Source organism: Polyangium spumosum (genome assembly GCF_009649845.1).
In the GTDB taxonomy this organism is placed as follows: domain Bacteria; phylum Myxococcota_A; class Polyangia; order Polyangiales; family Polyangiaceae; genus Polyangium; species Polyangium spumosum.
Genome location: NZ_WJIE01000006.1, coordinates 630709 through 687163, shown reverse-complemented (window position 1 = coordinate 687163; position 56455 = coordinate 630709). Strand labels below are relative to the sequence as shown.

The window sequence follows — 56455 nt, the reverse complement described above, 5'->3', positions numbered from 1 at the left end:
GAGGCGTTCGAGGCCGCGCGACGAGGTGGCTACGAGGTGCACGCGCTCCACGTCCCGCGTTGCTTCGTGCCGGGGTACGAGGATCACGTCAGGCATCCGGGCGCGGACCGCGTGCGGGTGGTGACGCCGGACGAGGTGTTCGATCTGAAAAACTCGCGCCTGACGGGAGGCGTGAAGCCCGCGGGCTGCGAGGGCTGCCGGTTCTTCGATACATGCCCGGGCCTGCGGCCCGACTACGTGGAGCGATACGGCGAAGGCGAGGTACGCGCCGTGCCCGCGCGTGACGAAGAGCTCAACCCTTCGAGCCCGTAGGGCCGTACCCCTCGCCCTCGCGAGGACCACCGCCGGGCAGATCGAGGTCGTCGAGGCCCGCGAGGACGGAGAGCGAGACGGGGTGGTAAGGCGGCCGCGGCGTGATGGGCTTGTCGACGTCGCCGCCGCGCTCGTGGACGAGGCGCGCGCAGAGCGCGAGGCACCACTTGCCCTGGCACCAGCCAGTGCCGAAGCCGGTGTACCGCTTGACCGACTCGATGTCGCGGTAGCCGCGCTCGAAGGCGGCTTCGAGCTCGTGCAACGTCACGTCCTCACAGCGGCAAACCAGGGTTTTCATGCACGAACCTCTCGCGGGACTGTAGCGCCCCCCCGGGGGGATCGGCTATACGGGGGGCATGCCTCAGAAACCGCAGGTTCGTGCCAAAGAGAAGGTTCGCCAGACGCGCAGGCTCGCCCGCTGGCGCGCAAAGAAGGCCGCCGAAGCGCAGGCGCAGCAGGCCCCCGCGCCGAAGCCGGCCTCGTGAAGCCGACGTCCGTGCCGTGAGCCCACGCGCTCACGGCATCGGACGGACGTGCTCGTCACTCCACCTCGACGCCGTCCGCTTCGGCCTCGTTCGTGTCGGACACATCCGGCGCGTGCTTGCCCTTCTTCCGCTCGGCCCGGATCGAAGCCATCTCCGCGCGCGAAGGGTTGATCACGAGGAAGCCGTGATCGGCGTCGAGCAGCGCCACGTCGCCGGGCGACGCCCACTGAAAGAGCCCCTCGACCTGCGTGATCGACGGCACGCCGAGCAGCCGCAAGAGCACGGGCGTGCGCGGATCCGAGGCGCGCTCGCTGAGCACGACGCCCACGGGATGCGTACGCGCCGAGACGACGAGGTCGAAGACGGTGAGCCGGTCGCCGATGAGCACGGCCTTCGTCGGCAGCTCGGCGCGCGCGTCGGGCGTCGCGAGCATGACGAGCGCGTCGCAGAGGTCTTCCATGTCCCGCGCGCGCTCCTGCATGAAGGGATCACCGACGATCCCGTTCGCCGCGCGCACACCCTCGCGCGCGACGAGGCCGAGCGCCTGCGCGACGCCGTGGCCCTCGGCGACGAGCTCGAAGGCGCGCTGACGGAGGCGCAGGTCGCCGATCATGAGCTCGTACGTGGAGAGGAACGCGGCCTCGCGCGCGAGCCCGAGCGTACGCGCGCGGCCGACGAGCGACGAGAGCGCCTTCTCGGCCGAAGCCCAGGCCGTGCGCAGGAGCTTCGTGTCCTCGGCCGTGGCCTTGCGCTGCGGTGAGGTGGCCGGGCGTCGCAAGGCCGCGACAGCGCCGAGCGATCGACCCGAGACGAGCGGCACGCCGGGCAGCGTGACCTTGCGCGTGCCACCACCCGTGCGCCGGAGCTTCTTGTCGCGTAGCTCGCGCAGCACCTCGGCGTGACGGATCGCCGAGGCGATCGGCGCGGTGAGCGCGACGAGGAGGCGGACGTCGCTCGGACGGTAGGCCTTGTCGCCCGCGCGCTGCACGACGATCGCGCCGAGCACGCGGTCATGGCCGAGGATGGGGACGGCGAGGAAGACGGGGTAACGATCCTCGTCGATGCCGGGGAACGCGCGCCAGCGCTGATCGCCGGGGGCCTTCACGACCGAGACGGGCCGCCGGGTCGCGACGGCCGTGCCGGTGAGGCCCTCGCCGACGGACATGCGCACGTTGCCACGCGCGCCGACGGGGAAGCCGACGTTGCCGCGCAGGACGAGCGCGTCGCCCTCACCTTCGAGCAGGTAGAGCGAGACGATCTCGCCCTGCACGATGGCGGCGATGCGCTTGGGCGCCTCGTCGAGGAGGACCGAGAGCGGCATCGGTTTGGCCACAAACGAAACGAAGTCGAGCACGCGGTCGAGGCGAGCCTCGCGGCGCACCGGGTTCGTCGACTCCGGCGGCGGGGGCAAAGAGGAGCCCACCGGCACCGCGGTGGTGTCGTGGTGGAGCGCTTCGTCAGGAGCACGCGACGCCATTCGGGCCGTACCATATCAGGCAGTACGGCCTTGGAAAGCGGTCGTGGGAGGAGCCTCTCAAGCGCGGGACGGGCGCAAGTCGACGGGCCCATCGAGAGGAGGGCGCTGCATCGCACCGAGCGGCGAGCGGCGCGCAAAGGGTGCGCGTTCGAGGACGGCACGCGCGAGGATTTCGTCGTCATCGTCGAGGCCGACAGCCGTCAAGTACGTGACCCACGGGTCGAGGAGGCGCGGCACGTCCTCGGGCGCGAGCGCGACGACGTGAACGACACGTGCAGCCGGCGGGAGGACGAGCGCGCGTGGATCCGGGTCGAGGCCGACGGCGTGCGAGGGGCCCGCGAGGAAGAGGCCGACGGCTTCCATGGAGGCGCCATACATCGTGATCTCCGCGGCGAGCGCGGGATCGAGGGGGCCACGAGGGACGCTGGCGTCGGCCGACGAGAGCACCTGGTCGAGCACGTCGACGAACGCCTCGGCGCGCCGCTGCCCGCCCGCGACGAGGACGACGCGCGGGGACAAACACCCGCGCTGATCGAAGGGCACGACGTCACGCGTAATCGCCTCGGCGGCCTCGGGCAGAGAGGCGCCCGCGCCGACGATGGCGATCCCGAAGCCGGTGCCGTGTCCGCGGACGAGGACGCCCGCGGGCAAACCCCGCGCGATGGTCGCGATCGTGGCGTCGGCGCCGTACACGTGGAGCTCGTCGCCCGGCGAGGGCGCGAGCGTGCTCGTGAGGGTGACGTGGTTCGTCGCAGCGAACGACTCGTCCTCGGAGAGCGCGCGGACGAGCAGCTCGGCCACCACGGGATCGCGGCGCGAGGGGCGCACGACGACGTCGCTGGAGGTCGCGACGGCGAGCGCGAGCGCGCGGAGCGGCGCCGTGCACACGTTGGCCGAGAGGACGACGTGGCAACGAGGCGCGACGCCCGTGCGCGCGAGGAGCGCGTCGATCTCGGCGTCGGTCGGAGACGTCTCGAGGTGCGCGCCGAGCGCGAGCTCGACGCCCTTCGGGTGGAGCCCGGTCGTCTCGGGCAAACGCGCGCGCGCCTCGACGCCGAGAGGATCACGCGGATCCTCGACCCGCCTGCCCGCGGCGATCACGCGAAGGACACGCGCCCTCGCCTCGGCGCCGTCGCTCATGACGATCCACGCGCGAGGACGTCGTCGATCGCGAGCGAGCACCCGCGCGGCGTGGCCCCCGGGGCGCGGCCGAAGAGCTCGACGCCCTCGGCCGTCACGCGCCCGAGGTCCGAGGTCTGGATCGCCACGGACGCGTCGACGTTGGCGAGGTCGACGAACCGCAGGATGCCCGTCTCGCCCGGCGGGAGCGGCGCGAGGGTCGCGGCGTCGACGGCCGTCACGCGCATCCAGGGCGGCGACACGTACACGCCGTGCCGCGCCGGCGCGCGCACGCCGAGCGCAGCCGCGAGCGTGCCCTCGTAGAGCTGGCTGGAGAGCTCGGTCATGCCGTACTCGCCCACGACGTGCGCCTCGGGGAGGCCAAACGTGGCGGCGATCGCGCGCCGGAGCTCGGCCGGCTCGACCTCGCGCGATCGACCCTTGAAGCCGCCGGTCTGCATCACGCGGCTGCCCGGCGGGAGCGTCAAATCCCGCGCCCCCGCGCCGTCGAGCAGGTGCACGAAGGCGAACGACGCGCCGAGCACGAGCATGCTCCGCCCCCGCGCACGCGCCTCGGCCGCGGCGCGTGAGAGGCCCTCGATGTCGAGCTCGCCGCCGCGCACGTGAAAGCTCGCGGGGCCTCCGAGCTCGCGGGCGAACCGATCGAGCATGAAGCCGAGCGAGGAGTCGGAGACCTCCTCGACGGACGGCGCGAGCACGAGCACGCCGAGGTCTTCCTGATCGGGCCAGAGCATCCGCTCGCCCCAGCGAAGCGCGACGAGCTCGTACGTCGCCGTGGTGCGGAACGGATGCTCCCCGCGCGCCTCCCTGCCCTGCGACGTGCCGCTCGTCCGGAACACGAGCGTGTCCTCCTCGGGTGGGTGCACGGCGATACGCGCGAGCCGGAAGACGTCACACGGCAGCGCGGGGATCACGGAGGCGTCACGCGCGCTCGCGAGGTCGAGCCCGCGCGCGCGGACGAGGCGACCGAGGGCGGGCACGTGCGCGGCCTGGAAACGCGCGAGCGCGAGCGCGAGGTCGTCGAAGGGCTCTGTCTCCGCGCCGGAGAGGGTCCCCAGGACGAACGCACGCACGCGCTCATGCAGCGCTTCGCTCGTAGGCCGCACCGTCACGCGGCGATTCCTAGCAGGAGCGAGGCAGGGTCGCCAAGCGAGCGGCCCTGTCGTGCAGGTCAGCCGATCGCCGCCTTCATCGCGTTCGCGGCCGCCGTGAGTTGCTCCTCGGCGATCGTGAGCGGCGGCGTCCAGGTGATCACCTCACCCTTCTGTCCGCCCGTGATGACCACGTAGCCGGCCTCGAGCATGCGGCGCATCGTATGCAAGGCGAGCGCGCCGCTCTCGAAAGCGACGCCGAGCATCAAGCCCTCGCCGCGCACCTCGACGACGCCCGGCGCGCCCGCGAGCACCGCGGCGAGGTACTCCTTCGTCCGCGCGCCGATCTCGCGCGCCTTCGTGACGAGCTGCCGGAACCTGAGCGAGTCGAGCGTGGCGATCGCCGTCGCGCAAGCGAGCGGCGCCCCCGCGTGCGTGGACGTGTGCACGACCTCGCCCTCACGCGCCCACGCCTGCATGACCTCGTCCGGCGCGATACACGCCGCGATCGGCAGCCCTCCGCCGAGGCCCTTGCCGAACACGAGCACGTCGACCGAAGCGCCCACCGCGGTCGATCGCACCATCGAGCCCGAACGGCCGAGCCCGGTCCAGATCTCGTCCGCGACGACCAGCGCGCCGTGCCGATGCGCGAGCTCGCAGAGGTCACGCAAGAACCTCTCGGGCGGCACGATGATGCCGCCGCGGCCGAGGATCGGCTCGACCAGCACCGCGCCCACGTTGCCGGCCGCGAGCGCCTTCTCCGCGGCGCCGAGGGACCGATCGAGATCGTCCTCCGCCGCGGGATACGGCGCGAACTTGACGTGCGGGTTGAGCTGCGAGCTGAAGGGCTCGCGGTAACTGTCGCGTAGCCCGAGCACGGCGAGCGGGCCGTAACCGAGGCCGTGATACGCGCCTTCGAACGCGACCACGCCGGGTTTGCCCGTCGCGAGCGTGACCGTCTTCAACGCGGCCGTCACCGCGTCGCTGCCGCTCTGGCAGAGCAGCACGCGCGGCGCGGAGCCCGGGTGCAGCGACGCGAGCCGCTCGAGCAGCGCGACCTTGATGTCGGCCGCGTACACGTCGCCGAGCGCCTGGATGAGCCGATCGGTCTGCGCCTCGATGGCGCGCGTCACGCTCGTCGCGCCGTGACCGAGCAGGAGCGAACCGAAGCCGGCCACGAGGTCGACGTAGCGGTTGCCGTCGACGTCGAACAGGTTCGCGCCCTTGCCCGAGGCGAGGACGATCGGCGTCATCTCCGCGCCGCTCGACTCCTCGCGGGTCTTGCGCCGTGAGCCGAACGCCGGACACTCGACGCGCTCGAGCCTGCCGAGCAGGCTGCGAGACGCAGGGCCGGGAGGCGCTACGCGGATCTCGGGGAGCTCTTCACCCGTCGGTTCCTCTGCGGGAGCGGGAAACTCGCTGAGGGGCATGTCTTTTCAACTAGCACGCACGGGCGCGGCGAGCAGCGGTGACGAGCGTGCTCCGGAGGTCCGAGGGCCGACGCTTGCGTGCTCAAGAACAGAGGCGGTTACGGCCTGTCCTCTTGGCCTGGTAGAGCTTCTCGTCGGCGCGCTTGATGAGGTCCTGCGCCGAGCGATCGCTCTCCTGCAGGATCGCGACGCCGAGGCTGATCGTCACCTTGATGCTGTCGGCTTGAAACACGAACGCGTTGTCCGCGACCTTCTGCCGGAGCGTCTCGCCGAGCGCGACCGCGCCCTCCAGCGAGGTCTCGGGCAGGACGATCGAGAACTCCTCGCCGCCGTAACGCGCGAAGACCTCGTCGCGGCGGATGCGCGACTGCACCACGCGCGCGACCTCCTTCAGCACGTAGTCGCCCGCGAGGTGGCCGTGCACGTCGTTGATGCGCTTGAAGTGGTCGATGTCGAACATCAGGATCGCCAGATCCCGATCGTGCCTGCGGCCGCGGATGATCTCGCGCTCGAGGGCCTCGTAGAGGTAGCGCTTGTTGTAGATCTGGGTGAGACCATCGATGATGGTCATCCGGTAGATCTCTTCGTGGTACTGCGCCTCGACGTCGGCCCCGGAGAGGAACTTGAAGATCGTCGGGCCAATCTTCACGCGGTCGCCGTTCTTCAGGACGACCTCGCGCGAGATCTGCTCGTCGTTGCAGTACGTCCCGTTCGTGCTGCCGTCGTCGACGACGACCCAGTAGCTGCCCTGCTGGCGGAACTGCGCGTGGCGCCGCGACACCGAGTCGCCGTCGAGCACCACGTGGTTGTCCGCGCCGCGCCCGACCCGCGTCGGGTTGTGCTCGAGCACGAAGCGCTTGCCGAGCAGCGTCGGCTCCTTCGTGTAAATGACGACGAGGCAGTCGGTCCCGAGCCGAGGCGCCTCACCCCCACCAGGCGGGGGCTGCACCACCGTGGTAACGCGAGTCTTTTCGTCGAAGTCGTTCACGCGGTTTCAGCCCGGTCTGCCTGCGACATCAGTTGCGTCGGGAAGCAATCGAAGCAGGGCCCCTCGGAGACGTCCGGCCGAAGCTCATCCACCCCGGATCCAGCCAGTCTTCCAACGTCAGCGTATCCATCCCCCCGCGCAGGCGTCAAGGTGAATTCGATTACCTGGTTTCGTCCTCGCCGTGACGCTTCGCGGGGGCCTGGTTGCCCAGGGGCCAGGGCGAGGTCGCGACATTCTTGTGCGGCGATTGTACGAATGCAAGGCGCCCGCTCGAGACAGCAGCGACGGACTCGTTGGTCCGGTCGACGTCGGACGAAGCCGTCACGTGATGCGTCCTCGCGAGGGGCTCGCGCGTAGCCCTCGCTCGGCCCGCGCGCCCTTCCGATCCGGAGAACCCGAAGGCAACGTCGAGAGCAGGCGCCCGTGATCGAAGACCCACAGCTCGCCGGGCTTGCCTTGCGTCCACGTCTCGTTCGTCGTGAGCGGCGCCGTCGCGACGACCGCCACGCGATCACGCGGCGTGGTCACGGCCGAGAAGTCGACCGCGACGTCGTCGTCCGCGAGGTGCGCGAGGCCAAACGGCGCCTTGCGGATGATGTAACAGAGCCGCGTGCCGCACCGGGCAAACAGGTGCCGCCCGTCACCGAGCAAGAAGTTGAACGTGCCGTCTCGCGCGATGCGCGCGCCGACGTCGGCCACCACGCGCCAGAGCTCGCTCGGGCGGCGCGGATAATCGTCGAAGGTGCGGCGCAGCTCCTCGAGGAGCACGCAGAAGGCGTACTCGCTGTCGGTCGTGCCGATCGGGGCGAAGCGGCCGAGCTTGCGCTGCCTCACGCGCGGCAGCGTGCCGTTGTGCGCGAAGACCCAGTGCCGCCCCCAGAGCTCACGCGCGAACGGGTGCGTGTTCGCGAGGCTCGTGGGGCCACGCGTCCGCTTCCGGACATGGCCGATCGCCAGCATGGTCTTGATGGGGTTCTGCGCGAGGAAACGCGCGAGCGGGCTCTCGGCCGCGGGGCTCGGCTCGAGGAACACACGCGCGGCGTAGCCCTCGTAAAACGAGAGGCCCCAGCCGTCCGCATGCGGGCCCGTCTTGCCGCCTCGCTGGCGCAGACCGGCGAACGAAAAGACGATGTCCGTGGGGACGTTGCACTCCATCCCGAGCAGCTCGCACATCGCAGCGCGCCCGGAGTATAGGGGAAAATCAGCGCGCCGCGACGGCCGCCGCGGCTTCGTTCGCCTGCCGCACGCAGTCGGGGATGCCCACGCCGTCGAACGCGGCGCCCGCGAAATAGAGGCCCGGGAGCCTGCGCGAGATGTCGCGGATGCGACGCACGCGGGCAGCGTGCCCCACGATCGGCTGCGCGTTCGCCTGCTCGTACCGGAAGACCCGCGCGAGCATGGGCGCAGCCCTCACGCCGATGAGCGAGCCAAGCTCCTCACGCGCGAGCGAGACGAGCGCCTCGTCCGTCGCCGCGAGCGCGCCGGGATCACGATGCCCGCCGACGAAGACGCGCACGAGCGCCGCGTCCTGCGGCGCGCGCCCCGTCCACTTGCTCGAGATGAACGTGGCCGCGAGGATGCGACGCCGCTCGTCCTTGGGGATGACCACGCCCACGGCGTCGAGCGGATGCGGGACGTCGGGCCGCGCGTACGCGAGCACGATCGTGGCCGTCGAGAGGTACGGGATGCCGCGGAGGAGCGCGCCGAGCTCCGCGTCGACATCACCGAGCGCGCTCGCCGCCGCGTTCGCGGGCGCCGCCATCACCACGTCGTCGGCCTCGATCGACTCGGTCTGCCCGTCACGCGCGCCGTGACGCACGACCCAGCGCGGGGGCGCGCTCGCGTCCGCGCCGCTCGATCGCTCGACGGAGACGACGGGCGCGCCCACGCGGATGTCGCCGCCGGCCTTCTCGATGCGCCGCGCGAGCGCCTCGATGAGCTCGCCCATGCCGCCGAGCAGCGAGTGGAACGGGCTCGGCGGCGGGCCCTTCGTCGTGCCTTTTTTCCGACGCTCGGCGATCGCGCCGCGGATGAGGCTGCCGTGGTTGTCCTCGAGCGCGGCGAGCTGCGGGAAGGTGCTGCGGATGCTGAGCAGGTCGACGTCACCCGCGTAGATGCCGCCGAGCAAGGGCTCGCCGAGGATGTCGACCGCCTCCTTTCCGAGGCGCCTCTGCAGAAAACTCCCGATCGACTCGTCGCCCTTCTCCTTCGGGCGCTTGGGCAAGACGAGGTCGAGCGCCATGCGGGCCTTGCCCGGCAGGCTGAAGAGCGGCGTCTTCGCGAACGGCAAGAAGCGCGTGGGCACCGCGAGCACGAGCCCCTCGGGCAGCGTGTGCAGCGCGCCGCGGCGCGGGACGTACACGCGGCGGTTCTTCGGCGTGGTGACGATGAGCCGCTCGCCGAGGCCGAGCTCCTTGCAGAGGTCCGTGGCTTGTGGCTTGGCGACGACGAACGAGTCGGGCCCGCCGTCGATCACGAAGCCACCTTCGCGCTCGGTCTGGATGTTGCCGCCGAGCCTCGGCCGCGACTCGAGCAGCGTGACCTCGAACCGCGCGTCTTTCTGCGCGGAGAGCAGGCGGTAGGCGACGACGAGCCCCGTCACGCCGCCGCCGACCACGACGACGCGGCGAACGTTCACGCCGCGCCCTCGTGCCGGTATTCGTGGATCACGTCGACGAGCGCCTTCACGTTGTCGACCGGCGTCTGCGGCACGATCCCGTGCCCGAGGTTGAAGATGTGCCCCGGCCTTCCGGCGGCCTCCGCGAGCACGGCCCGCGCGCGCGCCGCGGCCACCTCGCGAGGCGCGCAGAGCAGGAGCGGATCGAGGTTGCCCTGGATCGCCCGATCGTACCCGATGCGCTTCCACGCCTCGCCGAGCGGCATCCGCCAGTCGACGCCGATCACCGTGCCTCCGGCGGTGCGTTGCGCTTCGAGCAGCGTCGAGGTGTTCGTGCCGAAGTGGATCACCGGCACGCCCGTCGTCTCCACGCTCTGCAGGATGTTCTTCACGTGGGGCGCCACGTGTGTCCTGTAGTCCTCGGGCGAGAGCGCGCCGATCCACGAGTCGAAGAGCTGGATCGCCTGCGCGCCGGCCTCGATCTGCGCGTGCAGGTAACGGCGCACGACCTCGGAGATCTTGCCCATGAGCAGCGAGAACGACGCCGGGTCGCCCCACATGAGCTGCTTCGTGCGGAAGTAGTCCGACGATTTGCCGCCCTCGACGAGGTAACTCGCCATCGTGAAGGGCGCGCCCGCGAAGCCGATGAGCGGCGTCTTGCCGTCGAGCTCGCGACGGATGAGGCGAATCGCTTCGAGCACGTAGCCGAGCCCCTCTTCGGGCTCGAAGACGCGCATCCGATCGATGTCCGCGCGGTCGCGCACCGGCGCGTGGATCACCGGGCCCTCGCCCTTCTCGAACGAGAACGGCGCGCCCATCGGCTCGAGCGGCAGGAGGATGTCCGCGAACAGGATGGCCGCGTCGACGCCGAGGCGCAGCGGCTGCAGCGTGACCTCCAGCGCGAGCTCGGGCGTCTTGCAGATCTCGAGCAGCGTGCGTTTTTCCCGGAGCGCGCGGTACTCGGCCATGTAGCGGCCGGCCTGTCGCATGAACCAGACGGGCGTCACGTCCGTCGCCTCGCGGCGGCAGGCTCGCAAAAACCGATCGAACATGGCCCGAACAGTGACCCCGGGCCTCGCCCGTGGCAACGAGGAACACGCGCCGCGCGAGGAAGCTCAGCGCGGCAGCTTCTTCGTGGCTTCCCAGCGCTCCAGCGTGACCACGAGCCGCGCCGCCCCGAGGACGCCGGCCGGCAACACGATGAGCAGCGCGCACGGCAAGAACGAGAGCAGCGCGAGCCCGAAGCCGAAGCCCATCACGGCGCCGATGTTCCGGCGCACGAAATCGATACGCTCGCCGACGGGCACGCCGCGGATCGAGAGCGGGCAGTCGCAGAGGTCCCACGCCCCCGCGAGCGCCGTCACCGCGAGCTGCAGCGGGAACGCGACGATGCTCATCGGCGCGAAGAGGAGGCTCAGCACGCCGAGCGCCACGATGATCGGCAGCGTGAACGCGAGCGCCACGAGCGACGACTGCAGCGCGCGCCACATGTCCCCGAAGAAGCTCACCTCGGGCCACGTGGGCGCCCCGAGATCGGCCTCGGCGCGCCGCACCATCCGCTCGAGCGCGGGCCCCGCGAGCGGCTTGGCGAGCGCGAACGAGGTGGCGAGCGCGGCCACGAGCATCACCACCACCGACAGGACCTGGAGCACGACGCCGAGCACCGTCCAGAGCGCGCCCGTGCCCGGATCCTTCAAGATCAACGCGACGAGCAAGGGCGCGAGCTTGACGCCGACGATGCCGAGCACGACCACGAGCACGAGCGCGATGCCCGTGGGGACGAGCGCGAGCGGCCAGAGGTCCGGCGTGCGGAAGAGGTAGCCGTAGCCGCCGAGCACGGCCTTGAGGCCCGCGCTGAAGCCGGGGCGTTCGAGCGTCACGAGAGCCGCGGGCGGGCTCTGGAGAGGAGCGACGGGGACGCCGGGGGGCGCATCGGGGGTGATCATCCGGCTCTGAACGTCCCAGCGGTCGGGCATCCGGTCAACGCCTTCCGCGCGCTAGCATCCCCTCGCCCATGACCCCTGCCTCGACGCGCTCACCTTCCCTCGACGTCCCGCTCCGCGAGCGCGCGCGCATCGCCGTCGTCTCCGACCTGCAGCGCACGGCCCTCGTCGAGCGCGTCTTCTTGCGCGCCGAAGAGAACGACGCCGAGCGGGCGGGCATCGTCGCGGCGCTCGCGGCGTCACGCCCTGACGTGACGCTCCTGCTCGGCGATCACGTCTTCCTCGGCGCCTCGCGGCGGGCCTGGGCCTTCTTCGATCGGCTCGTCGAGCCGCTCCGCGCCGCGGGTGTCGAGCTCTTGCCGGTCCTCGGCAACCACGATTGCTGGTCCTTCGGGCCGCGGGGGCTCCGCCATTACTTCGCGCGTTTCCCCCGGCTCGACGGGCGCCGATTCTACACCGCCCGGCTCGGCCCCCTCGGCGTCGTGGCCCTCGACTCGAACCGGCTCTTCATGCCCTCGCAGACCTGGGCGGAACAAATACAGTTTTACGCGACAACCATGGCGCGGCTCGACGCCGATCCGGGCGTGCGGGGCGTCCTCGTGCTCGTCCACCACCCGCCCTTCACGAACGGCACCGTCACCGGCCCTTCGTCCCTCGTGGAGCGCTCGTTCGTCCCCGCGTTTTTGCGCTCCCGCAAGGGTATCGTCATGCTCTCGGGTCACGTGCACGCCTACGAGCATTTCGTCCGCGACGGCCGCCATTTCGTGGTCTGCGGCGGCGGAGGTGGGCCGCGGCACCGGCTCCTCCCGAAGGCGCGGCAGGTGTTCCGCGACCTCTTCGATGGACCTTCGATTCGCGACTTCCATTTCCTGACTCTGGAGCCGACGGATCGAGGCCTCGACGTGCGCGCCACGGGCCTGCCGAAGGGCGGGGCGCGCACGTCGCCGATGGATCATTTTCACGTCGACTGGCCGACGTGACGGCTCAGGGCTTCTGCAGAAAAATCCACGGCTCGTCCCTGAGCATGACCGCGATCTTTCCGTCGACCGGGTCGAGCGTCACCACGTCACCCGTCGCGCTCCAATCGAGCCAGTACGCTTCGTACGGCCCGTCGGCCGCAAACGAGTGCACCGCGCTCGCGGTCTCGTTTCCCTCCGTCGCCCTCGCCCAGAGCACGACCGCGCGGCGCATGTCGGGCAGCCGGAACGCGGCGCCGCCGACGTCGTCGGGCAAGCCGAGCGCGGTCGTGCCCGCCGTGTCGTACCGCGCGCCCTCGAGGAGCTTGCCGAGCGTCCGGTATGCGCGGCCCGCCTCCGTGCGCGCGGCCTCGCTCGTCTGTCCGAACGCCGAGACGTCCTCGTAAAGTCCCATGTAATCGAACGGATTCGTGCTCTGCCCGAGGGCCTTGCCGTCGGAGAGGGAGAACCAATCGACCCGCTCGATCCCCACCGATTGCGCGGCGATCATCACCTTCGCCAGGTAATTCGGCGCGTAGTCGGCCCCGCCCGGCGCGTCGCCCACCGAGACGTGAGGTCCGCCGGTCTCCGTGACGATCCACCCCTTGCCCGTCACCCCCGCGGCCGTGAGTTTTCCCTCGAGCTGCGATTTGAGGTTCAGGAAAGCCGCGACGCCGTCGTCCGAGGTCTCGGGCCCGAAGACCGGATAGAAATGGAAGCTCACCACGTCGAAATACGAGCCGCCCGTCTTCGGGTATTCGCCGGTCACGGCGCCGCCGTCGGGGTTGTCCGTGTACCGCAGGACGGCCGAGAGGAAGCTCGGATACCCGATCCCGCCGAGGGCGATACGCGCCTCGGGGTCGGCCTTCTTCGCCGCCTCGAAGCTCACGCGCAGCATGCGCACGTAATCGAAGATCGAGCCGCCGAACCGCACGAGCTGCTCCTTCGTCGGCGGCTCCGTCTCCCACGTCTGCGTCACCTGCCAGTCCGCGACCCAGTCCGGCTCGTTCCACACCTCCCACACGCGCACCCACGGCTTGTACGTGCTCACGGTCTGGTACACGTACGCGCCCCAGTAATTGTTCGGGTTGATCGACCCGTCCCCGTTGAAGACCGGCTCGTAGAGGTTCTTCGGGATGTGATGCTCGAGCTCCCAGCTCGGGGTGCCCGCCGGCGCGGTCGAGTGTTCGGAAGTGGGCGCGCCGAGGAAGGCCACGTGTTCGCCCATTCCGAGCGAGCCGTACCCTTGCATGTCCGCGACCTCGATGTCGTAACCCCACGTCGCGAGGTGCCCCTCCGAGAGCTTCAACCGCGCGCTGTTCGCGCCCGCCTCGCGCGAGAGGAAGGCGAGATCCTGGTCGTTCCAGCTCGCGTTCGGGAATCCATAATTGACGCCGTACCGGAACGGCCCGCCGAGCGCGCCCCCTCCCCCGGCGCCGCCCGATCCGCCGCCGCCCGAGGCCCCCGTCCCCCCGCCGCCCGACGCGCCCGCGCCGCCCGATCCGCCGGAGGCCGCGGCGGTCTCGCCCTCGCCGCCACCCGAGCAGGCGACGAGGGAACCCAGAATGAACGCGCCGAGGAGCGCAGGACGAAAGAAAGTCAGCATGGGAAAGCCCTCCTGAAACGGTGGAAGGGCTCATTGTAGCCGGATTCGTCCCGGTTGGCTCGCTCTAGCGCGCACCGCGCCGCCAGTGCCGGCACACGGGTTTGACCCCGCACCCCTCGCACGCCACCGGGTCCCGCTTCGACGGGCAGGTCTGCAGCATCCCGAGGTGACACAAGGAAAAATCGTATTTCACCGGGTCCTCGGGGTCGAGCCGCGCGAGCGCGGCCGTGATCTCCTCCGCCGCCCGGAAATCGGCCGACGTCCGCGCCGTGAGCCCGAGGTTACGCGAGAGCTTGTGGATGTGCGTGTCCACCGGGATGATGAGCCGCGAGGTCGGCACGTCCCATAACCCGAGATCGACCCCGTCCGCCGGCCGCGCCATCCACCGGAGCAAAAGCAGGATTCGCTTCACGGCGCTGCCCTTGCCCGGATCCGGCAGGATGTGCGTCGCGCCCCGCCGCCCTCCGGCGCCTGCGCCGAGCTCTCCCTTCTCGCGAATCTCGGCGACCCAGGCCCCGAGCGCCTCGCGCAGATCCCCCAACGCATCGAGTTTGTCCGTGAGCGCCTTGCCGAGCGAGCCATGGGCGCGCTGCACCCGCCGCGCCCCAATCAAGAGCCGGGCGAGATCCTCGTCGCGATACACCCGATGCCGGAACCCCGCGAGCCGCGCGCGCACCGCCGCCGGATCGTCCGCGACCTCGGCGACGCGCGGGCCGAGCCGCGAGAGCGCCTCCTCGATCTTCGCGCAGAGCGCCTTCACGTTGCCGAAGGCCAGCGCCGACGCGATCATCGCCACGAGCTCCTGATCGTCGCGCTCGGCATATCGGTGCACGAAATGCACCGGGTCGGCCGCCTTGCGCGCCTCCACGTCGCACCGCGCCCGCACCTCCTCGAGCGCGCGCAAGAGCGCCGCGTCCGCCCCTCGTAGAGAGGATCCGCCGCGGCTCATTCGCCTACGCCTCGCACGCACGGGCCGCGTCGATTGCGCCCCCGGCGTCGCCTCGCCCAGACGAACTCGGCCGCATTGACGGTGCGCATGTGGGAGCCATACGACATGGTGCTCCGAGCGCTCGGCCGCGGGCGTTCCGGGGGACGGGGGGAATCGGGAGAATGGAGCCACTGGAGAACGCGAACGGCAATGGGTCGGCCTGCGCGATCGAAGACGTGGCCGTCATCGGCGGAGGCGCGAAGAGCCTCGGCGTCATCGAGGCCTGCCTGCTCGCGGGCCTGTCGACGACGCTGATTCGATCGACGCCCGGCGGCGCCGCCGAGGCGCGGCGGCGGCTCTCCGCCTCGCTCGAGGACAAACGGGCGGACGGCCGCCTCGACCCGGAGGCCGTCACGCGCGCCCTCGGCCGATTCCGCGCGGCCGGCGACATCGGGGCCGCGGCGAGCGCCGACCTCGTCCTCGATTCGACCGTGCTCCCCTGGAGAGACCGACAAACCCTGCTGAAGCTGGCCGAGCGCGCCACGAACGGCCACGCCATCCTGGCCACGACGGCCCCGACGGCGCTGCTCCGCGCGCTCTCGACCCGCCTCGACGTACGTGAGAACTTCCTGGGACTGCATTTCTTCGCCCCCGCGGTGCTGGCCGGGTTCTGCGAGGTGTCCGTGACGAACCGGACGCAGCCTACCGTGGTCGAGACGGCCGTGCAATTCGTCCAGGCTCTCGGCAAGTACGCGGTGATCGTCCGCGACACGCCCGCCCTCCTCCTCCTCCAGACGCAGGGGGCGCGGCTCGGGCCGAGCGGTTCGCCGCCATCGAGGAGCGACGCTGCCCTGGGCTTTTGTGGCGCGCTCGAGCGGCTCCTCGCTTGACCCGCTCCGACAAACGATCGAATGACGTCAGCCGGAGAGCACGCGCGCGACGAGCGCCTCGACCGCCGAGGTGGGCGCGCCGGGCGCGAGCGCCGCCGAGAACGCCTCGTACGCAGGTCCGTCCTCTGCCGCGAGGAAGCGGAAGCTCTCCTTCGGCCCGAGGTAATGGCGGCCCCGAAACACGAAATAGAGCTCCAGCAGATCGAAGAGCAGCCACGCGCGACGGTAGTTCGCCTCCACGTCCGCGTCGCCGCCGCGACGGATACGCCCGAGCATCTTGTGACACCAGGCGCGCCGCGCCGCGATCTCCGCCTCGGCTACGGGCCTGGGCGGCGAGGCGAGCGCGGCCGCGACGTCGTCGAGCAGGCGCGCGCCGAGCCCCCGCGGATCACGTACGGCCCTGCCCCCGCGCAGGTGCAGGAAGCTCGCCCCGGCGCCCACGACGCCGCTCTCGGGGACGATGAATGCGTCCAGAAAAACCCCGTCCACGAGCCGCGCATCCCGGGTCGCCTCGCCGCCCTCGCGGATCCCGAGCATGTCCCAGTCGCTCTCCGCCGTCGCCGTCCCGAGCGCGCGTGATCCATAAAGAACGACGGTATGGCAGCCATGCCGCAGGCAGAGCTCGTTCACGAGCCGGGCGAGGGGCGGGTCGGCCGCGAGCGCCTCGGGGAGCGCGGCGCGGGGTTCGGGGCGGTTTTCCATGGGTCCGGTGAGGCTACGGACAGGCGATCGGCCCGTCAACCACGTGGCAGCTTGACCTCCGCGGGCCTTCGTGATGGCTACCAGCCATGGCCGAGATCCCGCCTCCGCCCCCTCAGCTCGTCAGCGTGCCCGCCAGGACCACGCCCGCGCTCCGCCTCTTCATTTTCCCCCACGCGGGGAGCGGGGCTTTTCCCTACCGCGCGCTCGCAGCGGGATTGCCGCCCTGGGCCGAGCTCCACGCCGCGCAGCTCCCCGGCCGCGAATCCCTGTTCACGGCGACGCCCTATCGATCGATGCCTTCCCTCACGGACGCGCTCGTCTCCGTGCTCGGCCCGAGGCTCGATCTGCCCTTCGTGTTTTTCGGGCATAGCTTCGGCGGGCACGTCGCTTATGCGCTCGCGCGGGCGCTCCGCGCGAGGGGTGAAAGAGCTCCCGCGGCCCTCGTCGTGTCCTCGAGCCGCGCGCCGCACCTGCCGCTCGGGCGGATGGCCCTGCACGACCTTCCGAGGCCAGCGCTCATCGAAGCGATCCGCCGTTATGGTGGTACGCCCGAGGCCGTGCTCGGGAACGACGAGCTGATGGATCTGTTTTTGCCGCCGCTCCGCGCGGACCTCGCGATGTACGAGACGCACACGTTCGAGCCCGCAGAGCCGCTCGCGATCCCCATCACCACCTTCGGCGGTCGCCAGGATACCTCGGCGCGCCCCGAGCAAATCGAGCCCTGGCGCGAGCACACGAGCGCGGCCTTCACCTCGCGAATCTTCGACGGAGGCCATTTTTACCTCTTCGAACGGTCGAAGGCGGCCTTCGCCGAGGCGCTCTGCGGGGTGATCGAGGAGGCTCAGAGGACGTCGTAGACGAAGTGGACCTCGTCGATCCGGTCCTCGTGCTCGACCTTCACGTGCACGTCCCAGCGGCCCGGCATGGAGAGGGCGAGGTCACGCACGGCGTAGGCGCCTTCGCCCGCCTCCTCGATCGAAGGCGCGCCCGCCGCCTCATGGCCCATCGCCGGCATGATCGCAATGACCTCGATCGAGGCGCCCTCCACCGACGCGCCGCTCGCGGCGTCTCGAAGCGTCAATCGCAGGTCGTTCTCGCCCTGCACGAGCGGCGCCTCGGGGACGAGCGTGAAGACCATCGCCCCGCGAAGGCCGATCGACTCTTGCTCGCCTCCTCCGCCGGTGTCTTCGGCGCCGCCACACGCGGCGAGCCACAGGGCGGCGAGCGAGCCGAAGAGGAGCCGCGAAAAACGGGCGCGGGAGAGGCGGTTCGTCCTATTCATATCGCGGAAATGACCTCCGGAGGCCGATGCTGAAGGCCACGGCCGATGGTTCGTTTTTGCCGAGGGACGAGGCCGGCAGGTCGACCTCGAGCGAGGCGAGCGCCGTGAAGCGCTCGGAGAAATCGTATCCCGCAAAAAGGAGCCCGGCCGTGCGTCGCCGATCCGCGCCGGGCGTGACCGCGCCGCCGATCGACGGGGCCGACTCGCGCTCGTGCACGAGCCCCGCGGCGAGGGACCAACCCGAGGAGAACACAGGCCCCGCCGCCGCGACGAAGCGCGCCCGGGGCCCGAGCTCGATACGCTCGCCACGCGCGCCCGTCATCGGCGCGCGAAACCCGACCGACGCGCTGAAGACGGCCGTGGCCTCGCCGTCCCAGTTTTTCTCGACGAACACGCCGGGGCGAACCTCGGCGGCGCCGAGGCCCGTGGCGTCCGTGGCGAGCGGGTCTCTCGCCATCGCCGCGGATCGGCCCGTGGGCAGGCCCAGACCAGCCGTGAGCGCAATGGCGGGCCAGGCGCTCGTGGTGTCGAGGCGGACGATGTCGAAGCGCGCCGAGAGCGAGAGATCCCCGAATCCGCCGCCCACGAACGTGTCGTCCCGCGAGCTGCGGACATTGAGGAGCACGGGCGCGACGAGGCCGAGCTGGAGGCGCGGGAGCGGCGCGAAGAGGCAAGCGAGCTCGGCGCGGCCCTCGGCGTCCAGGGTTCCGGCCGGGGCGAGCGAAAAAGCGCCCGCGTGTCCGTGCGAGCCGAACCGATCGGAGAAACGAAAGGAGAGGCCCACCGCCGCGCGCTCGAGCGGCCCGAGCCGCTGCCCGAGGCCGTGACCGCTGCCGCAACAAGCCGAAGCCGAGGCGCCCCGCGAACCCACGAGGAGCGCGCAGGCGAGCAGGGCCGAAGTAAAGGTTTTCCGGTGGACCACCACGGCTTCATCCATGGCGCCGCGCGCGGCAGAGATCCATGAGACACGTTGTCGCAGGGCAGGCGTCCGAGCCGAGCGGTGCGACGATCCGACGCAGGCCGACCTCGGCCGCGGTTGCTACGCTCGCGCCCCATGGAAGGCGCTCCCCTCGACCTGCCGGCAGCCCACGAAGAAGACGACGCGGTCGGTATCGTCGAGCGTGGTTTGTCCGGGCTGCGTATCGCGGTCTACGGCCTCCTGCTCGCGACGCTGCCGGTGAGCGAGCACGTCCTCGGGTTTCACGTCCGTTACGAGATCGCCGTGCCCGCGACGCTGCTCGTCGCCGCGACGAACGCCCTGGTCGCCGCGCGCGCGGCCAGGGCTCGCGGCAGCGGCCGCCCGCCGCCCTCGCCGCGCGTGCTCGCCGCGGGGCTCGCGCTCGACCTCGTCGGCATCTTCGTGGTGCTCGCGTGCTCGGGCGGCGCGGCGAACCCGTGGAGCGCGCTCTTTTTGATCCACGTCGCGCTCTCGGCCGCGGTCTTGCCGCTCGGCACGACGCTCGCGCTCTCGGCCTTCGCCGCGTGCCTCTTCCTCGCGCTCTTCAGCGTCCCCTCGGGCGCGTGTTGCCCGAGCCACCCGGAGAACGGCGCCTTCTCGACGCACCTCTACGGCATGTGGTGCGCCTTCGCGATCTCGGCGGGGATCATCGCGACGTTCGTCACGCGCGTGCGGAGCGCGCTCGCCGCGCGGGGCCGCGAGATCGCGCGCCTGCGCCGCGAGGCCGAGGTGAACGCGCGCTTCCGGGCGCTCGCGACGCTCGCGGCAGGGACGGCGCACGAGCTCAACACGCCGCTCGGCACGATCGCGGTGCTCGCCTACGAGATCGAAGGCGGCGCGGAGCCCGAGGCGTCGAAGCGGCACGCCGCGTCGATCGGCGCGCAGGTCGAGCGGTGCCGGCAGGTGATCACGCGGCTCTCGGCGGGCAGCAAGCGCGGCGCCGAGGGGGAACACGCGAGCATCACGGACGCCGCGACGCGCGCCGTGTCGGCGTGGCGGGCCGCGCACCCCGACGCACATGTCACGATTTCCGTGTCGTGTGATCCGGAGGCGCGCGTGGGTTTGTCCGCGGCCGAGGTGGAGGGCGCGCTCGGGGCCCTGCTCGACAATGCGCTCTTCGCGTGCAAACGAGGCGCGGCGGCGGCGCCGATCGGCGTCTCCGTGCGGCGCGAGGGCGCGCGGATCCTCCTCTCGGTGGAGGACGAAGGGACGGGCGTGCCGGCTTCGCTCTCGGAGCGGCTCGGCGAGCCGTTCTTGACGACGAAGGAGCCCGGCGAGGGAATGGGCCTCGGGTTATGGCTCGTGCGGCGCGTCGTGGAGATCGCCGGTGGGACGCTCGATATCGGGCCGAAGGAGCCGCGAGGGACACGCGTGACGATCCGGCTCGAGGAGGCGCGGGCGTGAGCGCGGCCGAGGGCAGACCCACGCTCCTCGTGGTGGACGACGACGGCGCGTTCCGGGCGGCGCTCGGCGAGGCGCTCGAGCGGCGAGGTTTTTCGGTGTCGCTCGCCGAAGGGCCGGCGGCGGCGCTCGCGCTCGCCGAGCGGCAGGTCTTCGAATATGCGCTCGTCGACGTGCGAATGCCGGGCGGCAGCGGGATCGACCTCGTGCGCTCGCTCCGGGCCCTCGACGAGGGCACGCGTATCGTGGTGCTCACCGGATATGGCACGATCACGAATGCGGTGGAGGCGATGCGCGCGGGGGCGTTCGATTACCTGACGAAGCCCGTGAACGCGGCGGCGTGCGAGCGCGCCCTCGCCGGCCGCCCCTCCGCGGAGGGCGCGCCGGAGGACGTCCCCTCGCTCGACCGCGTGGAGTGGGAGTATCTGCACCGGGTGCTCGGCGATTGCGGCGGCAATATCTCCGAGGCGGCGCGGCGGCTGCGCATGCACCGGCGCTCGCTCCAGCGCAAGATTGCCAAAATGCCGCCCGCGCGCTGAGCGTCGCAAAGGTCGCAAAGGACGCCCTGGGCAGCGCGCCTCCCAGGCGCGCGCGCGCGGGCGCTTCCGTGTTTGCAAGTTGGGTTCGGGCCGGTAGACTGATTCGTCAGGGATGAGGGAAGTCACGGTCTTCGCCGAGCGGTACGAGATCCTGCACCTCGCAGGGACCGGCGGGATGGCCGAGGTGCACCGGGCGAGGGATCGGCAAAACTCGATGTCCGTCGCCCTGAAGCTCGTCTCCGAGGCGAGCCCCGTGGACGACGCGCGCTTCGACCGCGAGATCGAGGCGCTCGGATCCCTCGATCACCCCGGCATCGTGCGCCTGCTCGAGCACGGCGTGCTCGCGAACGGCACGCGTTACCTCGTGATGGAATGGCTCGACGGCGAGGAGCTCGCGCGCGCGCTCTCGCGAGGGCGCCTCTCGGTCGAGGACACCGTCGCCCTCGCGCGGAAGGTCGCCGAGGCGCTCTCCGCGGCCCACGAAAAGCACATCGTCCACCGCGATCTCAAGCCCGAGAACATCTTCCTCGTCGAGGGCAAGCCGGGCCAGCCGAAGCTGATCGACTTCGGCATCGCCAAGCTCGGGCGGCGCACGCGCATCACCGGGACGGACAGCATCGTGGGCACGCCGGGCTTCATGGCGCCCGAGCAGGTGCGCGGCGAGGCCGAGGTCGACGCGCGGGCCGACGTGTTCGCGCTCGGATGCCTGATCTTCGAATGCCTCGCGGGTCAGCCGGCGTTCCCCGGCGATCACCTGCACGCGATCCTCGCGAAGGTGCTCTTCGCCGAGCCGCCGTCGCTCGCGGAGCTCCGGCCCGAGGTGCCCTACGAGCTCGAAGCGCTGGTGATGCGCATGCTCGCGAAGGACCCGGCGGACAGGCCCCGCGACGGGCGCGCCGTGGCCCTGGAGCTCGAAGCGCTGGAGAGCGGCGCGGCCACGGTGCGCGTCGCGCAGCCGCCCTCGCTCCGCCCGCCCTCGCTCGGGAGCACCGAACGACGGCCCGTCGCGGCGCTGCTCATCGGGCGCTCGAAGCACTCGCTGCCGCCGCCCTCGTTGCGATCGATGGAGAATCGCGAGGGCCGCGTGACGGACCTCGATCGCAGCCTGCAGGCCGAAGCCGAGGCGCGCGGGATACCGTGCGAGATCCTGCGCGACGGATCCCTCGCGCTCTGGACCTCGGGCGCGGGGGCGAAGGACCTCGCGGCGCGCGTCGCGCGGATCGCGATGGAGCTCCGGACGCTCGGCGGGAGCAGGCCGTTCGCGCTCGCGGTCGGGTGGGGCTCGCTCGCGGGGCCGAGCCCGCTCGGCGACGCGATCGACAGGGCGGCGCACGCGCTCGCGGAGCACCGCGGCGCGAGCAGCGTGGAGTGCCCGATCGCGCTCGACGAGCTCACGGCGGGCCTGCTCGACGCGCGCTTCGAGGTGCGAAAGGACGAGACGGGGTTCTCGCTGCACGGCGAGCGTCCGGCGCTGCTCGGCACGCGCACGCTGCTCGGCAACCCCACGCCGTGCGTGGGCCGCGAGCGGGAGCTGCGCACGCTCGCGAGCCTCTTCGAGGACTGCGTCGAGGAGCCGGCCGCGCAGGCGGCGCTCGTGACGGCGGTCGCGGGCCTCGGCAAGTCGCGGCTCGCGCAGGAGTTCGTGGGGACGGCGATGCGCGAGGCGCCGCTCTCGTCCGCGTGGCTCGCGTGCGGCGAGGCGCGCCGGGCGGGCTCGGCGTTCCAGCTCGTGTCGCAGGCGCTCTGCATGGCGCTCGGCGTCGCCGCGGGTGACGCGCAGGCCGTGCGTCGTGACAAACTTTTGGCGAGGGTGTCGGCGCGCTTCGAGGGGGCGGACGCGCGGCGGGTGGCGCGGTTCCTCGGCGAGATCGTGGACGCGCCCTTCCCCGACGAGGACGACCTGCCGCTGCGCGCGGCGCGCGCGGACGTGCAGCTCATGGTCGACCAGATACGCGCGGCGTTCCTCGATTTCCTCGGGGCCGAATGCGACGCGGCGCCGGTGCTCCTCGTGCTCGAGGACCTGCAATGGGGCGACCTGCCGAGCGTGCGGCTCGTGGACGCGGCGTTACGCACGCTCTCGGACAAACCATTTTTCGTCCTCGCCACGGCGCGCCCCGACGTACGCGAGCGGTTCCCGCGGCTCTGGGAGGGGCGGAGGCTCCAGGAGATCGGGCTCACGGAGCTCGGCAAGCGGGCGAGCGAGAAGCTCGTGCGAGGGGCGCTCGGCGAGGGCGCGACGCAGGAGGTCGTCGAGCGGATCGTCCAGCGGGCGCAAGGAAATGCGTTTTACCTGGAAGAACTGATCCGCGCCGCGGCGGAGGGGCGGGACGCGGAGCTGCCGGAGACGGTGGTGGCGATGGTGCAATCGCGCCTGGCCTCGCTCGACGACGAGGATCGGCGGCTGCTCCGCGCGGCGAGCGTCTTCGGGGACGTGTTCTGGGTCGGCGGGGCGCGCGCGTTGCTCGGCGAGGGCGCCGGGAAAAACGCCCTCCGCGCGCGGCTCGTGGCGCTCGAAGAGCGGGAGCTCGTCTCGTTCCGGCCGGAGAGCCGCCTCGCGGGCGAGGAGGAGTTCGCGTTCCGGCACGCGCTCGTGCGCGAGGGCGCGTATACGATGCTGACCGAAGAGGACCGCGAGCTCGGACACAGGCTCGCCGGCGCATGGCTCGAATCCCACGGCGAGACGGACCCGCTCGTCCTGGCCACCCATTTCGAGCGCGGCCAGAAGCCGAGCCGCGCGGTGCCGCACCTCTTGCGCGCGGCCGAGCAGGCGCACCGCGCCGGCGACGACGAAGACGCCGTTCGCCGCGCCGAGCGCGCCCTCGCCCTCGGCCCGGACCCCGACACCGAGATCGGCTTGCTCGGGATCGTGTCCGAGGCGCGCATGTGGCAAAACCACCTCGAAGAGGCGGCGACGCACGGCGCGCGCCTCACGCGCAGGGCCCCGCCCGGCAGCGCGCCCTGGGTGCGCGGCGCGCTGGCGCAATTCGCGTACGCCATTCGCATGAAGCACCTCGACGAGTCGATCGGGATCCTCGACGCGATCGCCTCGCTCGAGCCCGCGCCCGAGGTCCTCGGCACCGTCTCGCTCGCGCTCGCCATGGCCACGGTCCTGCTCCTGACGGAGGGGCGGATCGATATCGTCGAGCCCATTCAACGCAGGCTCGACGCGCTCGTCGGGCCCGTGGCCGACCGCGACCCGATGGCCCGGGCCTTCTGGCACCTCTCCTACCCGCGGTGGGAGGCGTGGATCAAGGAGGACCCCTGGGAGAGTTTGTCACGGTCGCTCTCCGCACAACGAGCGTTCCACGAGGCCGGGTCGCGCAGGGGCGTGGTGCTCGCGCGGGTGTTCGTCGGGATGAACGAGTGGCTGCTCGGCGCGAACGAGCGCGCGGCCGAGACGTTACGGCCGGAGGCGCGCAGCGACGAGGATTTCGCGATCGTGGCCTCGCTGCGAGCGCTCTTCCGGGTGCTCGCGCTCTCGGACGCAGGGCGGCTCGTGGAGGCGCGCGAGGAGGCGGTGCGGCTCGTCGTGGCGTCCGAGGTGAATGGCGACCAGGCGGACGAGGCGCGCGGGCGCTGGGCGCTCGCCGAGGTGGCGCGGCGCGCGGGCAATCACGAGGAGGCGGCGCGGCACGCGCGGGCGGCGATGGCGCTCGGCGGGGTCTTGCCGCTCGATCGCGCCGCGGCGGGCGCGGTGCTCGCGCGGGCGCTGCTCGCGGAGGGGCGCGTCGCCGAGGCGCTCGCCGAGGCCGAGGCGTCCCACGCGCGGTACGAGGTGATGCACGGGTTCGGATATCGAGGCGCGTTCCTCAGGCTCGCGCGTATCGAATGCCTGGAGGCGGCGGGCCGGCGGGACGAGGCGCGGGCGGCGCTCGCGGCGGCGGCCGGGAGGCTTCGCGAAATCGCGGAGCGGACGCCGGACCCGGACTACCGGCGCAGCTTCCTCGAGGACGTGCCCGAGAATGCGCGGATCATCGCGCTCGCCGGGGAGTGGATCGGGCCGGACGCGTAGCTCAGCCGGGTTTGGCGAAAAATACCCGCTGGATGACGAGCCCGAGGATCCCGAGCTGCGCGAAATGCGCCGTGGCGTAGGCGATGAGGCGCCACGGCTGGAGGGCGAGCAGATAACACGCGGTATGCGCCACGCGCGCCGCCGTGTACGTGCCGAAGAGGATGTACGCCCAGAGCTCCGGTCCGCCGGCGAGGACGTACGCGAGGGAGACGAAGAGGTAGAGCGGGATGTTCTCGAGGTCGTTTTGCCAGCAACGACCCGCGCGCCACGCGAGGCCCGTGTCCTCCTTCTGCTCGACGCCGAACATCTTCGCGTCCTCGGGCCGCGGATAGCCGCCCTGGTCGAGCCGGCCACGCTTCTGCAGGCCCGAATTGAAGTGCATTTTGAGGAAGAGGACGACCAGGGAGGCGACCCAGATCTTGAACGCTGGCGGCATCACGGGCGGGAGGATACCACGGCCGCGCACGGGGGCGCAGCCGTGGTCGCGGCGAAACGTGCTCGTTCAGGGGGAGGGCATGGCGTCGACGTAGAACACGCCGCGCAGGTCCTCGGTGTTCGCGATCGGGCCGGGCATGCCGCCGGAGGAGCGCCACGAGGTGGCGCGGAACTGGTAATACATGCCCGGCTCCATCGGGCCGCCATAAGGCACGGAGACGTTCGGCTGGCCGCTCACGCCGGGGATACTCCCGCCGTCGCAGCCCATCATCTGGTCGGAGAGGCACCAGACGAGCTCGCCGTAGGCATTGTAGACGACGACCGTATAGAAATCCTCGCTGCTGTCGTCGGCCCAGGTGAGCATCGGCGCGGTCGTGACGGCCTCCGCCTTGTCGACGCCGGGGCCGATGACGGCCAGGGCCTCGGTGATCTTGAAGGCGTCGGAGAGCGAGACGTCCTGGCCCGGGCTCGGCATGCTGACCTCGACGATCTGGGTGCCGGCGATGTTCGGATCGGGGTCACGCACGAGGCCGTCGTTTTCGAAGGCGGCGAGGACCTTGTAGCGGCCCTCGGGCACGTCCTTGATGGTGAAGGCGCCGGTGACGTCGGGCGGGCCGGAGAGCGGCGTGCGCAGGCCGCGCGGCACCTCGCCGCGGACGAACGTATCGCTGAACGTGGAGGCGACGACGAGGACGACGCTGGTGGCGGCGCCGCCGAAGGCATTGACGATGTTGAGGTTGCCGGACACGACGCCGAGCCCGCTCTCCGAGCGCGCGAGGTCGACGCCCGTGAGGTTCGTCATGGCGACGTCTGCGTTCGCCGGCGTGAGCTGCAGGCCCGCGGCATAACCGCGCACCGTGTAGGCGCCGGCGGGGACGTTGAAGATCGTGTAGGCGCCGCTCTTGTCGGTGATCGCGGAGAAGCCTTGGCTCATCGCGTCCTCGGCGACGATGAGCACGCCGCTCGACAGGTCGTCGGCGACGACCTTGCCGGAGATCGAGGGCAAACCCTTCTGGTCCATGGGCAGGCCGATGAGCGCGATGTCCGTGAGCGTCGACTGGATGTCCCAGCCATTTTCCTGCGCTTTCGCCTCGCTCGACAGGATGGGCAGGGCCGTGCGGAGGCCGCCGGGGAAGGTCTGGTAATCGGCGGCGCTCGCGCGCAGGGTGAAGGCGACGTCCGTGACCGGGGTGCCGTCGTCTTGCCGCGCCACGGGGACGGCGAGCGCGTAGTTGCCCTTGTCGTCGGTGACCGCGACGTCGCTCACGGAGGCGCCTTGATCGTCGAGCGCCATGACCTGGGCAGCCTTGACGGCGCCCTCCGTCTGGGAGTCGAACACCATGCCCTTGATGAAGACCAGCGGATGACATTGGTTGCCGCCCGCGCTCATCTCGGCGCACGTCAAGCCGCCGGCGCACTGGGCATTGGCCGGATCGCAGGCGCCACCCTTGGCGATGCCGCACGTGCCGGTGCCGTCGGGGTTCTTGCCGCAGACGGCGTCGCCCTTGCAGTAGTCCGGGCCGGCCGGGTCGCAGGCGCCGCCCACCTCGATCTCGGGGACCTGGCAGGTATACGCGTCACCAGAGGCGGTGCAGACCGAACCCGAGGGGCAAGGATCACCGTCGACCTCGCACTCGTCACCGATCTTTTCGGGCGACGGCGAGCAGCCGATGGCGACGAAGGCGAGGGAAAACGCGACGCCACGGAACCAAGGAAGCTTGCGGAAGTTCATTTCGAGGGACCTCCCATTGTTTTGGCAAAGCGACGACGCGACGATAACAAATGTCTCGCGCCATGTCGCCGGTCTCAGCACGAATTTCACAATGGAAAATCGCGGGACCAGTGCGCAATCGGCTGACCGCATTCCCTTACCGGCACCGGCTGTTACCGGCGACGGTTACCGCATTCCGTTACCGGATCCAGAGCAGCGCCACGCCGCCGACCGCGACGAGGGCGCCGAGGGCCGCGCGCAGGCTGACGTGCTCCTTGTGGAGCGCGATGACCGCCGGAATGACGAGGACGGGCGTCGTCGCCATGATCGTGGCCGCGATACCCGTCTCCGTGTGCTGAATGGAGAGGAGCGACAAGGAGACGCCCACAAAAGGACCCGCAATGGCGCCGAGCGCCGCGTATCCGAGCCCCACGCGGTCCTTCACCGCGGCCGCCGTCCGACCCCACCAGCCAATGAACGTGAACAGGAGGGAAAAACCAATGATACCGGCAATGATACGAATCTGCGTCGCGGCGAATGGGTCGTAGCTCTTCATCCCGACCTTGCTGAGCACGAGCCCCACGGCCTGCCCCGCCGCGCCGCCGAACGCGAGCAGGACGCCCTTGCCGGGTTTGTCCGGTGAATCCTCGTCCGGGGCCTTCGCCTCGCTCGTCCGCTCGAGCACGACGATCGCGACGCCCACGAGCGTCACGGCCATCCCGAGGATCCCGAGCGCAGAGAGCCGCTCGCCGAGCAGGACCCAGCCGAGCACGGCCGCGATCGGCGGAGCGAGCGACATGACGAGCATCGCGACGCGCGGGCCAATGAGCAAGAACGCCCGAAAGAGGCACATGTCGCCCAGGACGAACCCCACGAGGCCACTCACGAGGAGCCAGCCCCACGCCTCGGCCGAGGCGTCCGAGGGCCAGAGGAGGCCGCGCCGCACGAGGTTGTAGGCGCCGAGGAAAACGAACGCGAGGACGAGGCGTACGAGGTTGAGGGACAACGAGCCCATGCGGCGCCCGGCGGCCGCGAACGCGAGCGAACTCGCGGTCCAGCAAAGGGCCGTGCCGAGGGCCGCGATCTCTCCAAGAGGGATGGACATGGGCAAAAGGGGCGCGCAAGATAACCGGCCGCGAAAGACCGGGGAAGAAGCAACCTTGCCGACGGCCCCGTCCGAGCCCACGCGTGACGTGCGACGATGGTGGAGATGCGGGTAGGTGTGTCGGTTGGCGAGCGCTTCGAGCTCGTACGTCTCGCGGGCCAAGGCGGCATGGGGGCCGTGTTCGAGGCGCGCGACCGGGAGACCGGCGAGAAGGTCGCGATCAAGATCATGAGCGGCGCGAGCGACGAGGAGCGCGCCCGGTTCGACCGCGAGGCGCGCCTGCTCGCAGCGCTCTCCCACCCGGCCGTCGTGCGTTACCTCGGCTACGGCGAGCTCGACTCGGGCGAGCCGTACCTCGCGATGGAATGGCTCTCGGGCGAGGGGCTCGACGCGCGGATCACGAGGGAGCGCCTGAGCGTCGAGGAGACACTCGCGCTCGCCGAGCGTATCGCCGGCGCGCTCGCGCTCGCGCACCGGCACGGCATCATCCACCGCGACATCAAGCCGAGTAACATCTTCCTGCAGGGCGGCGACGTGCGGCGCGCGATGCTGCTCGACTTCGGGATCGCGCGGCGCGCCTCGGACTCGCACGTCGTGACGCGCACGGGCGTCTTCATGGGCACGCCCGGGTACGTGGCCCCCGAGCAAGCCCGCGGAGATCGCGCCCTCAGCGCGCGGGCCGACGTGTTCGCCCTCGGCTGCGTGCTCTTCGAGTGCCTCGCGGGCAAACCCGCGTTCACCGGGCAACACGTGGTGGCCGTGCTGGCGAAGGTGCTGTTCGAGGACGTGCCCAAGGTCTCGATGCTGCGGCCCGGCGTGCCGCTCGCGCTCGACATGCTCATCGCGCGGATGCTCGCGAAGCACCCGGAGGAGCGCCTCGCGGACGGCGACGCGCTGATGGCCGCCCTCGCGCGCGTGGCGAACGACGAGTTCACGAGCGAACCGCCGCACACGCTCCGCTCGAAGGGCGCGCTCGGCAGCGGCGAGCAGCGGCTCGTGAGCCTGATCTTGATCTCGAGCTCGAAGGAGGTCGCAGGCGCCGTCGATCCGCTGGCAGGCACGATGAACTCGTCCGGGGTCGCGCCGCTCGCCGCGCTGCGCACGGTCGCGCGATCGTACGGGGCGCGCGTGGAGGCGCTGGCGGACGGTTCGGCGGCGCTGATGCTCTCGGGGGCGGGCATGGCGACGGATCAGGCGACACAAGCCGCGCGCTGCGCGCTGGCGCTCCGCGCGATGGCGCCGGACGCGCCGATCGTGCTCGTGACGGGACGCGGGGTGCTCTCGCACGCGCTCCCCGTCGGCGAGGGCATCGATCGCGCGGCGAGGCTCTTGCGCGAGGAGGAGGAGCGCACGGCAAGGCACGATGGAGCGGAGGCGCGCGCGCGGCGGCCCGTGCGCCTCGACGAGCTCACGGCGGAGCTGCTCGAAGGGCGCTTCGTGATCGACGCGAGCGACGATGTCCGATCGCTCGTGGGGGAGGCGCAGGCGCAGGAGGGATCGCGGCTGCTGCTCGGGCGGGTGACGCCGTGCGTGGGGCGCGAGCGTGAGCTCTCGACGCTGCTCGCGCTCTACGAAGAGTGCACGAGCGAGCCCGCTGCGCGCGCGGTGCTCGTGACGGGCGTGGCCGGCATCGGCAAGTCGCGCATCCGGCACGAGCTCTTGCAGAGGCTCGCCGAGACCGAGCCGCGCCCCGAGATCTGGCTCGCGCAGGGGGATCCGACGCGCATGGGCGCGCCCTTCGGCATGGCCGCCGAGCTCTTGCGGCGCGCCTCGTCGCTGCACGAGGAGGATCCGATCGAGGTGCGGCGGGAGAAGATCCGCGACGCGGTGACGCGGCACCTCGGCGCGGACGCGGCGCGCGTGATGGAGCTCTACGGCGAGTTCGTGGGCGCTCCGTGGACCGTCGAGGAGGCGAGCACGTTCCTGCGCGCGGCGCGCAAGGATCCGGTGCTGATGGGTGATCACCTCCGCCGCGGCTTCGAGGACTTCGTGAGCGCGGCGAGCGCGGCGCACCCGGTGGTGCTCGTGCTCGAGGATCTGCACTGGGCCGACACGCCGACGGTGCAGCTCATCGACGCGGCGCTGCGGCTCGCGCGCGAGCGATCGCTCTTCGTCCTCGCGCTCGCGCGGCCCGACGTGCACGAGAGGTTCCCGGGGCTCTGGGCGGATCGAGGGATGCAGGAGATCCGGCTCGGCGAGCTGTCGAGGCGCGCGAGCGAGCGCCTCGCGCGGCACGTGCTCGGCGAGGACGCGCCAAAGTCCTTGCTCGCGCGTGTGGTGGCGCAGGCCGCGGGCAACGCGTTTTACCTGGAGGAGCTCCTGCGCGCCGTGGCCGAGGGCCAGGAGACCGGGCTGCCGCAGACGGTGCTGGCCATGCTGCAGGCGCGGCTCGAAGCGCTGCCGAGCGAGGCGCGCTGGCTGCTCCGCGCGGGCAGCATCTTCGGCGAGACCTTCTGGAGCGGCGGCGTACGCGCGCTGCTCGGCGGCGAGAGCAGCGTGGTCGACGCGGACCGCTGGATCGAGACGCTCGTTCACCGAGAGCTGCTCATGCGGCGCAGGGAGAGCCGCTTCCCCGGCGAGGAGGAGCTCGCGTTCCGGCACGACCTCTTGCGTGACGTCGCGTATGCGGCCCTCACCGAGGTCGATCGAGCGCTCGGGCACAGGCTCGCGGCCGAGTGGCTCGAGGCCGCGGGCGAGCGTGACGCGATGGCCCTCGCCGTGCACTGCGAGCGCGGCGAGGATCGCGAGAAGGCCGCGGTGTGGTTCGTCCACGCCGCGACGCAGGCGCTCAGCGCGAACGACTTCGAGGCCGTGCTCGAGCGGACCGAACGCGCCGAGGCGTGCGGCGCCGACGGCGGGCTGCTCGGCGAGGTGCGGCAAGCGCAAGCCGAGGCGCATTTCTACCGCGGTGAGCTCGCGGAGGCGGCGCGCCGCGCGCGCGAGGCGATGCAGCTCCTCTCGCCGGACAGCCCGCTCTGGTTCGGCGCGGCGAGCGCGGCGGCGTGGGCCGAGAGCTCGCGCGGCGAGCGCCGCCAGCTCCTCGGGATCGCGGAGTCGATGCTCGAGCGCGCCGATCGCGAGGCCTCGCCGCAGACGCGCAGGCTCGCGGCGATGGGCTGGATCGCGCGGATGCTCTTGCGGTCCGGGCAGCGCAGCGCCGCCGAGACGCTCTCCGAGCGGTTCGCGCAGGCGCCCGAGGCCTCGCGCCGTGAGCCCATCGTCGCGGCCGAGTGGGCGGCCGTGGCGGCGACGCGCGCGCTCGTCGAGGGCGACCTCGAGACCTCGTACGAGTTCTTCCTCGAAGCGGCTCGGCACTTCGAGGAGGCGAAGGTCGACAGGTTCGGCATCTCGATGCGGATCTACGCGGCGCTCGTGCTCTGCGACCTCGGGGATCACGCCCGCGCCGAGGAGGAGCTCGCCACGCTCGTGGCGCGGGCCGAGGCGCAGTGTTTGCCGATGCTCGCGGCGAGCGCGCGTCACGGCCTCGCCGAGGCGCTCGCGGCGCGCGGTGCGCTCGCCGAGGCGCGCGCGCTGCTCGAGGACATCCTCGAGACCCTCACGAACGCGGGCCTCGTGCTCTCGGCGCACGACGTGCGGCAGTTCCTCGCGCTCGTGCTCGTGCGTCAGGGTGACAGCGAGGCGGCCGAGCGCGCCGCGATCGAGGCCGTGGCGCTCGTCGACGCGCCCCCGAATCGCCGCTGCTCGTACCTCGCGACGCTGGCGCGCGTGCTGCTCGCGTGTGGCCGCCCCGCGGAGGCCCTGTCGGCGGCGGAGGAGGCGATGCAGCTCCTCGAGCAGATCGGCGCGCTGCTCTCGGACGAGCCGCTCGTGCGGCTCGTGTATGCCGAGGCGCTGCTCGCGAATGGTCGCCACGAGCGCGCGAAAGAGGCGCTCTCCGCCGCGCGCGCGCATCTCCTCGGCCGGGCCGAGAAGATCGGCGCCCCGGCGCGCCGGGAGCGATTCTTGCGCGCCGTGCCGGACAACGCGCGCACCCTCTCGCTCGCGGAGGCGTGGCTCGGTCCGGCGCCGGGCGCGGCTTGACGCGTCCCCCTCGAATTCGGCGGCGTGATCGGGTACATTGCGACAAATCCTCACGGGGTGGGCCATGGAACGACGCGATTTCTTGAAGGTGGGCGTGATCGGCGGGGCGGGGACCGCGGCGGCGGGCACCCTGGGTTGCGCGGGTACGACGGGCGCGGCCGCGCCTCCGGTGGCGCTGGTGAGCCCGGAGGAAATGGACCGGTTCCTCGCGCGCCTCGACGGGGGCCTCGACAAGCTGAAGACCGGCGAGAGCTCGATCGCGTCGCTGTTTCCGAAGCTCGATTCTACGGATTCGAACCATCAGAAGCAGGACGTCCTCGTCCGCAAGACGCTCCGCTCGCTGCTCCTCGTGGGCTCGTTCAACGACCTGCCCGAGGAGGGGCGCGTGCATCCCGGGGTGCAAGACCGGATGTGGAGCGGGATGGGCGAGATGGATGAAGCGATGCTCGGGATGACGAGCGCGCTCGATTCTTTGACCCCCACCGAACGCGCGGACATCGGCCTTCGAATGCGCAAGGATCCGGGGCTCGGCATGCGTATCGTCGAGGCGATCGACCAGGACGCGGCCAAGGCGGGGATCCCCATGGAGCGGCGGCTGCACCTGCGCGCGATCGCGGTCGAGGCGTGCTCGCGCATGAAGCAATCGACGCCGCTGCTCATCGACGAGTACGTGACCAAGGTGAACAAGGTCGCCGCGCGGCCGGCGAACGTGGCCGAGTTCGAGCGCCGCCTCGTCGCGCAAATGGGCGAGGAGGCGTTTTTCCAGTACCGGGAGCGCACGGAGGCGCTCGCGCGGCGCTGGAACGTGGCGAGCGCGGGCCAGGCCGCGAACGACGGCGCCGGCCCGAATGCGCCTCCGGCGGCAGATCCGCATCAGCGGAGCAGCAGGGTCCTCACGGTCGGCGGCATTCTCCTCGGCGTGGGCGCGCTGTCCTTGCTCGTCGGCGGCATCATCGTCTCGTCGGGCGGATTCGTCGGCGCGTTCGTCATGACGGTCGGCGCGCTCCTCGGCATCGGGGGCCTCATCACGCTCATCGTCGGCGCGGCCATCCGGGCGTCCGAGGGCTGATCCCGCCCGCGTTGCATGTTCCCGCGAGAGGCCAGCGAGACCCCGGCGTCGGGCTCCCCGATCGTGATCACGGGAATGGGCGCCGTCTCCGCGCTCGGCGTCGGCGCGTCTGCTTTGTGGGCGGCCATCGAGGAGGGCCGCGACGGCATTCGCCCGATCGAGCGATTCTCGACCGAAGGTTTTTCCGTGTCGCTCGGCGGGATGGTGCCGGGCGCGGCCGCAGGGGACGTTTGCGTCGCGTTCGCCGCGGAGGCGGCGCGGGAGGCCCTCGCGCATGCGGGCCTCTCGATCGGCGCGGGCGGCGTCTCCGGGAGCCGCGTGGCGCTCGTCCTCGGCACGAGCCTCGGCATTCACGTGGACGGCCTGCACCTCGTCGCCGCGGAGGTCGCGCGCGCGCTCGAAATCGCGGGCCCGACGGTGACCATTTCGACGGCGTGCTCCTCTTCGACGAACGCGATCGGGCTCGGCCGGGATCTGCTCGACGCGGGCCTCTGCGACGTGGCCCTCGCGGGCGGCACGGACGAGCTCACGCCGGAGATCTTCGCGGGCTTTCACGCGCTCGGGTTGCTTTGCCCCTCGAAATGCGCGCCCTTCAGCGAGCCCGTGGGGACGACGCTGGGCGAGGGCGCCGGGTTTCTGGTCCTCGAGCGTGGCGACGAGGCGTCTGCCCGGCGCGCGCGCCCTCTCGCGACGCTGCTCGGTTATGGCCTCTCGGCCGACGCATACCACCCGACCTCGCCCGATCCCACGGGCGCCGGCGTCGCGCGCGCGCTCCGCGGAGCGCTCCTCGACGCGGGGACGGACGAAGCCGGCGTCGATTACGTCAATGCCCACGGCACGGGCACCGCGGCCAACGACGCCGCCGAGTTTCGCGCCATCGAGCAGGTCTTCGGCGCGCGCGCGGCGCGTCTGCCCGTGAGCTCCACGAAGAGCTTCCTCGGCCACGCCCAGGGCGCCGCGGGCGTGCTCGAGCTCATCGCGACCCTCTGCGGCATGGCGAGGGGCAAGATCCCTCCCACGCTCCATTTCGACAAGGCCCGGCCCCGCTGCCCGCCCGATCCGGTGGCCGGGGACCGGCCCCGCGTGACCCGCGTCGAGCGAGCGATTTGCAACAACTCCGCCTTCGGGGGCGCGAATGCGGCCCTGGTCGTGGGCAACACCGGAATGGTTACGCCCCGAAAACTCATTTCCGAGCTGTTCGTCCTCGGCGCCTCCGCCGTCGGCCCGCACGGGATGGATCTCGACGCGCTCGGGGAGGCGCTCGCCGAAAGTGTACCGCTCCGCCGCGGCGCGCCCGCGATCGCCATCGAGAGGCTGATCCCCACGGCCGATGGCAATGGGATGGATCCGGCCTCGCGGTTCCTCTCGGCCGCCGCGGCGCTCGCGCTCGCGGATGCCGGGATCACGCTGCGCGGCGCGAGACGCGACCGGGCGGGGCTCTTCGTCGGCACGACGCGCGCCTCGACGCAGAGCGAGCGCGAGTTCCGGGACAGCATTCGCGAGCGCGGTCTCGTGCGCCTCTCGGCGACGGCGTTCACGCGTATGGTCCTGAATGCGTCCGCGGGTACGTGCACGAAGGTCTGCGCGCTCAAGGGCCCGACGACGACGCTCACCTCGGGCGAGGGCAGCGGCCTCGTCGCGCTCGTCTATGCAGCGATGCACCTCTCGACGCGGTCCGACGTCGATCTCCTCCTCGCGGCTGGCGTCGACGAACGCGTCTCCCTCGATCCCGAGGTGCACGAGGGCGAAGGCGCGGCTTGCCTGGTCCTCGGAAAAGGCCCGGCTTCGAGCGAATCGAGGGCCGTGCGCCTCTCGGGCTTCGCGCTCGCGGGCCCTGGGCAGGCGGAGGAGGCCACGCGCCTCGCCATTCGAATGGCCGGCCTCGACGCGCGCGATGTCTTCGTGGCGCCGCCGGTCGCGCCCGTGCTCGGCCCTGCGCCCTCGATTGCGGCGCTGTTCGCCTGCGCGTTCGCCGTCCATTCCATTCTGCGGGGGACCTGGGAGCACGTGCTCGTCCCCGAGCCGGGCGGCACCGCCGCGGCCGCCGTCGTTTTCAGCCGAAAAGGAGCCGCATGACCCCCGAGCTTGCCCGGTACATCACGCGTCGCGAGCGTGTCCTCGACAAGGTGCGCCGGATCCTCGTCGAGCACCTGCACGTCGCCCGCGCGCTCGACGAGATCGATCCGGACGCGCCGCTCTTCGGCACGGGGCTCGGCCTGGATTCGGTCGACGCCGTCGAATTGCTGGTCAGCATGGAATCCGAGCTCGGCGTGAAATTGCCGAACGAGGGCCTCTCCCGCGCGGCCATGCGCACCGTGAACACGCTCGTCGACCTGGCCCTCGCCCACGGGAGGACGGACGATGTCGATGGATGACGAGATCCGCGCCTTGCGCACGAGCGTCGCGCTCGCCGCGGGAGATCACGTCACGTGCCTGCGCATCGAGGGCGAAGGCGCGTACGAGGCGCTCGACGCCGTCGTCGCCTGCGACCTCTTCTTGCAGGACGGGCAGATGCGCCCGAGCCTCCTGCTCGACGAGCAGGCCCGCCCCTTCGCGGACATCCACGTGGCGCGTGACGACGAGGCGTTTTACTTGCTCGCCGAGGGCCCGTCGCCCGGCGAGCTCGTCGAATACTTCGACAAACACTTTCCCCCGGGGATCGACGCGAAGGCCACATGTTGCGACGGGGCGCTCCTGTCCGTGCACGGCCCTTATGCCTGGGAGCTCTGCACGGCGGTGCTCGGACCCGACGTCGGCAGCCTCCCCTACCTCGCGTTTTACCGGACAGACGAGGCTGTGTGTTTTCGTTCGGGAAAGACCGGCGAGTATGGTTATGATCTCCTGATCTCCCCGGGCGAGCTCGCCGCCGTCCGCGAGGCGCTGCTCACCGAGGGTCGGGCCTTCGACCTCGCCCTCGCGGGTTTGCCCGCGCTGGATCAGTGTGCCCTCGAGAATGGCATCTTCAACGTCCGCCGCGAGGGCCGGGCCGGCCTCTCGCCGCTGGAGCTCGGCCTGCAATGGCGCGTCTCGAACCGCAAGGAATACGTGGGCTCCGCCGCGCTGCGGGCCCGGCGCGAGGCGGGGGCGAAGGCGCGGGTCGTCTGGGCCGTCGCAGGCGCGGCCGTGGCCGAGGGAGACGACGTTTTTCTGGACGAACAGCGGATCGGAGCCGTGCTCGCAACCGGATTCTCCGTCATCCGCGGTGAATGGGTCGCGCTCCTGCTCCTCGATCGATCGTATGCGTTCCCGGGTATCGATCGTTTCGAGGCCTCCCACGCGGGCGAGCGCCGCCCCCTCCGCACCGTCTCGGCGCCGCTCATCAACAACCGCAGCCTGTACGTGAGCCCGCAGCGGCACAGCTACCGGGAGCGGGACGAATCGAAGATGCCGCCGTTCGTGCTTTCGCCATGAATATCCGATTCGACGACAGCACGGTGATCGTGACCGGCGCCTCCCGGGGCCTCGGCCGGAGCATCGCGGCGGCGTTCGGGGCCGAAGGGGCGTTCGTCTTCGTGGGATACAAGTCGCGCGAGGACGAGGCGAAGGAGACGCTGCGCGCGATCGAAGAAGCGGGCGGGCGTGGCGCGCTCCTCGCGATGGACGTGGCGAGCGCGGCGTCGATGAACGCGGCCGTGGAGCGTGTGCTCGAAGCGCGGGGCGGGATCGACGTGCTCGTGAACAATGCCGGCGTCGCGGCGGACGAGCTCTTCCCCTTGATGGCCGAGGAGAGCTGGGACGAGGTGATCCGCGTCAATGCGGGCGGCGTCTTTCACGGCTGCCGCGCCGTCGTGCGGCCGATGATGGCGAAGCGGCGGGGCGTGATCGTCAACGTCGCCTCGGTCGCGGGCCAGCACGCGAGCCCCGGGCAGGCGAACTATGCGGCCTCGAAGGGCGCGATCCTCGCGTTCACCCGCACGCTCGCGGCCGAGCTCGCCCCGCGGGGGATTCGCGTCAATGCGGTGGTGCCGGGGCTGCTCGGCACGGGAATGGCGAAGCGCCTGGACAAACGTATCGCGGAGAAGACGCGCGCCCGGATCCCGCTCGGGCGTTTCGGGACCGGCGACGAGGTGGCGCGGGCGGTGTTGTTCCTGGCTTCGGAAGAGGCTTCGTACGTGATCGGCCAGGCGCTCGTGGTGGATGGGGGGCTGACGTTGTGACGGTGGCCTTTCTGTTTCCTGGGCAGGGCGCCAAGGGCCTCTTCGAAGCCGCGTCGTTCGTGGCGAACGAGCCGCGGGGCAAGGAGATGCTCGATCGGGCGGCGGAGGCGACAGACATCGCGCCGAGCGAGCTCCTGGCGAAGGGCGGGCGCGCCCTCGAACGAACGGAGGTCCAGCAGCCGGCGCTCACGGCGATCGCGCTCTTCGTGCACGTGGAGCTCCTCGCTGCGGGAATCCCGCCCGATTTCGTGGCAGGTCATTCCCTCGGAGAGCTCCCGGCCTGGGCCGCGACGGGCGCCATCACGCCCGAGGATGCGATCATGATTGCGGCGCTCCGTGGACGGTTGATGGCGCGGGAAGCGGCGCGGCACCCGGGTATGATGTTGGCGTTATCCTGCGCCGAGCTCTCGCCCGTCCTTCTGAGAGGTACACTCCAGCGCGCGATCGCACGTTGCGGATCCAAGGTCACGATCGCGGCAACGAATACACCTGATGAACTGGTGGTGAGTGGTGATGAAGAAACCATCGGCAAATTGGTGAAGACGTTGGAGGACGCCCAAGGTGGTTTCAACGACAATAAGCCATTCCACTTCCGACGTTTGCCGGTCGCCGGCCCCTGGCACAGCGAATCGATGAAGGACGCGGTCCCCGAGCTCGAAGCGGCGCTCACGCGCGCGCGGCGCGGGGCCATGCGGGTCCCTTTGGTGCTCAATGCGACCGGAAAACTCGCCGAGGAGGAGGGGAGCGTCCCGCGCCTCCTCGCCGGCCAGCTCGTCAGTGCCGTTCGATGGACCGACGTCATGACCACGCTGAAAGACCGCGGCGTCACGGATTACGTGACCATCGCCCCGGGCGCGGTGTTGCGGTCGCTCGTCCGGACGAACCTCGGCCCCGACGTTCGGATCCACGCGACCGAAAACACGGCCGACATCCGGCGCACGGCGGACGCGCTGCGGAGGAGCCTCTCATGAAACCGAGCTCGCGTTTGTCCCTCGGCGCGGACGTGATAAACCTCCTGATCCCGCATCGCCGCCCTTTCTCGATGGTCGACGTCATCGAATCGTACGAGCGCACCCCGCGGCCGACGTTGCGGGCCGCGCGCCACGTCTCGGCGAACGAGCCCGTCTTCGAGGGCCACTTCCCGGGCCTCCACCTCTGGCCGGGCGTGTACACGATCGAGGGGCTCGGCCAGAGCAGTAACCTCCTCGGCATCATCGCCGCCTACCAGGACGCCTGGGAGAAAAAGGGCCGCGACCCGAACGAGGTGCTCGAGGCCCTGCAGAACCTGGCCCTCGGATATCGCATGCAACCCGGGTACAAGCCCGAGATGTCGGCGGCGCTCATCGAATCGCTCAAGACCCATTCCCATTCGCACGTCGGGATGAGCGCCTCGGTGGACGTGAAGCTGCTCCAGCCGGTGTTCGCCGGTCAGCGGCTCGAATACCTCGTCTCGCAGTCGCACCTGATGGAAGACCTCGCCCGTTACGAGGTCGAGGCCCGCGTGGAGGGGCGCACGGTGGCGAAGGGCGTGATGACCAGCACCCGGAGCATCCCGCCGCTGCCCGCGCCGATCTTCGGATGAAGGCGCTCGGCCTCCTGCTCGCGCTCGCGATCACGGCGGGATGCGCGCCCTCCGTGGTTTGGCTGGGCCATAGCCCCGATCGAAGGCATCACCTCGAGGTGCTCGAGAGCGCCGGCAAGCAGCGCGTCCGCGTCGACGGCGTGGACGGCGTGGAATACCTGGGCATCGGGATCGAATCCATCGTGTGGAGCGCGGACGGCCGCCGCCTCGCCTACCCCGCGCGCCGCGAAAAAGGCTGGTCGCTCGTCGTGGATGGGCAGGCGGGCCCGGTCTTCGAGGGATTGGGCGAGGTCGCGCTGAGCCCGGACGGAGGGCACGTGGCGTATGCGGCAGCGCGCGGCGGCGCGTGGTTTGTCGTGCTCGACGGGGAGCCGGGCCCTGCCTTCGACGCCATTCTGGAGGGCACGCTCCTCTTCGGCCACGGCGGCCGTTTCGCGTATGTGGCCCGGCAAAATGCCTCCGTGCGCGCGGTCGTCGACGGCGCGGCCGGGCCGCTCTACGACGGCATCGGCGCCTTGCGGTTCAGCGAGGACGGGGCCGCGGTGGCGCACGTCGGGCGGCGCGGAGAGGAGGCGTTTTTCTGGATGAACGGCCGCGAATCTCCACCGGCGGAGGCGATCGCGTATCATGCGCTCGCGCCGCGCGGTGGTCGATTCGCCTACGTGGCGAAGCGCGAGGGGAAGTGGCGCGTCACGGTCGACGGCGCCGAATCCGCGCCTTATGCTCGTATCTCGGAGGTCTCGTTCAGCGAAGACGGCGCGCATGTCGTTTATGCCGGAGGTCGCCCGGACGGGGAGGTGATCGTCCTCGACGACGAGGAGGGCCCGCCGTACGACGAGATCGCGCCCGGGAGCCTGGTCTTCGGCGACGCTGGCCAAAAACTCTCGTATGCAGCGCGGCGCGGGCGTGGATGGCACGTCGTCGTGAATGGCGAGGAGGGACCGGCCTACGACGCCGTGGATCGCCCGGTCCTCGCGCGACGCGGATCGACGTTCGGTTACGTCGCCGCGAGCCGCGGGGCGCGCTTCGTGGTGCTCGACGGTCGCGAGCAGAGGCCCTTTGCCTGGGCGGGGGACCTGGTCCTGAGCGCCGACGGGCGATACCACGCCTACCTCGCCGACGACGGCGAGCGAATGCATGTCGTGCACGATGGCGTGCCGACGCCGTTCGACAGCGTGATCGCAGGGACGCTCGTCCACGCGGAGGAAGGGCCGAGCTGGGCGTGCCTCGTGGTCGATCGGGCCGCGCGAAGGCTGTTCATCGTGATCGACGGCGCGAAAAAGAGGGCGCTCGACGGGGAGGAGCTGGCCGCGGCGATGACGCAGCCGCGGCTCGAAACGCGGGCCCTGCGGGCGAGGGACGCGGAGCTCTTGCGGCGATGGGTGGCGGCGGAGCTCGGGATCACGCGCCGGCCCAAGGCCCATGCGCGCTGAGGTTGTCCGGCGTTCTTCGTTCGTCCCCACCGCCTCGCGGCTTTCTCCCTCGTTCCTTCGCCGCGCCTCCCGTGCCCGCCCGCTGACACACGCGCCGCGTCGGTGCTAATCGTACGGTCGCCATGACGTCCCCCACCGCGAACACGCCCTCGCCGAGCACGCCTGCGGACGGCGCTCCGGCAGCTCCGGAGCCCGCTCGTTACGTTCACGCCGAGGCCGAGCCCCGCTGGCAGCGCTTCTGGAAAGAGACCGGCGTCTTCCGCGCCGTCCGCCATGAAGGCCGGCCCAAGCGCTACGTGCTCGACATGTTCCCTTATCCCTCGGGCGCGGGGCTCCACGTCGGCCACCCCGAGGGCTACACGGCGACGGACATCTTCTGCCGCTACAGCCGCATGAAGGGCTACGACGTCCTGCACCCGATGGGCTGGGACGCCTTCGGCTTGCCCGCCGAGCAGTACGCGATCCAGACCGGCACCCACCCCGCCGAGACCACGCGCAAGAACATCGACACCTTCCGTCGCCAGCTCGAGATGCTCGGCTTCAGCTACGACTGGGAGCGCGAGATCGGCACGATCGACGAGGGTTACGTCCGCTGGACCCAGTGGATCTTCGTCAAGCTCTTCGAGCGTGGCCTCGCCTATCAGGACAACGTCCTCGTCAACTGGTGCCCCGCCCTCGGCACCGTGCTCGCCAACGAGGAGGTCGTCGACGGCAAGAGCGAGCGCGGCAATCACCCGGTGATCCGCACCCCGCTGCGCCAGTGGATGCTGCGCATCACCGCCTACGCCGACCGCCTCGCCGAGGACCTCTCCCTCGTCGACTGGCCCGAAGGCACCCTCGCCGCGCAGCGCAACTGGATCGGTCGGAGCGAGGGCGCGCTCATCTCGTTCGACGTCAAAGGATTCGAGGGCGCGAAGATCGACGTCTTCACCACGCGGCCCGACACGCTGCTCGGTTGCACCTACGTCGTGCTCGCGCCCGAGCACGCGCTCGTCTCGAAGATCACCTCGGCCGAGAACGTCGACGCCGTGCGCGCGTACGTCGAGGCCACCGCGCGCAAGAGCGACTTCGAACGCTCCGCCGTCGTGAAGACGAAGACCGGCGTGCCCACGGGCGCGATGGCGATCCACCCGATCACCGGCGCGGCCGTGCCGATCTGGGTCGCCGACTACGTCATCGGCGGCTACGGCACGGGCGCCGTCATGGCCGTCCCGGGCCACGACGTGCGCGACTTCGCCTTCGCCCAGGCCTTCGACCTGCCGATCCTCGAGGTCGTGAGCCCCGACGGCGAGCTGCACGATTCGCTCGACGCGGCCTTCGTCGACGAGGGCGTCCTCGTGCGGAGCGGCAAGTTCGACGGGATGAAGTCGACCGACGGCAAACGCGCCATCGTGGACGAGCTCGTCTCCCTGGGCAAAGGCGCGCCGAAGGTCACGTACAAGCTGCGCGACTGGGTGTTCTCGCGGCAGCGCTACTGGGGCGAGCCGATCCCGGTGTTTTTCCCGGTCGACATGAAGGATCCGGCCGGCGACCCGCGCAAGGGCGACGCGCACGTGATCCGTTACGACAAACCCCTCGCGGTGCCCGAGGACGAGCTGCCCTTGCGCCTGCCGGACCTCGTCGATTTCCGCCCCGGCGACGACCCGCAGGGCCCGCTCGCGCGCGCCGTCGATTGGCGGTTCTTCCAGAAAGACGGGCAGTGGTACGCGCGCGAGACGAACACGATGCCGCAATGGGCGGGCTCGTGCTGGTACTACCTGCGCTTCATCGACCCGAAGAACGACGCCGAGCCCTGGAGCGGGAAGGCCTACGACGACTGGATGCCCGTCGACCTCTACATCGGCGGCAACGAGCACGCGGTCTTGCACCTGCTCTACGCGCGCTTCTGGCACAAGGTGCTCTTCGACATCGGCAAGGTGAAGCACCCCGAGCCGTTCCTGAAGCTCGTCCACCAGGGCCTCATCCTGGGCGAGGACGGCGAGAAGATGTCGAAGTCCCGCGGCAACGTGGTCAACCCCGACGACATCGTGAAGGCCTACGGCGCCGACAGCCTGCGCCTCTACGAGATGTTCATGGGCCCGCTCGAGGCGGTCAAACCCTGGCAGTCCGCGCAGATCCAGGGCGTCGTCCGCTTCCGCGACCGCGTCTTCTCGATCCTCACGGGCCGGCCGCTCGTCGACGCGATCGACGACGCCACGAAGCGCCTCACCCACAAGACCATCAAGAAGGTCACGGAGGACATCGAGGCGCTCTCGTTCAACACGGCGATCAGCGCGATGATGGTCCTCTTGAACCACCTCGGCTCGCTGAAGGAGCTACCGCGCGAGGCGGCGAAGGGCCTCTTGCTCTGCGTCTCGCCCTTCGCGCCCCACGTGGCCGAGGAGGTCTTTCGCCTCTGGGGCAACGAGCGCTCGATCGCGCTCGAGCCCTGGCCGACGTTCGATCCGGCGCTCTGCGTCGACGACGTGATCGAGATGGCCGTGCAGGTGAACGGCAAGGTCCGCGGCCGCGTGACGTTGCCCGTCAAGGCGAGCGAGGACGAGGCCCGTAAAGCAGCGCTCACAGCCGAGGGTGTCTCTGCGTTCACGACCGGCAAGACTTTGAAGAAGTTCATCTACGTGCCCGGCAAGATCGTGAATCTCGTCGTGGCTTGAGCGTCACATCCACACCCCCATGAAAAACGCACGCTTCCTTGGTTTCGCGCTCGCCTCCACCCTGCTCGTGCCCTTCGGGGCGGGCTGCTCGAGTGATCCCGTGTTCGTCCGCGGCTCGGAGGTCGAGGGGCTCGACGACCCGCCGATGAGCACCGGCATCGACAAACGCGACATGGAGCAGCTCCTCCACGAGAACATGAAGCACCTCGTGGCCTCCTCCTTCGCGAAGTCCCTGGCCGACGCGGGCGACAAGCCCACGCTCGCGATCTTCCCGATGCTCAACGAGACGAGCCAGCACATCGACAGCCAGCTCCAGGCCGTGCTCTCGGACGCGGAGACCTTCATGGTGAACTCCGAGCTCGTCACGGTGGTGAGCCGCGAGCGGCAGAACCAGATGATCGCCGAGGTCGAGCGGCAAAACGGCGGCCACTTCGATCCGAACCACGCAGCGCAGTACGGCCGTCAGCTCGGCGCGAAGTACTACATGACCGGCAAGGTCTACACCTCGGACGAGCGCACGGCGGGCGGGCGGCGCGTGCAGTACTTCATGTTCATGCAGGTCATCGAGACCGAAACCAGCGCGGTCCGCTGGCAAAACAAGGCGGCCTTCACGAAGGCCCTGCTCAACCAGGATTGACGTGAAGGCGCTCCTCGGCCTCCGGCGCGCCGCCTGCGTTGTCACGTTCGCCCTCGCCGCTCTCGGCAACGCGGGCTGCGCCGGGCACGAGGTGCGGGTGCGCGACTCGCTCATCGCCCTCGATCGCGGCTCGATGGAGCAAGCGGTCGCCTCCCTCGACCGCGAGCTCGGCGTGAAGAAGCCGGGCGAGATCCCCGCCGTCACGCGCGACGAGGCGCTGCTCCTGCTCGACCGCGGCAGCATCCACCTCGCGATGGGAAAGTACGAGCAGGCCTCGCGTGACCTCGGCGCCGCCGACCAGGCCATCGAGGTGCTCGACCTCTCGACGAGCAAAGCCGCGGACATCGGCCGCTACGTGTTCTCTGACGACGCCGGGCCGTACAAGGCGCCGGCGTACGAGAAGCTCCTCCTGAACACGCTCAACATGATGAGCTACCTCGCGCGGCACGACCTCAACGGGGCGCGCGTGGAGGCGCGGCGGCTCGTGGTCATGCAGAAGTACCTCGAGAGCGTCGGCGACGAAGGCGCGCTGCTCGGGCTCGGGAGCCTGCTCGCGGGCTTCACGTACGAGAAGTCGAAGCAACGCGACGAGGCGCTTTTGCACTACGACGAGGCGCTCGCCTACACGAAGTACCGGTCCTTGCGAGATCCCCTGCGCGCGCTGACGCGTGGGCAAAAGACGACGACACACGAGGAGGTCGACGCGCTCGTCGCGGGAGCGGAGCCACTCGCGCCGGTGGAGGAGACGGGCGAAGCGGAGATCGTGGTCGTCATGGGCTACGGGCGCGTGCCGCCGAAGACGCCGGTGCGGATCCCGATCGGCATGGCGATGCAGATCGTGGGGCACGAGCTCTCGCCGATGGAGCGCAGAGACGTCGACGCGCTCGTCATGCAAGGCGCGGTCGCGTGGATCAACTACCCCACGCTGGGCCAGGGCCGCGGAGGTTACGAGGTGCCGAAGGCGTCGCTCGGCGCAGAGCCGCTCGCGCTGGAGCAGGCGCTCGACGTGGAAGGCGAGGTGCGATCGGCCTGGCACAAGCGCGAGGGGACGCTCGTGCTCGCGGCGATCACGCGGCTGCTCGCGCGCACGGCGGCGAGCGTGGCCGTGGCAGGCGCGACGACGGCCGGGATCAACGCGGCGCAGGACGACAGGCGGCGCGGCGACGGGACGGCCGCAGCCGTGGGCATGTTGCTCGGCTTCGCCACGAGCCTGACGATGTCGGCGCTCGACACGCCCGACACGCGCTCGTGGGCGACCCTGCCGGCGCGCATCGCGATCGCAAGGACCCGCGTCCCGGCAGGCACACACATGATCACGCTCGAAGCGCGAGGTCAGAGGCGAACGTTTGACGTCAAAGTAGATGCGGGCGGCTGGGCGCTCGTGCCGTTCTTCGTTCTACGTTGAGCCGAGGATCACTCGAAGCGCCGGCCGCTCGCGACGCCGATGTTGACCGTCAGCTCGAAGTTGCCCTCGGACCAGTACTTCGTGATCGCGTCGCCCACGTAGCGGAAGCCCGCCTCGACGGCCTTGGGGTCGGCTTCGAGCAGCGCGCGCATGTCGGGGAAGACGACCATCTGCGCGATCGGATCCTCCAGGAACTCCTTGCCGCTGTTGAACGCGACGCCGATGAGCTGCACGTCGACGTCCACCTCGCCGAGCCCGACCTTCTCGAGCTCCTCCGAGAGCGACTCGATCGTCGGGCGGCTCGCCGCGGCGACCTCCACGGCCTTGCCGAAATCCGCGAGGTCCTGCCGGAGAGCATACTCGCGCAGCATGTCGTAGATCTCGGGGAACGAGCCACGCACGGGCAGCGCCACGAGGCCCTGACCACCCACGACGAGGATGCGCCGGAGCTCGGCGAGCAGCGCATACCGCGCCTGCGCGCTCACCACCGGATGCACGAGCAAGCCATGCGTGAAGCTCGCGTCCGGCAGCGGCAAAGGCATGCCCGTCGCCTGCTCGAGGGTGATGTTCACGCCCGAGAGCGCCGAGGCCTTCGCGCGCGCGAGCGTGAGCGCCTCGGGCGAAGGGTCGACGCCGACGATGTTCGCGCCCGGCAGCTTCTCCGCGAGCAAGGGCTCGACGTACCCCGTGCGGCAGCCGATGTCGGCCACGGCCGCCGGTGAATACGGGATCACCATCTCCACCGCGGACGTGCCGAAATACGCGAGGTACCGCGGGATGACCGACGTGTCGAAGACCGCCGCCTCCGCCCCCGTGAGCGGGGTCCCGAGGCTCACGAGGCTCTCCCGTTCCCGCCGCTCCCTTCACCCTCGTCGTCCCCACCCATGGCCTCGAGCATCTCGAGCGCCTCCTCGGCGAGCTCGCCGATCGTGACCTCGGTCGTCGCGTCCGAGCCGTCCTCTTCCAGCTCGACCGTGCGCGTGTCGTCGACGAGCGGCTCGATGAGCCGAGCCGCCGCCGGATCGCCGATCTGCACGAGCGACTCGATCGCAGCCGCGACCGCGTCGGCGTCGCCGTGCTTCAAGAACTGGCCGATCACCTTGGTGACGCCAGGCTCGGGCACGTCGGCGAGGATGTACGGGAGCTCGGGCAGCGCCGGCGAGCCGACGGGCAGGCGCCGAAGCGCGCGCTCGATGCCCAGCGCGACCTCCTTGAACCGCTCGAAGCTGAGCTCCTCGAGCTGCTCGCCCGCCGCGCGGCGGGCCTCCGGGTGCTCGGACGAGAGCACGTCGATCATCGCGTCGACGACCCGCGGGCCCTGCAGCTCGCCGAGCAGCGACGCGATCCGCACGAGCCTGAGCGCCGACTCGTCCTCGTCGCCCTCCTTCAGGGCGCCCGCGATCGCGTCGGTGAGCACGTCGAGCAGCACACCTTCGGGTTTGTCGGCGAGCTCGTCATGCAGGCGGCGAACCGTGCGCTCGGCGTCGAAGAGCGCGTTCAGGGACTTTTCGATCGAGGAGCGGTCTTGCACGAGACAGGAGCTATCAACAGCGTCGAGCCGACGCAAGCCAGGTTGAAGGTAGGAAGCTCCACGGCGCCGGGCAGGCGTTCGTTCGGGGCGCTCCGTCATGCTGCGGGCGGCTCGATGGATGGGCCCTCCTGGGCTATATCGAGGGGGATGCAGCCGCTCGTCCGAGCCGCCGCCCTCGCCGCCCTGCTCGCGGCCCTCGGTGCGCTCGGGAAAACCCCCAGGCGGAAGGCGCCCGAGCCCGCAAAACCGGCCTCCACGGTGGCGCCGGCGGTGGCCGCGTCGTGTGGCCCGCGCTCGTTGCCCGAGGGGGACGTGTGTATCCCCCTGCCCCCGCCGGGTCGAGCGCCGCAGCCGGACGGGCGCGAAACCCTGCCGGCGGAAGACACCCCCCTGGCCGAGCGGAGCCCGCTCGTCCCACGCCGCCCGGACCGGCCCGCCGAGGTCGCGGCCTACCGCTTCCCGCTCACGCCCGAGGCAGCGCCGTCGGTGCTCGGGGGGCTCGATCGGCCCTTCGATCTCTCGCTCGAAGCGGGCGACGTCTCCCCCGGGCCCGGCGCCGTGTTGCTCGAGGCGGCGAGCGGCGAGCCGGTCGTGTCGCTCTCGCTCGAAGGACAGGAGGGGCCGGCGGAGGTGGCGTTCGTCGGCGAGCTCGTCGGCGCGACGGTGGTCACGGCGCACCTCGTGCGGGACGGGGGCCGGCTGCGGCAGTTGCTGCTCGTGCACGGAAACCTCGAGCGGCCGAGCGAACGCGCGGTCGTGGGCGCGCCGCTCGAGGACGGCGACGAGATCGGCGTCATCGGCGACAGCGCGTTCCGCGGCCGGACGGGCCTCTACCTCGAAGCGCGCCAGCTCCGCGAAGGCACGAGCCTCGGCGGCCTCGACGCCTCCCGTCTCCGCGAGGACATCGTCAGCGTGCCCGTCGACATCCGCAACACGCTGCCCCTGCGCTGATCCGCGGGGGGTGTGGGGGGTAGAGGAAGCCTCGCTTTGCGAGGCGACCGGAGCCCCCCACCTCAAGGCGCCAATTTGTAACCGTGTCCGTACACCGTCAGGATGTGCTGCGGTTTGTCCGGGGACTTCTCGATCTTCTTGCGCAGCTTGACGATGAAGTTGTCGACCGTGCGGTTCGTGGGCGAGCCCTCGACGCCCCAGACCTTTTGCAGGATCTCCTCGCGCGAGACGGGCTGGCCCACGCGCTCGTAGAGCAGGCGGAGGAGCTCGACCTCGTAGAACGAGAGCGGGCTCGATTTCGAGCCGCGCGCGACCGTGTGGGTCGTCATGTTGATCTTGGCCTGACCGATCGTGAAGACCTCGGGCGTCGGATCCCCGGGCCCGCGCGTCGTGCGCCGGAAGATGGCGCGCATGCGGGCGATGAGCTCGCCCACGCTGAAGGGCTTCGTGACGTAGTCGTCGGCGCCCGCGTCGAGGCCGCGGATCTTGTCGAGCTCCTGGCCACGCGCCGTCAGGATGATGATCGGGATGAACGCGTCCCACCGCCGCAGCTCCTCGCAGACCTTGAACCCGTTCGTGTCGGGTAACATCAGGTCGAGCAGGATCGCCTGCGGCTTCTCCTGCCGCGCGAGCGACACGCCGGCGTTGCCCGTGCCCGCCGAGACGACGGAGAACCCCTCGAACTCGAGCGCGTCGGTCAGGCCGAGGACGATGTGCGGCTCGTCCTCGATGATCAGGATCTTCTTCTTCGACGTCACCTCGGGGCGCCGTCTTATCACAAAACGCGACGAGGCCCGATGCCGGGCCTCGTCACGTTGCTGCTGGTCAGATGTTACGAACGTCCGAGCTCAGCCGCCGCCGGTGTCACCCGAGCAGGTGATGAACAGCATCGCGCCGGGCTGCGCCTCGCCGGCGCCGACGAAGCGGATGATGCGCCGCTCGTTCGCCGGGCAGTCCTTCACGATCTCGGCGTTGCCCGTCGGGGGCTCGGTCGTCCCGTCGACGTAGCACCAGCCGTTGACGGGCTGGCCGCCGAGCTGCGGCTGCTCGGACGCGTCGTCCTGGCACGCCGTGCGCGCGTCGCCCGTCGCCTGCGTGATCTCGCAGAAGCAGTCGAGGCCCGCCTTCTTCGCCGCCGGGTCCTCCTTCGCGAGGTCGACGGCCGTCTTCTTCGGGCCCTCGTTCGGGATGTCGGCGCGGCCCGTGTTCGGGTCGCACTGGCAGGCGCCGCCTTGCGTGTTGCGCCCCTCGAGGACGAGGCACGGCACGTTGCCCGTGGCCGGATCGGGCGTGAGCGTACGCGGCAGGCACTGGCCCTTGAGGGCGCTCTTCAGCCGATCGATGATCGAGCCGATGGCCGGGCGATAACCGAAGTCGGGCTTGTCGATGTCGACCTGCTCGATCTTCGCCGGGCACACGGAGGCGACGATGCCCTGCTCGCCGAGGTCACGCATGACCTGCAGCGGACGGACGCCGGGGTACGCCTTCGCGCGGACCTGGTAGGTCGGCGCGTTGTTGTTCGCCGGGTCGGGCTGGCAGAGCGGGTTGTCGTTCGACTGCGTGCAGTCGCAGGCCGTGAGGTTCGTGTCCGTGCAGTCGCGCTGATCCGCGGCGGGCAGCGGGAAGATGCACGCGTACTGGAGATCGTCGTCCGGGATCGTCCACTCGTGGCCGTTGATCGGGTTGCCGTTCGGCGTGGAGGCGTCGACGAGCGGATCCCCCGTGATCGGGTTCGTGCCCGTGCGCTTCGCGATCGACTCGATCATGAGCGGATCGAGCGGCTGGCCGTTCGTCTTCTCGCTGCCGAGGATGACGTCCCAGGTCGAGTAGCCGCTGCCGTCGGGCAGCGGAGCTTGCAGCTCGTTCGCGTTCTTGAAGCCCTTCGTCAGGTCGGTCTTGTCGCGCGCGATGTCCTGCCAGGGCACGCCGACGATGCCGGCGAAGAACACGAGCCCCGGGTCGCGGATGTTCGTGATGTTGTCCTGCGGGTTCAGGTCCGAGAAGATCGGGTTCGGGACCATGGTGCCCGAGCGATCCGGGATCTCCGCGGAGGAGAACGCCTGGACGTAGCGCGACGTCGGGTAGAGGAAGTCGATACCGAAGCGGCGCTTCTGATCCCAGCAGCGCAGGTTGATGTCGTCCTCCTCGGGCGAGAGCAGCGCCGGGCCGCCCTGCGGGTTCGTGCAGGTCGGATCGGCGGGGCACTCGCCCGGATCCTGGCCGCACGACTTGCAGCACGGGTCGTTCGGATCGACGGCGCACTCCTGACGCGCGCGCGGCATGCGGACGTTCGTCGCGCCGATGCGGAGCTGGCCGACGTAGTAGAACTGGCCGTACTCCTTGATGGAGCAGTCGTTCTCGTCGGTGAGCATGACGATCGCGAGCAGCGAGTCGGGCCGCATGAACTCGGCGCGCTGCTGCAGGAGGATCGTGTCCGTGCCCTCGGGCGTCGCGCGGTTGTTGACGACGGAGATCGACTCGTACGGATCGGGGTCCGCGAGGAAGCGGTAGATGCTCTCGAGCTGGGACTCGTAACCGCAGCCGATCTGGCCCGTGCCGACGACCATGTCGCGCAGGTCCGCCTGCAGGCTCGGGATGTCGGCCTCGCCGGGCGGCGAGAGCTTCGGCGGCTGTGAGGGATCCCAGGCGAGGAAGCCCTTGTCGGCGCTGCCCGAGCCGTACGGGTAGGTGTCGACCGAGGCGCCGCCGCACTGACCGATACGCGAGAGCAGGTGGCCCTTGTCGTTGTTCGTCGTGTTGGGCTGCGGCGAGCACTCCTTGCTGTTCGCGTCGGAGTTCGGGCAGGAGTCTGCGCCGTGGCCGCCGATCGAGGAGCTGATGACGCCGATGTGGATGTCGAGCACCGGCTGGAACTCGCGCTTCGTGCCCGCCGGACAGTCGTCGGTCGGGTAGCCGGGCTGCATGGCCGCGGGCACGCCGTTCTCGTCGATGCAGCGCGGGTTCACGAGGCCCGCCACGAGGTCGGGCACCGCGAGCGAGAGGATGTTCTGCTTGTCGGCCATCGAGCGGGAGTTGTCGATGGCGAGCAGGATGTCGATCTTGTCGACCGAGCTCTGGGTGAGCCGCTCGACGATCGTCGCCGTGATACGGGGCTCGACGCGCTCGAGGGGCCGATCGAGGCAGCCTGCGGCGCCAGCCGCCGTCGTGGCTACGACCATCGAGAGGGCCGCTCGGGCCGCGCGCTTCCCCAGGAAGCTTTTCTGACGCTGTAAGCCTTTCATGCTGAGCTCCTTAGCCGACCTTACGCTGGGCTCGTCCCAGAAACGGAGTTGCCGCGACGAACGGGACCCACACTGCCGGGCCCGCCCGTGATCGATGGCCTCGATGCTAGGGACCTCCCGGGAAGGCTGTCAATTCGAGATCCGGCCTGGGAACAGCCCATTTGCAGGAAAGCCCGCGATCAAAGGAGGGGACAAAGCAAAAGTCGTGCCGACTGCAAACGTGGACCTTCGTGGAGTTTCATGAAGGCATGGTGCCAACTCGGTTGGCACCATGGACAACAAGCGGGCCGATCCGGCGGAGGGCCCCTGGGCGGGGACGCGGCGGCGGCCGGGGGAGCTCGGGGTGCCCCCGCGATCCTGCTTGCGGGCGCGCGGCTCCTCTGGCTGATTGGCGCGCGATGATGCGAGTCGCCGTCGCGATGCTGCCCGAGGTGCGAGAGCTCCTCGCCGAAGATCCCGCGCAGATCGGCGCCTTGCTCGAGGAGATCCACGACGAGGACCTCGCCGACCTCATCGGCATGCTCGAGGAGCACGAGGCGGCCCTCATCCTGAAGACGCTCAAGCCCGAGGAGGCCGCGCCGATCTTCGAGCGTCTCGACGAGGATCGGCAGGAGGCGCTCGTCGAAGAGCTCGGCGTCGAGGACGCCGCGCCGATCGTCTCCGAGATGTCCGCCGACGAGCGGACCGACCTCATCGAGAACCTGCCCGAGGAGGTCGGCGACAAGCTGCTCGAGAGGGTCGAGAAGTTCGACCCCGAGGCCGCCGCCGAGGTCGAGGAGCTCGCGAAATGGCCCGAGGACAGCGCCGGCGGCCTGATGACCACCGACTACGTCTCGGTGCCGCCCTCGATCACGGTCGCCGAGGCGATCGAGCGCATCCGCGAGGCCTCCGGCGACGCGGAGACGATCTATTACGTCTACGTCCTCTCGGACGACGAGCGCCTGCTCGGCATCGTGTCCTTGCGTGATCTCCTGCTCGCCACGTCGACGGATCGGATCACCGACGTGATGACGGAGAACATCTTCGCGCTGAGCCCCGAGACCGATCAGGAGGAGGTCGCGCGGAAGATGGCGAAGTACGACTTCGCCGCGATGCCCGTGGTCGGCCCGGATCGAAAGCTGCTCGGCGTGATCACGGTCGACGACGTGATGGACGTGCTCACCGAGGAGCAGACCGAGGACATGCAGCGCCTCGCGGCCGTCGAGCCGATCGAGGAGGGCTACTTCCAGACGAGCTTCTGGACCTTCATCCAGAAGCGCGCGCCCTGGCTCGCCGCGCTGCTCGTGAGCGAGTTCATCACGGGCACCGTCATGCGCCACTACGACGCCATCATCGAGGCGGTCTCGAAGCTCGCCTACTACGTGCCGATGCTGATCTCGACGGGCGGCAACACGGGCTCGCAGTCGTCGTCGCTCATCATCCGCGGCCTCGCCGTGGGCGACGTCAAGCCGATGGACTGGAAGCGCGTCTTCGTGCGCGAGGCGGGCCAGGGGCTCGTGCTCGGCCTGATGCTCGCGATCATCGGCATGACGCGTATCTACCTGTGGGGCGACGGTCTGCCGCTGATGTTCACCGTCGGCTTCACCTTGCTCTTCATCGTGATCATGGGCTGCACGGTGGGATCGATGCTGCCGCTGCTCTTGCGCAAGCTCGGCCTCGACCCGGCGACGAGCTCGACGCCCTTCATCGCGACCCTGATCGACGTGCTCGGGATCTTGATTTACCTGAATGTCGCGAAGCTCCTGCTCGCCGAGGTGATCGCGAAAGCCGCGACAGGCTCGCACTAGGGCAGGCGGACGAGCGCGACGAAAAACCCTCGCCCTTGACGCGTCGCCGCGAACAGGGGACATGCAGACGACAGGAAGGACAAGTCGATGGCGGAAGGCTTCAATCGCGTCATGTTGCTCGGAAATCTGGGCGCGGATCCCGAGCTCCGGTTCACCCAGGGTGGCCAGGCCGTGCTCAACCTCCGCCTCGCCACGACCGAGAGTTACCTCGACAAGGACAAGGTCCGCCGCGAGCGCACCGACTGGCACAACGTCGTCGTGTGGGGCAAGCGCGGCGAGGCGCTCGCGAAGATCCTCGGCAAAGGCTCGTCCTTGTTCGTCGAGGGCTCGCTCCGCACGTCGAGCTACGACGATCGCGACGGCAACAAGCGCTACAAGACCGAGGTCATCGCGAACAACGTGATCCTCGCCGGCCGCGGTCGCGGCGCGCCCGCAGGCGACGACACGGGCCCGCCCGCCGACTTCGGCGGCCCGCCCGCGCGCGGCGGCGGCGGCGATTACGGCGACTTCGGCGGCGGCGGCGGCGCTCCACGTGGCGGCGGCGGCGGTGGCGGCTACGGCGGCGGCGCCCCGCGCGGCGGCGGCGGTGGTGGCGGCGGCGCTCCACGTGGCGGCGGTGGTGGTGGCGGCGGTGGCCGGCCTGCGCCGGATCCCGGACCTCCGCCGGACGACTTCGGCTACGACGGCGGCGACGACATCCCGTTCTGAGCTCAGGGCGAAGGTCGCGGCCTTCGCGCGAGCAGCACCACGACGAAGAGCACCCCGATCCCCGCGCCGAGCAAGGCCGCGTCACGCGGCCGCTCGGCAGCCATCAAGATCGAACGCACGAGCAAGCTCGGCGGCGGAGGCGGCACGAGCGAGCCGAGCTCCGCCTTCGCCACGAGCTCGCCGCAACGCTCGCCCGTTCGTGGCTCCTCGCAGACGAACGTACACAAGACCGCCTCGCGCGCCGCGCCCTCGAAGCCGAGCACGTGCCGGCCTCGAAACGTGACGGGAGCGTCGCCACGCGCGCCTCGGCCCGTGAGCGCTTGCTCGAAGCGACCGTCGTGCCGCGTGATGCCCTCGGCGTCCCAGCGCTCGAGCGCCACGCCCTCCGAGGCCGCGCCGCGCGCGAGGTGCGTCGCCATGCCGAACACGACCTCCTCGAGGCCCGGCGCGAACCGATCCGACGGCGCCTCCACGCACGCCACGCGAAGCCGCAGGCCCACCTCGTCCACGAAGCCACGCCGCAGGCTCACGCGCGCGCCTTTCAGGCTCGACACCTCGATCCGCGGCAGCGCCTCGGCTCGCTCCTCCGCCGCGCCCGCGGGCACGTCGAAGCGCACGACGGCCCCGCCGGAGAGCGCCTCCTCGCGCCGCTCGGTCATCACGCTCCGCGCTAGCTCTTCTTCGCCGCGGCCTTGGGCTCGTCGAGCTCACGCATCATCGCGACGAGCTCGCTTCGGATGTCGAGCAGCGCCTCGCGCATCCTGCGCGCCTGCTCCACGCTCGGATCGTCCTCGCCGGGCGGCTCGATGCCGCCCTCGCGCAGCTTGCGGCGCGCGCCCGCGATCGTGAAGCGGTGCGCGTAGAGCAGGTCCTTCACCTTGAGCAACGTCTCCACGTCGCGACGCGAGTAGACGCGTTGCCCTTTGGCGGACTTCTGCGGCCGGATGGAGCGGAACTCGCTCTCCCAGTAACGGAGCACGTGCGTCTCGACGCCGACGATCCCGGCGACCTCTCCGATGCGGTAGTAGAGCTTCGCGGGAAGCTCTCGACGCCCGGACAAGCCGCTCACTCCTCCGCGACGGCGGACGCCGCGGCGCCGTTGCTCCCGGAGGCGCGCTGGTTGAGCGCGTGCTTCAGGATCTGGCTCGCCTTGAAGGAGAGGACGCGGCGCTCGGTGATCACGATCGGATCGCCCGTCTGCGGATTCCGGCCCTGACGCTGACGTTTGTCGCGCAGGACGAAATTGCCGAAGCCCGAGATCTTGATCTTCTCGCCGCGGCCGAGGGTCTCCTTCATCGTCTCGAAGACGAGATCGACGAGGTCCGCAGACTCCTTCTTCGAGAACCCCCCGAGCCGGCCATAGACGGCTTGTACGATTTCGGCCTTGGTCATAGACGAAGTCCCGCCTGTACGACGCCGAGGATAAGAGCCCGGGCCGGGAATATCCAGGGGGGAGTTGATCGAGATCGTGGGGTGACGGGGCGTCAGGGCGACGCGGGAGGCGGGAGGATCAGGCGGCGAGCTTGCCGACGGGCTGCTCGGCGGCGGCCGTGGGCTCGCTGGGGCGCTCGCTCGACGCGGCGAGGAGCGAGGGCGCGGCCTCACGGCGGCGCGTCGCCTGCTCGTGCGCCACGAGCATGGCCACGTAGCCGTAGCCGATCGTGAAGAGCGCCGCGAAGGGCGTGGCGAAGTAGTGGCCCGTCTGGATCGAGGCGACCGTCGCGCCGAAGGAGAGCAGGCAGAGGCCCGTCTCGAGCAGCGGCAGGTCGGCGCGGGCGCGGTAACGGCCCTTGTTGACGCCCTGCTTGGGCGTCCGGACGAACTCACCGGCCATGTGGCGCAGGCCCTCGAAGACCGCCTTCGAAAGGTGCGGCGCGAGGCCCGTGCCGAGGGCGATGAGCATCGGCAGGCGCGTGAGCGCGTTGAGGCGGCTCCGGCCCTGGGCCGCCTCGGCGAGCATGTAGAAGGCCGCGAGCGAGCCCGTCGTGGCCACGCAGAGCGGCAGGTCGACGATGAGCATCGTGAGCGTGTCCGTGGCCGGCATGAGCACGAGCGCGGGCAGGAGCAGGACGCTCAGGGTCACGAGCAGCGGATACGCGAAGTGCGGCGTGAGGTGGAAAAACGCCTCGAGGCGCTGCGAGAAGCTGATGTCCGACGAGAGCACGCGCTTGAGGAGCTTGCGGGCCGTCTGCACCGTGCCCTTGGCCCAGCGGTACTGCTGCGCGCGGAGCGCCGAGACGTCCTCGGGCAGCTCCGACGGCGAGACCACGTCCTCGCGGTAGACGAACTTCCAGCCCGCGAGCTGCGCGCGGTACGAGAGGTCGAGGTCCTCGGTGAGCGTGTCGTGCTGCCAGCCGCCGGCCTCGTGGATCGCGTTCTTGCGCCACATGCCGCCGGTGCCGGAGAAGTTGAAGAGCAGGTCGGCGCCGTACCGCGCGCGGTTCTCGACGAGGTGGTGGCCGTCGAGCATGAGCGCCTGCACCTTCGTGAGCACCGAGTGGTCGCGGTTCAGGTGGCCCCAGCGGGTCTGCACCATGCCGATCTTCGGGTCCTGGAAGTGACCCACGATGCTGCGGACGAACGAGGGCTGCGGGATGAAGTCCGCGTCGAAGATGGCGATGAGGTCACCCTTGGCGACCTTGAGGCCCTCGTCGAGCGCGCCCGCCTTGTAGCCGACGCGGTTCGTCCGGTGCAGGTACACGGCGTCGACGCCGCGCTCGCGCAGGCGGTCGACGTGCGCGCGGACGAGCGCCTGCGTCTCGTCGGTCGAGTCGTCGAGCACCTGGATCTCCAGCTTGTCCGCCGGGTAATCCATACGCGCGGTCGAGTCGAGCAGGCGCGCGGCCACGGTGGACTCGTTGAAGAGCGGGAGCTGGATCGTCACGCGCGGCAGGTCTTCTTCGGCCACCTCGGGCATCTGCTTCGCGCGCTCGATCTCGCGGCGATGCCGCAAGCACAGGAACACGAGGTGCAGCCGGTGCAGGCCGTAGGAGCTGAGAGCGAGGAGGACGGCGAAGTACAGGACGACGAGCATCGTGTGGAGCATCGTGCGCGCCTCCCTCGGGCGCAAAAAAACAGCAGAACGACGAGGGAGTACCAGAGCCCGGCCGTCATAGTTGTCATGGACTTGTAAAACGTTGTCTCCGTTTGTCTCCGTTCGTCACGGCGCGCCGCGAGGGCCCGGCCGGCCGTGACAAGTCCTGACGAACCTCGACACCCGGGTTACGCTCGAAAGGTGAACGAACGATCC

Annotated in this window: 50 protein-coding genes (2 of these 50 running past the window's edge); 24 read left to right on the top strand and 26 right to left on the bottom strand. The window is 70.6% G+C overall.

Annotated elements, in window-relative coordinates; translation table 11 throughout:
• Positions 1–312, top strand: the final stretch of a protein-coding gene (locus tag GF068_RS23735) for a radical SAM protein (RefSeq protein ID WP_153821700.1). It extends 603 nt beyond the left edge of the window; only the last 312 of its 915 coding nucleotides appear in the window; the start codon falls outside the window, past its left edge; it ends in the stop codon at positions 310–312.
• Here the strand turns inward: GF068_RS23735 and GF068_RS23730 are convergent.
• Positions 293–610 carry a (2Fe-2S)-binding protein gene (locus GF068_RS23730; protein ID WP_153821699.1) on the bottom strand — a complete coding sequence of 106 codons (318 nt, stop codon included), beginning with the start codon at positions 608–610 and terminating at the stop codon, positions 293–295. The genes GF068_RS23735 and GF068_RS23730 overlap by 20 nt on opposite strands.
• A gap of 58 nt (positions 611–668) precedes the next feature.
• Here GF068_RS23730 and GF068_RS46390 point away from each other — a divergent pair, with 58 nt between their 5' ends.
• Entirely contained in the window at positions 669–797 is a 129-nt protein-coding gene (locus tag GF068_RS46390) for a hypothetical protein (RefSeq protein WP_275939213.1), read from the top strand.
• 55 nt (positions 798–852) lie between these two features.
• On the opposite strand, the gene GF068_RS23725 is transcribed toward GF068_RS46390, so the two are convergent.
• The 9 genes from GF068_RS23725 to GF068_RS23685 form a co-directional block, all read right to left on the bottom strand.
• A complete protein-coding gene (locus GF068_RS23725; protein WP_153821698.1) occupies positions 853–2274 on the bottom strand; it encodes a GAF domain-containing protein in 1422 nt (473 codons plus the stop codon).
• Between the two features lie 57 nt (positions 2275–2331).
• Positions 2332–3414, bottom strand: coding sequence for an acyl-CoA reductase (locus GF068_RS23720; RefSeq protein WP_153821697.1), 1083 nt, complete (start codon positions 3412–3414; stop codon positions 2332–2334).
• Positions 3411–4526 carry a LuxE/PaaK family acyltransferase gene (locus GF068_RS23715; RefSeq protein WP_338046539.1) on the bottom strand — a complete coding sequence of 372 codons (1116 nt, stop codon included), beginning with the start codon at positions 4524–4526 and terminating at the stop codon, positions 3411–3413. The genes GF068_RS23720 and GF068_RS23715 overlap by 4 nt, the downstream gene beginning before the upstream one ends.
• Before the next feature lie 59 nt (positions 4527–4585).
• Entirely contained in the window at positions 4586–5935 is a 1350-nt protein-coding gene (locus GF068_RS23710) for an aspartate aminotransferase family protein (RefSeq protein WP_153821696.1), read from the bottom strand.
• A gap of 82 nt (positions 5936–6017) precedes the next feature.
• Positions 6018–6923 (bottom strand): GGDEF domain-containing protein, encoded by a 906-nt coding sequence (locus tag GF068_RS23705; RefSeq protein WP_338046538.1) that lies wholly within the window; start codon positions 6921–6923, stop codon positions 6018–6020.
• Positions 6924–7244: 321 nt separating this feature from the next.
• The gene (locus tag GF068_RS23700; RefSeq protein ID WP_153821695.1) at positions 7245–8096 is read right to left on the bottom strand and encodes a class II glutamine amidotransferase; all 852 of its coding nucleotides are present in this window, start codon (positions 8094–8096) and stop codon (positions 7245–7247) included.
• A 28-nt stretch (positions 8097–8124) separates the two neighbouring features.
• Positions 8125–9561: a protoporphyrinogen oxidase gene (gene hemG, locus GF068_RS23695; RefSeq protein WP_153821694.1), complete on the bottom strand. Its 1437-nt coding sequence runs from the start codon at positions 9559–9561 to the stop codon at positions 8125–8127.
• Entirely contained in the window at positions 9558–10592 is a 1035-nt protein-coding gene (gene hemE, locus GF068_RS23690) for a uroporphyrinogen decarboxylase (protein WP_153821693.1), read from the bottom strand. Before hemE ends, hemG begins: the two co-directional genes overlap by 4 nt.
• A gap of 63 nt (positions 10593–10655) precedes the next feature.
• Positions 10656–11486 (bottom strand): EI24 domain-containing protein, encoded by an 831-nt coding sequence (locus tag GF068_RS23685; RefSeq protein WP_153821692.1) that lies wholly within the window; start codon positions 11484–11486, stop codon positions 10656–10658.
• A gap of 68 nt (positions 11487–11554) precedes the next feature.
• Between GF068_RS23685 and GF068_RS23680 the strand changes: the two genes are divergently transcribed.
• On the top strand, positions 11555–12463 hold the full coding sequence (locus GF068_RS23680) for a metallophosphoesterase family protein (protein ID WP_153821691.1): 909 nt from the start codon (positions 11555–11557) through the stop codon (positions 12461–12463).
• A gap of 4 nt (positions 12464–12467) precedes the next feature.
• On the opposite strand, the gene GF068_RS23675 is transcribed toward GF068_RS23680, so the two are convergent.
• Together GF068_RS23675 and GF068_RS23670 are read right to left on the bottom strand one after the other, a co-directional pair.
• A complete protein-coding gene (locus GF068_RS23675; protein ID WP_153821690.1) occupies positions 12468–14045 on the bottom strand; it encodes a hypothetical protein in 1578 nt (525 codons plus the stop codon).
• Positions 14046–14109: 64 nt separating this feature from the next.
• Positions 14110–14994, bottom strand: a complete 885-nt coding sequence (locus GF068_RS23670; protein ID WP_153821689.1) for a TIGR02757 family protein — start codon at positions 14992–14994, stop codon at positions 14110–14112.
• 161 nt (positions 14995–15155) lie between these two features.
• Here GF068_RS23670 and GF068_RS23665 point away from each other — a divergent pair, with 161 nt between their 5' ends.
• Positions 15156–15863, top strand: coding sequence for a 3-hydroxyacyl-CoA dehydrogenase NAD-binding domain-containing protein (locus tag GF068_RS23665; RefSeq protein ID WP_153821688.1), 708 nt, complete (start codon positions 15156–15158; stop codon positions 15861–15863).
• A gap of 27 nt (positions 15864–15890) precedes the next feature.
• Here GF068_RS23665 and GF068_RS23660 read toward each other — a convergent pair whose 3' ends face one another.
• On the bottom strand, positions 15891–16565 hold the full coding sequence (locus GF068_RS23660; RefSeq protein WP_153821687.1) for a nucleotidyltransferase family protein: 675 nt from the start codon (positions 16563–16565) through the stop codon (positions 15891–15893).
• An 86-nt stretch (positions 16566–16651) separates the two neighbouring features.
• On the opposite strand from GF068_RS23660, the gene GF068_RS23655 reads away from it, so the two are divergent.
• Positions 16652–17422: a thioesterase II family protein gene (locus tag GF068_RS23655; RefSeq protein ID WP_153821686.1), complete on the top strand. Its 771-nt coding sequence runs from the start codon at positions 16652–16654 to the stop codon at positions 17420–17422.
• Here GF068_RS23655 and GF068_RS23650 read toward each other — a convergent pair.
• Positions 17407–17847, bottom strand: a complete 441-nt coding sequence (locus tag GF068_RS23650) for a FixH family protein (protein WP_153821685.1) — start codon at positions 17845–17847, stop codon at positions 17407–17409. The two genes, GF068_RS23655 and GF068_RS23650, sit on opposite strands and share 16 nt — an antisense overlap.
• Complete coding sequence (locus GF068_RS23645) at positions 17840–18784, bottom strand: hypothetical protein (protein ID WP_153821684.1); 945 nt, start codon at positions 18782–18784, stop codon at positions 17840–17842. Before GF068_RS23645 ends, GF068_RS23650 begins: the two co-directional genes overlap by 8 nt.
• Before the next feature lie 117 nt (positions 18785–18901).
• Between GF068_RS23645 and GF068_RS23640 the strand changes: the two genes are divergently transcribed.
• The 3 genes from GF068_RS23640 (at position 18902) to GF068_RS23630 (ending at position 24757) form a co-directional block, all read left to right on the top strand.
• Entirely contained in the window at positions 18902–20209 is a 1308-nt protein-coding gene (locus GF068_RS23640; protein WP_153821683.1) for an ATP-binding protein, read from the top strand.
• Positions 20206–20745: a response regulator transcription factor gene (locus tag GF068_RS23635; RefSeq protein WP_338046537.1), complete on the top strand. Its 540-nt coding sequence runs from the start codon at positions 20206–20208 to the stop codon at positions 20743–20745. Before GF068_RS23640 ends, GF068_RS23635 begins: the two co-directional genes overlap by 4 nt.
• Before the next feature lie 112 nt (positions 20746–20857).
• On the top strand, positions 20858–24757 hold the full coding sequence (locus GF068_RS23630; protein ID WP_153821681.1) for a serine/threonine-protein kinase: 3900 nt from the start codon (positions 20858–20860) through the stop codon (positions 24755–24757).
• Position 24758: 1 nt separating this feature from the next.
• Here GF068_RS23630 and GF068_RS23625 read toward each other — a convergent pair whose 3' ends face one another.
• The 3 genes from GF068_RS23625 to GF068_RS23615 form a co-directional block, all read right to left on the bottom strand.
• Entirely contained in the window at positions 24759–25193 is a 435-nt protein-coding gene (locus GF068_RS23625) for an MAPEG family protein (protein WP_240807332.1), read from the bottom strand.
• Between the two features lie 66 nt (positions 25194–25259).
• Positions 25260–26924, bottom strand: coding sequence for a carboxypeptidase-like regulatory domain-containing protein (locus tag GF068_RS23620; RefSeq protein ID WP_153821679.1), 1665 nt, complete (start codon positions 26922–26924; stop codon positions 25260–25262).
• Between the two features lie 178 nt (positions 26925–27102).
• Entirely contained in the window at positions 27103–28008 is a 906-nt protein-coding gene (locus tag GF068_RS23615; protein WP_153821678.1) for a DMT family transporter, read from the bottom strand.
• A gap of 105 nt (positions 28009–28113) precedes the next feature.
• Between GF068_RS23615 and GF068_RS23610 the strand changes: the two genes are divergently transcribed.
• The 12 genes from GF068_RS23610 to GF068_RS23555 all read left to right on the top strand — a co-directional run bounded on the left by GF068_RS23610 (position 28114) and on the right by GF068_RS23555 (position 44986).
• On the top strand, positions 28114–32049 hold the full coding sequence (locus GF068_RS23610) for a serine/threonine-protein kinase (protein WP_170319631.1): 3936 nt from the start codon (positions 28114–28116) through the stop codon (positions 32047–32049).
• A gap of 64 nt (positions 32050–32113) precedes the next feature.
• On the top strand, positions 32114–33118 hold the full coding sequence (locus GF068_RS23605; protein WP_153821676.1) for a hypothetical protein: 1005 nt from the start codon (positions 32114–32116) through the stop codon (positions 33116–33118).
• 15 nt (positions 33119–33133) lie between these two features.
• Complete coding sequence (locus GF068_RS23600; RefSeq protein WP_153821675.1) at positions 33134–35194, top strand: beta-ketoacyl-[acyl-carrier-protein] synthase family protein; 2061 nt, start codon at positions 33134–33136, stop codon at positions 35192–35194.
• A complete protein-coding gene (locus GF068_RS23595; protein WP_153821674.1) occupies positions 35191–35493 on the top strand; it encodes an acyl carrier protein in 303 nt (100 codons plus the stop codon). The genes GF068_RS23600 and GF068_RS23595 overlap by 4 nt, the downstream gene beginning before the upstream one ends.
• Positions 35480–36529 (top strand): aminomethyltransferase family protein, encoded by a 1050-nt coding sequence (locus GF068_RS23590; protein ID WP_153821673.1) that lies wholly within the window; start codon positions 35480–35482, stop codon positions 36527–36529. The genes GF068_RS23595 and GF068_RS23590 overlap by 14 nt, the downstream gene beginning before the upstream one ends.
• Positions 36526–37275, top strand: coding sequence for a 3-oxoacyl-ACP reductase FabG (fabG, locus tag GF068_RS23585; RefSeq protein WP_153821672.1), 750 nt, complete (start codon positions 36526–36528; stop codon positions 37273–37275). Before GF068_RS23590 ends, fabG begins: the two co-directional genes overlap by 4 nt.
• A 2-nt stretch (positions 37276–37277) precedes the next feature.
• Entirely contained in the window at positions 37278–38246 is a 969-nt protein-coding gene (locus GF068_RS23580; RefSeq protein WP_153821671.1) for an acyltransferase domain-containing protein, read from the top strand.
• Complete coding sequence (locus GF068_RS23575) at positions 38243–38857, top strand: 3-hydroxyacyl-ACP dehydratase FabZ family protein (protein ID WP_170319630.1); 615 nt, start codon at positions 38243–38245, stop codon at positions 38855–38857. The genes GF068_RS23580 and GF068_RS23575 overlap by 4 nt, the downstream gene beginning before the upstream one ends.
• Positions 38854–40290 carry a PD40 domain-containing protein gene (locus GF068_RS23570; RefSeq protein WP_153821669.1) on the top strand — a complete coding sequence of 479 codons (1437 nt, stop codon included), beginning with the start codon at positions 38854–38856 and terminating at the stop codon, positions 40288–40290. Before GF068_RS23575 ends, GF068_RS23570 begins: the two co-directional genes overlap by 4 nt.
• 122 nt (positions 40291–40412) lie before the next feature.
• Positions 40413–42944, top strand: a complete 2532-nt coding sequence (gene leuS, locus GF068_RS23565; RefSeq protein WP_153821668.1) for a leucine--tRNA ligase — start codon at positions 40413–40415, stop codon at positions 42942–42944.
• A gap of 19 nt (positions 42945–42963) precedes the next feature.
• Positions 42964–43581: a penicillin-binding protein activator LpoB gene (locus GF068_RS23560; protein ID WP_153821667.1), complete on the top strand. Its 618-nt coding sequence runs from the start codon at positions 42964–42966 to the stop codon at positions 43579–43581.
• A gap of 1 nt (position 43582) precedes the next feature.
• Positions 43583–44986: a COG3014 family protein gene (locus GF068_RS23555; RefSeq protein ID WP_153821666.1), complete on the top strand. Its 1404-nt coding sequence runs from the start codon at positions 43583–43585 to the stop codon at positions 44984–44986.
• 8 nt (positions 44987–44994) lie between these two features.
• Here the strand turns inward: GF068_RS23555 and GF068_RS23550 are convergent, their stop codons facing one another.
• On the bottom strand, positions 44995–45822 hold the full coding sequence (locus tag GF068_RS23550; protein WP_338046536.1) for a class I SAM-dependent methyltransferase: 828 nt from the start codon (positions 45820–45822) through the stop codon (positions 44995–44997).
• Positions 45819–46517 (bottom strand): HEAT repeat domain-containing protein, encoded by a 699-nt coding sequence (locus GF068_RS23545; protein ID WP_338046535.1) that lies wholly within the window; start codon positions 46515–46517, stop codon positions 45819–45821. Before GF068_RS23545 ends, GF068_RS23550 begins: the two co-directional genes overlap by 4 nt.
• 147 nt (positions 46518–46664) lie before the next feature.
• On the opposite strand from GF068_RS23545, the gene GF068_RS23540 reads away from it, so the two are divergent.
• Positions 46665–47468 (top strand): hypothetical protein, encoded by an 804-nt coding sequence (locus GF068_RS23540; RefSeq protein WP_153821664.1) that lies wholly within the window; start codon positions 46665–46667, stop codon positions 47466–47468.
• A gap of 62 nt (positions 47469–47530) precedes the next feature.
• On the opposite strand, the gene GF068_RS23535 is transcribed toward GF068_RS23540, so the two are convergent.
• Together GF068_RS23535 and GF068_RS23530 are read right to left on the bottom strand one after the other, a co-directional pair.
• Positions 47531–48226 carry a response regulator transcription factor gene (locus GF068_RS23535; RefSeq protein ID WP_338046534.1) on the bottom strand — a complete coding sequence of 232 codons (696 nt, stop codon included), beginning with the start codon at positions 48224–48226 and terminating at the stop codon, positions 47531–47533.
• Between the two features lie 90 nt (positions 48227–48316).
• Positions 48317–50710, bottom strand: a complete 2394-nt coding sequence (locus GF068_RS23530; RefSeq protein ID WP_240807231.1) for a hypothetical protein — start codon at positions 50708–50710, stop codon at positions 48317–48319.
• Between the two features lie 398 nt (positions 50711–51108).
• Between GF068_RS23530 and mgtE the strand changes: the two genes are divergently transcribed.
• Entirely contained in the window at positions 51109–52497 is a 1389-nt protein-coding gene (gene mgtE, locus GF068_RS23525; RefSeq protein ID WP_153821663.1) for a magnesium transporter, read from the top strand.
• A gap of 87 nt (positions 52498–52584) precedes the next feature.
• Positions 52585–53205 (top strand): single-stranded DNA-binding protein, encoded by a 621-nt coding sequence (locus GF068_RS46385; protein ID WP_153821662.1) that lies wholly within the window; start codon positions 52585–52587, stop codon positions 53203–53205.
• Positions 53206–53207: 2 nt separating this feature from the next.
• Here the strand turns inward: GF068_RS46385 and GF068_RS23515 are convergent, their stop codons facing one another.
• From GF068_RS23515 to GF068_RS23500, 4 genes are all read right to left on the bottom strand, one after another.
• Positions 53208–53864 (bottom strand): hypothetical protein, encoded by a 657-nt coding sequence (locus GF068_RS23515; RefSeq protein ID WP_153821661.1) that lies wholly within the window; start codon positions 53862–53864, stop codon positions 53208–53210.
• A gap of 11 nt (positions 53865–53875) precedes the next feature.
• Positions 53876–54265 (bottom strand): MerR family transcriptional regulator, encoded by a 390-nt coding sequence (locus GF068_RS23510; protein ID WP_153821660.1) that lies wholly within the window; start codon positions 54263–54265, stop codon positions 53876–53878.
• Positions 54266–54270: 5 nt separating this feature from the next.
• Positions 54271–54597, bottom strand: coding sequence for an integration host factor subunit alpha (locus GF068_RS23505; RefSeq protein ID WP_153821659.1), 327 nt, complete (start codon positions 54595–54597; stop codon positions 54271–54273).
• 118 nt (positions 54598–54715) lie between these two features.
• Positions 54716–56251, bottom strand: a complete 1536-nt coding sequence (locus GF068_RS23500) for a cellulose synthase family protein (RefSeq protein ID WP_153821658.1) — start codon at positions 56249–56251, stop codon at positions 54716–54718.
• A 189-nt stretch (positions 56252–56440) separates the two neighbouring features.
• On the opposite strand from GF068_RS23500, the gene GF068_RS23495 reads away from it, so the two are divergent.
• Positions 56441–56455 carry the start of a hypothetical protein gene (locus tag GF068_RS23495; RefSeq protein WP_153821657.1) on the top strand. The gene runs 1050 nt beyond the window's last position, so only the first 15 of its 1065 coding nucleotides appear in the window; its start codon is at positions 56441–56443; its stop codon lies off the right edge, out of view.

Excerpts from the sequence above, each read along its gene's own strand:
- GF068_RS23730 (WP_153821699.1), bottom strand. The coding sequence starts at position 610 with ATGAAAACCCTGGTTTGCCGCTGTGAGGACGTGACGTTGCACGAGCTC.
- GF068_RS46390 (WP_275939213.1), top strand. The coding sequence starts at position 669 with ATGCCTCAGAAACCGCAGGTTCGTGCCAAAGAGAAGGTTCGCCAGACG.
- GF068_RS23725 (WP_153821698.1), bottom strand. The coding sequence starts at position 2,274 with ATGGCGTCGCGTGCTCCTGACGAAGCGCTCCACCACGACACCACCGCG.
- GF068_RS23720 (WP_153821697.1), bottom strand. The coding sequence starts at position 3,414 with ATGAGCGACGGCGCCGAGGCGAGGGCGCGTGTCCTTCGCGTGATCGCC.
- GF068_RS23710 (WP_153821696.1), bottom strand. The coding sequence starts at position 5,935 with ATGCCCCTCAGCGAGTTTCCCGCTCCCGCAGAGGAACCGACGGGTGAA.
- GF068_RS23700 (WP_153821695.1), bottom strand. The coding sequence starts at position 8,096 with ATGTGCGAGCTGCTCGGGATGGAGTGCAACGTCCCCACGGACATCGTC.
- hemE (WP_153821693.1), bottom strand. The coding sequence starts at position 10,592 with ATGTTCGATCGGTTTTTGCGAGCCTGCCGCCGCGAGGCGACGGACGTG.
- GF068_RS23685 (WP_153821692.1), bottom strand. The coding sequence starts at position 11,486 with ATGATCACCCCCGATGCGCCCCCCGGCGTCCCCGTCGCTCCTCTCCAG.
- GF068_RS23680 (WP_153821691.1), top strand. The coding sequence starts at position 11,555 with ATGACCCCTGCCTCGACGCGCTCACCTTCCCTCGACGTCCCGCTCCGC.
- GF068_RS23675 (WP_153821690.1), bottom strand. The coding sequence starts at position 14,045 with ATGCTGACTTTCTTTCGTCCTGCGCTCCTCGGCGCGTTCATTCTGGGT.
- GF068_RS23670 (WP_153821689.1), bottom strand. The coding sequence starts at position 14,994 with ATGAGCCGCGGCGGATCCTCTCTACGAGGGGCGGACGCGGCGCTCTTG.
- GF068_RS23665 (WP_153821688.1), top strand. The coding sequence starts at position 15,156 with ATGGAGCCACTGGAGAACGCGAACGGCAATGGGTCGGCCTGCGCGATC.
- GF068_RS23660 (WP_153821687.1), bottom strand. The coding sequence starts at position 16,565 with ATGGAAAACCGCCCCGAACCCCGCGCCGCGCTCCCCGAGGCGCTCGCG.
- GF068_RS23655 (WP_153821686.1), top strand. The coding sequence starts at position 16,652 with ATGGCCGAGATCCCGCCTCCGCCCCCTCAGCTCGTCAGCGTGCCCGCC.
- GF068_RS23650 (WP_153821685.1), bottom strand. The coding sequence starts at position 17,847 with ATGAATAGGACGAACCGCCTCTCCCGCGCCCGTTTTTCGCGGCTCCTC.
- GF068_RS23645 (WP_153821684.1), bottom strand. The coding sequence starts at position 18,784 with ATGGATGAAGCCGTGGTGGTCCACCGGAAAACCTTTACTTCGGCCCTG.
- GF068_RS23640 (WP_153821683.1), top strand. The coding sequence starts at position 18,902 with ATGGAAGGCGCTCCCCTCGACCTGCCGGCAGCCCACGAAGAAGACGAC.
- GF068_RS23630 (WP_153821681.1), top strand. The coding sequence starts at position 20,858 with ATGAGGGAAGTCACGGTCTTCGCCGAGCGGTACGAGATCCTGCACCTC.
- GF068_RS23625 (WP_240807332.1), bottom strand. The coding sequence starts at position 25,193 with ATGCCGCCAGCGTTCAAGATCTGGGTCGCCTCCCTGGTCGTCCTCTTC.
- GF068_RS23620 (WP_153821679.1), bottom strand. The coding sequence starts at position 26,924 with ATGAACTTCCGCAAGCTTCCTTGGTTCCGTGGCGTCGCGTTTTCCCTC.
- GF068_RS23615 (WP_153821678.1), bottom strand. The coding sequence starts at position 28,008 with ATGTCCATCCCTCTTGGAGAGATCGCGGCCCTCGGCACGGCCCTTTGC.
- GF068_RS23610 (WP_170319631.1), top strand. The coding sequence starts at position 28,114 with ATGCGGGTAGGTGTGTCGGTTGGCGAGCGCTTCGAGCTCGTACGTCTC.
- GF068_RS23605 (WP_153821676.1), top strand. The coding sequence starts at position 32,114 with ATGGAACGACGCGATTTCTTGAAGGTGGGCGTGATCGGCGGGGCGGGG.
- GF068_RS23600 (WP_153821675.1), top strand. The coding sequence starts at position 33,134 with ATGTTCCCGCGAGAGGCCAGCGAGACCCCGGCGTCGGGCTCCCCGATC.
- GF068_RS23595 (WP_153821674.1), top strand. The coding sequence starts at position 35,191 with ATGACCCCCGAGCTTGCCCGGTACATCACGCGTCGCGAGCGTGTCCTC.
- GF068_RS23590 (WP_153821673.1), top strand. The coding sequence starts at position 35,480 with ATGTCGATGGATGACGAGATCCGCGCCTTGCGCACGAGCGTCGCGCTC.
- fabG (WP_153821672.1), top strand. The coding sequence starts at position 36,526 with ATGAATATCCGATTCGACGACAGCACGGTGATCGTGACCGGCGCCTCC.
- GF068_RS23575 (WP_170319630.1), top strand. The coding sequence starts at position 38,243 with ATGAAACCGAGCTCGCGTTTGTCCCTCGGCGCGGACGTGATAAACCTC.
- GF068_RS23570 (WP_153821669.1), top strand. The coding sequence starts at position 38,854 with ATGAAGGCGCTCGGCCTCCTGCTCGCGCTCGCGATCACGGCGGGATGC.
- leuS (WP_153821668.1), top strand. The coding sequence starts at position 40,413 with ATGACGTCCCCCACCGCGAACACGCCCTCGCCGAGCACGCCTGCGGAC.
- GF068_RS23560 (WP_153821667.1), top strand. The coding sequence starts at position 42,964 with ATGAAAAACGCACGCTTCCTTGGTTTCGCGCTCGCCTCCACCCTGCTC.
- GF068_RS23540 (WP_153821664.1), top strand. The coding sequence starts at position 46,665 with ATGCAGCCGCTCGTCCGAGCCGCCGCCCTCGCCGCCCTGCTCGCGGCC.
- GF068_RS23530 (WP_240807231.1), bottom strand. The coding sequence starts at position 50,710 with ATGAAAGGCTTACAGCGTCAGAAAAGCTTCCTGGGGAAGCGCGCGGCC.
- mgtE (WP_153821663.1), top strand. The coding sequence starts at position 51,109 with ATGATGCGAGTCGCCGTCGCGATGCTGCCCGAGGTGCGAGAGCTCCTC.
- GF068_RS46385 (WP_153821662.1), top strand. The coding sequence starts at position 52,585 with ATGGCGGAAGGCTTCAATCGCGTCATGTTGCTCGGAAATCTGGGCGCG.
- GF068_RS23515 (WP_153821661.1), bottom strand. The coding sequence starts at position 53,864 with ATGACCGAGCGGCGCGAGGAGGCGCTCTCCGGCGGGGCCGTCGTGCGC.
- GF068_RS23505 (WP_153821659.1), bottom strand. The coding sequence starts at position 54,597 with ATGACCAAGGCCGAAATCGTACAAGCCGTCTATGGCCGGCTCGGGGGG.
- GF068_RS23500 (WP_153821658.1), bottom strand. The coding sequence starts at position 56,251 with ATGCTCCACACGATGCTCGTCGTCCTGTACTTCGCCGTCCTCCTCGCT.